Below are 57671 nucleotides of genomic sequence, written 5' to 3' on the forward strand. Positions count from 1 at the left end.
AATATGACTTTGGAATGGGTAGGTACTATTCCCGGAAAGCGCGAAAGTCGTCGGTTTGAGGGAGATTATATGCTGACACAACAGGATGTTGTTGAGCAAAAAACGTTTGAAGACACAGCTGCATTCGGCGGTTGGAGCCTGGATCTGCATCCTGCCGATGGTGTATACAGCGACCAGTCGGGTTGTAATCAATGGCACAGCAAAGGCGTTTACAGCATTCCTTACAGGTGTTATTACAGTCGGAACATCAGCAATTTGTTTATCGCAGGCCGCATTATCAGCGCTACGCACGTTGCATTTGCGTCGACAAGGGTTATGGCGACGAGCGCGGTTGGCGGACAGGCAGTTGGTATCGCAGCAGCACTCGCGAAAAAATACAATTGTAGTCCCCGCGAAGTCGGCACGCAGCATTTGGAGGAATACCAGCTGGAACTCTGGCGTTCAGGTCAGTATTTACCACAAATCCACATTGCAGATCCTGCTGACCTGGTTCAAAAAGCCAGAATTTCCGCGTCTTCCAACCTGCATTTGTCCGAACTTCCAGGCTCCGATATTTGGAATGTAATTGAACATTCGGTCGCGCAAATGCTGCCCGTTACTGCCTCAATACCTGCAATTACGATTCAGATCGAAGCTTTGGAAAATACAGTACTGGAAGTGGAACTGCGGAGAAGCAGTGAAGTTTTCAATCACACACCTGATATTACGCTGGAAACAAAATCGATTCCACTGTCGGCCGGGAAGCATGAAGTATCGCTGGAATGGTCGGCAGGTGTGACGGAGGCTTGTTATGTTTTTGTTTGTCTGATGAAAAATGAGCTGCTAAAAGTGCAGTATTCAGACAAACGGGTGACAGGGATATTGACGGTTTTCAATGCAACAAATCCGGCGGTATCCAACTATGGCAAGCAGGAACCAACCGAAGATCTGGGCGTTGATACTTTCGAATTCTGGTGCCCGCAGCGCAGACCGGCGGGGCGAAATCTTGCATTTCGTTTGAGTGAACCGATCACTTTATTTGAAACAAAAAACCTTAAAAACGCACTCCACAGACCAATTTCTGCTCCAAATGCGTGGGTAGCGGCTTTTACGGACGAAAATCCTTCCATAAAAATTGAGTGGAACGAAGAAGTGACTGTTTCTAAAATTGAGCTGGTATTCGACACTGATTCAGATCACCCGATGGAAAACGTTATCTACGTGCACCCTGAAACGGTGATGCCTTTTTGTGTAAGTGACCTGGAAATTGCTGATGAAAATGGAGTTGTTATTGGAAAAATATCAGAAAACCATCAGACCAAACAGACGATTTTGCTCGACACGCCGGTCAGTACCAGATCACTGCAGATCAGAATACTAAGTAAACACGCGCAAGTTCCGGCCGCTCTTTTTGAAGTCCGGTGCTATTGATTGGTACATATTTCGAAATCTTTTTTTTAGTTACTTTTCTGGTTTTGTAAAAATTCTTGGGAACATCTGCATGTTTAATATGTGCAGGTAACGTTCCTTTGAATTTTAACAATTTGACTTTACCTTTGTCATCCTGAATTACTCTACCAGAATAGTATACTTAATAGACTTTGAAGGAAGCGGCGGATTTCACACCCTCATCGGAAGCAGGCTCAGCAAATGACTGGGAATCTCTGGACGTAGCGTACATTGCCAGTGGAGATCCGGTCGAGGACAGGCGATTGGCTGCATTGGCCAGGGAAAAAGGGCAGATCGTTTATCTGCGCGACTTACCCGCTGAATCAGATGTGCGATTTAGCCAGATACCTGCCGGTCCCGCTGAAACATGGGACAAACCTCATTCCAAGAATAATACAAAAACGCCCCTCACCTGGGAAACGCTCCAGCAAAAAATCTGGGCTGCCACAGTCCGAAAAAGGACGCGCACCGAAGTGGCGGTTAATATCTTTTCCGCGATCGCATTGATGATCGTCGGTCACCTGCTCTTTACTTTTTTCACCTACGACCGGCTTACGGTACTCTGGGATGAGCTTGAACTGAACGAAAACTTCTTCTATTACGTCCTGGGCGGCTTTGTGGCGCAAATGATCGACGGTGCATTGGGCATGGCTTACGGGGTTACCGCCGCCACTTTTTTGCTGACTTTGGGCGTACCGCCTTCTGCGGTGAGTGCGAGCGTGCATAGTTCCGAGATATTCACCAGCGGGGTTTCGGGTTATATGCACTTGAAATTCGGGAATGTTAACAGCAAGCTCTTCAAAAAGATCCTTTTTCCAGGTGTGCTGGGCGCTATCACCGGTGCTTATTTGCTCTCTACCCTCGAACAATATATTTACATAATCAAACCTCTGGTAGCAGTTTACACGCTGATACTGGGAATTCTTATCATACAGAAAGCGTTAAAAAAGCGGGTTGAGAAAAAGCCTATCAGGAAGATCGGCTGGCTTGCGATGGCAGGCGGCACGCTCGATTCGATAGGCGGCGGAGGCTGGGGACCAATCGTTACCTCCACGCTGATCGCCCGGGGACGCCACCCGAAATATACCATTGGCTCAGTGAACCTGGCCGAATTTTTCGTTTCGCTGGCAAGTTCTATTACATTCATCAGCATCATCGGTTTCTCACACTGGCAGGTCGTTTTAGGATTGATTTTGGGTGGAATGGTCGCCGCCCCGATCGCAGCAAACCTATCCCGCCGGTTACCGATTAAAACAATGATGATCATGGTCGGGACGATTGTCGTGATTGTGAGTATACGGATTATTTATATGGTTTTGAGTGAGTTATAAATGGTTAGCGGTTAGCGGTTAGCTTCATTAGGTCTAAGCCGGAAAGTGGTAATAGCAAATTGAATCAATTGAATTATAATATAAAAAAAGCTAAAAGCTAACAGCTAATAGCCAAAAGCTTAACATGAAAAAACAAACAAAAGCGATACGTACGCAAACCGGTAAAACGAAGTACCGGGAGCATTCGACACCACTATTTCTGACCAGCAGCTTCACATTTGAAAGTGCTGAGCAGGGAAAAGCCCTTTTCGAGGAAACCGAGCCTGGTAATATTTACAGCCGGTTTTCAAATCCTACCGTGCAAGAGTTTGTGGACAAAGTCTGCATGCTGGAAGACTGCGAGGATGGCGTTGCTACGGCAACGGGAATGGCGGCGGTGTTTGCAAGTATGGCGGCTTTGTTGAAAACAGGAGATCATATCCTCGCCTGTCGCGCTTTGTTTGGATCTGCACATCAGGTTATCACCCAGATTTTGAGCAAATGGGGAATTACACATACTTACCTTGATGCTGATGCTTCTGAGGCGGATTGGGAAGCGGCTGTTCAGCCAAATACCCGCATGATTTATCTGGAAACGCCTTCCAATCCGGGACTTGATCTGGTTGACCTGGCGATGATCGGACGCATTTGCAAGAAACACAATATCATTTTTAACGTTGACAACTGCTTCGCTTCACCTGCATTGCAAACTCCTGCCGACTTTGGTGCCGACCTTGTTTTGCATTCTGCTACTAAATTCATGGACGGTCAGGGCCGCGTTTTGGGTGGGGTTGTTGTAGGTAAAAAAGAATATATCAAGGAGTTGCGATTTTTCTGCCGCCAAACGGGACCATCTATGTCTCCGTTTAATGCGTGGGTTTTGAGCAAAAGTCTTGAAACTTTGAATTTGAGAATGGAAAAGCATTCGTCAAACGCATTGCAACTGGCGCAGGCATTGGAGAAACATCCTGATGTAAAGCAGGTTAAGTACCCATTCCTCGAATCACATCCGCAGCACGAGTTGGCTAAATCGCAGATGAAAGCTGGTGGCGCGGTCGTAACAATTGAGCTGGAAGGCGGTTTTGAGAGAGTTGCCGCATTTATGGATGCATTGGAAATAGCTTCGCTTTCCTCTAATCTTGGAGATACCAGAACTATCGTAACCAATCCGAATACCACGACCCACGCGAAATTGAAACCGGAGGAGAAGAAAGCCCTTGGAATTACGCCAGGACTAATCCGAATTTCAGTTGGTTTGGAAGACATCGAAGACCTCATCGAAGATTTCACACAAGCCGTAGAGGTGTCGGTGAAAAGTGATATATTGGAGTAGTAATCACATTTAAACATATTGCCGGTATGCACACATTAACTATTGAAATTCCAGACCAGTTTGAGAAAAAAGAGGTGTTGCTGTCAATTGCAGCTCAACTATATCAAAAGGGAGCACTTAATGCCAAGCAAGCAGCAGATTTAGCAGATGTTTCATTAAATGATCTGTCTTATTATTCTTTGCCCGAGAGTGATCCTGCGAAGCAATTACTCGAACCTGCTACTGAATATTCGACTACCAAGGAATGGATTGAGAGTATAAAGAAAGAACAGCGTTATAAGGGTTTCGATAATAATAGAATGAGAAAGCTAGCCGATAAGATGGACATTCAGGAACCATTGGAGGTTTTACTTTCTCAGCTAACCAAATGAGATATTTTCTTGACACGAATATTCTGTTAGCTTATTTGAGAAAACACAATTTAGTCAACACACTACAATCCTACTTTGAAGACGAAGGAAGTTCGAGTCAAATGTTTACTTCCGCAGTATGCATTGCAGAGTTGACCTCTATTGGAATTCAGAATAATTGGGGTGAGCAGAAAATGGGCGCACTTAAATCTATTGAAGAATCGGTGCTGATAATAAGAGAACTAAAAAAGCCAATATTACAGCGGTATGCAGAAATTGACGCTTTCAGTCAAGGCAGATTGCGAAGCAAAGCACTAAAATGCTCAGCCAGAAACATGGGTAAAAATGACTTGTGGATTGCAGCGACGGCAAGTGTTCTGAACGCGACATTAGTAACTACGGATAAAGACTTTGATCATTTGGATAAAGAATTTTTAAACGTCGCCCGTTTTGATTTGAAATAATTTACACCATGAACGAAGCATTAGCATCTTTAAACGCGGCCATTGAAGGGAAGAACGAAATAGAGTCGCTGGCGATACTGGCGGATCTGTTTCCCGGGCAGGTTGTGTTTTCAACCAGCCTGGGATATGAGGATCAGGTAATTACTGATCTGATTTTAAAGAATAACCTGAACATTACCATCTTCACACTCGACACCGGAAGGCTTTTCAGCGAGACTTATATGACGCTGCAAAAAACGAATAACCGGTACGATACAAAGATCAAAGTATATTACCCGCAAACCCAGGCCGCAGAGGAACTGGTGAGCACGAAAGGACCTTTGAGCTTTTACGATTCCGTGGAAAACAGAAAAGAATGCTGCTTTATCCGCAAAGTGGAACCTCTGAACCGCGCTTTAAAGGGCGCGAAGATCTGGGTTACCGGCATCAGGGCAGAGCAGTCTGGAAACCGTCAGGGAATGGAGCGGCTTGAAGCTGATGAAGCGCATAACCTTGTTAAATTCCACCCAATTCTAGACTGGTCTTTTGAGGAAGTAAAACATTACGTCAAATCGAACGGTATTCCTTATAACCCGCTGCACGACAGAGGGTTTGTGAGCATTGGCTGCGCGCCATGTACCCGGGCGATCCAGGAAGGCGAAGATTTCCGCGCCGGTCGCTGGTGGTGGGAAGACGAATCGAAGAAAGAATGCGGGCTGCATGCGAAATAGCTTTTAGCTTTTAGCTTTTAGCTTTTAGCTTTTAGCGATAAGCTTCTTTGCGTTTGTTTAGTGTATATAATTTTAAAAAAAGTGTACGGCTAATAGCTGACTGCTAATAGCCAATACATCAATCTTGAAAAGAAATAACAACCATGTCAATTTCAGTCAATGAAGCTTCGGTAAGTGCGGAAAAGAAAGCCCCGGATTATCTGGATCAGCTTGAAGCGGAAGCTATTTACATTATGCGTGAGGTCGCGGGACAGTTTGAACGTCCGGCCTTACTTTTTTCCGGTGGAAAAGATTCGATCACCCTCGTTCATCTTGCCCAAAAAGCATTTGCCCCAGGTAAAATCCCCTTCCCGCTGGTACATGTAGATACCGGACACAATTTCATCGAAGCGATCAATTACCGCGACGAGCTTGCTGAAAAGATTGGCGCAAAGCTGGTGGTAAGATATGTGGAAGATACGATCAAAGCGAAGGGGCTGAAAGAGCAAACCGGCAAAAACGCAAGCCGCAACTGGCTGCAAACTTTTACTTTGCTGGATACCATCGAAGAATTTGAATTTGACGCCTGCATTGGCGGAGCCCGCCGGGACGAAGAAAAAGCGCGCGCCAAAGAGCGTATCTTCTCTTTCCGCGACGAATTCGGTCAGTGGGACCCGAAACGGCAGCGGCCTGAACTTTGGAATTTGTTCAACGGACGGATCCAAAAAGGTGAAAACGTGCGCGTGTTCCCAATCTCCAACTGGACGGAACTGGATGTGTGGGCTTACCTGAAAAGAGAAGGGATCACATTGCCTTCTATTTACTTCGCCCACGAAAGAGAGCTGATCCTGCGCGACGGAAAATTATTGAATAATACACCGGTCATCGAAACCGACCCCGAAGATCAGATCGTAACACGCCAGGTTCGTTTCCGGACGGTGGGCGACATGACCTGTACCGCAGCGGTTGAATCCAGCGCAGCAACTTTGGATGAAGTAATTGCAGAAATTTCGATTTCGAGGATCAGCGAACGCGGCGAAACCCGCATCGACGACCAGCAAACTGAGGCTGCGATGGAGGATCGGAAAAAGGGAGGGTATTTTTGAACAAGGAGGAAAGGGAGGAAGGAGGATGGAGGAAAGGGATTCATTTCAGTCACTCATTCACAACTCGCTAATTCACTCATCGCACCGGCGACCCGGTCAAAATTCAATCATTCAATAATTCAACATTAAACAGGTGGATTTACTAAGATTTATAACAGCAGGATCGGTTGACGATGGGAAAAGTACCTTGATCGGTCGCCTGCTTTACGATACAAAAAATATACTGGCAGATCAGATGGAAGCGATCGAACGTGCCAGCAAAAGTCGTAATACGGGAGAAATTGATCTTGCGTTATTAACCGACGGTCTTCGTTCGGAGCGTGAGCAAGGCATTACGATAGATGTAGCTTACAAATATTTCCAGACACCCAACCGAAAATTCATCAGTATTGACGCGCCGGGGCATATTCAGTATACCCGCAACATGGTTACCGGTGCTTCCAATGCAGATCTGGCCATTATTTTGGTAGATGCGCGCCACGGTGTGGTAGAACAAACCCGCCGACATTCGCTGATCGCTTCGATGTTGGGTATTCCCCACGTAATTGTGGCGATTAACAAAATGGACCTCGTTGGTAACTCGGAAGATGCATTTCTAGAAATAGCAAAATCCTACCAGGAACTTGCCAATAAGCTGAATATCAAAGACCTGACGATCATTCCGGTGAGCGCATTGAACGGTGATAATATCGTGGACAGATCTGTGAATATGAGCTGGTACACGGGCGAGACGCTGCTTTCTGTTCTTGAAACTGTGAATGTATTGAAAGACCAGAACCAGGAAGACGGAAGGTTTGCGGTACAATACGTGATCCGCCCCCAGACTGACGAGCTGCACGATTACCGCGGCTATGCAGGAAGGGTTCAAAGCGGTACTTTCAAAAAAGGAGATCTGGTTAAAGTATTGCCTTCCGAGCAGGAATCTAAAATCGCTAAAATAGAATTTGGCGGAAACGAAATAGAAGAAGCCTCTGTTTTAGAATCTGTAACGATATTATTAGAAGACGATATCGATATCAGCCGCGGAGATAATATTGTTTCTCTCAATAATTCCCCTATTGTAAGTCAGGACATCGAAGCGCTGGTTTGCTGGATGGACGACAGAAAAACGCTGAAACCAGGAAACAAATACGTGTTACAACACGGCACTGCCAGATCCCGCTGTTCAGTCCGGGACATTGAATATCAGATCGATATCAATTCTTACGAGAAAATGGACGAGGTGGAAAGCCTGAAATTGAACGATGTTGCCAGAATCATTTTAAGAACAGCCCAGCCAATTGCATACGATCCTTATCAGAAAAACCGCGCAAACGGCGCAGCGATCCTGATCGATGAGACTTCGAATGTCACCGTTGGGGCATGCATGATTGAATAAATACAGAATATCACCATGAGCGAAATAATCATTTCTGACAAAGTATCCGCCGTTGCTAAGCGTGATATCGTTGATTTAAACCAAAAAATCAATGCATTTAATACAGGTGACACTCCGGAGGAGGTTTTCCGGAAGTTTCGTCTGACGCGCGGCGTTTATGGTCAGCGCCAGCCGGGGGTTCAAATGATCCGTATCAAATTACCTTATGGACGCATTACCGCGGATCAGCTCGTGCGGATTGCGGATACTTCGGACAAATTTGCTACTGGAAACCTGCATGCGACCACGCGCCAGGATATTCAGCTACACTTTGTAAAGCTCTCTGATTCACCGCAGTTATGGGCTGATCTGGAAGATGCCGGGATTACGCTAAAAGAAGCTTGCGGAAATACGATCCGCAATGTGACAGCATCTTCTATCGCTGGTATTGATCCTGACGAACCTTTCGACGTAACGCCGCTCACGCATTCGATATTTACCTATTTTCTCCGCAATCCGATCAATCAGGATATGGGGCGGAAATTCAAGATTGCCGTTTCCTCCTCTGAAAAAGACACTGCGCTCGCATTCATCCACGATGTGGGGCTGATCGCCAAAATGGGCGTGAATGCAGCCGGGGAGACCGTCAAAGGATTTAAAGTATTGATCGGTGGTGGATTAGGCGCACAGCCATTTTCAGCACAAACAGCATTTGAATTTCTTGAAGAAAAAGACGTAATACCGTTCATAGAAGCACTATTACGTGTATTCGACCGCTACGGAGAACGCGTTCGTCGCCACAAAGCGCGGATGAAATTTCTTCTGAACGACCTGGGCCTGGAAGATATGCTGGCCAAGGTGGAGGAAGAGCGTACTGCGGTTAAAAATAAAGTTTTTGAAATTCCGGAAGATCTGTTCGGTACGAAGGAAGTTGAGTCTATCAACTATGCGGATCGTCCTTCTTTGAGCGAGTCTGATATCTTGAAAATAGCCGCCGAGAGTATCGACGCTGACAAGCTGGATAACTTCACAAAATGGCTGAGAACCAACACTTTTGAACAAAAACAAAAAGGCTGGTACGCAGTACAATTGCGGGTTTTGCTCGGTGATATGAATTCAAATATCGCGCGGAGCCTAGCAGATGTAGTGCGTCGATATGCAGCGGACGATATTCGGGTGACTGTAAACCAGGGCTATTTGCTTCGGTTTGTAAAAGGGGAAGATCTGGTTGCTATTTACCACGAACTTGCCAAGCTAGGACTGGCTGCACCGGGTTTTGACAGCACGATGGATATTACCACCTGCCCGGGAACGGATACCTGTAACCTTGCGATTTCCAGCAGCTACGGAATTACCCGCGTACTGGAAGATGTAATGCGCGACGAATATCCCGAAATGATTTATAATCAGGATATTAAGATAAAAATCAGCGGATGTATGAATGGTTGCGGGCAGCATAATGCTTGTAACATCGGCTTTCACGGAAGCTCTGTAAAAAATGGCAAACTGGTTCTTCCTGCATTACAGGTTTTACTTGGCGGCGGTTTTACGGGAGACGGAGTTGGTTTGATCGGAGATAAAGTGATCAAAGTGCCGACCAAGCGCGGACCGGAAGCATTACGTATGCTTTTCGATGATTATGAGAAAAATGCGTACGATGGAGAGTATTACAATCAATACTACCAGCGTCAAACCAAGAACTATTTCTTCCAGCTACTGAAACCGCTCGCAGATCTTTCGACCGTGAGCGACGACGATTACCGCGACTGGGACCACGACGAGCTTTTCAAAACTGAGATCGGTGTGGGTGAATGCGCGAGTGTGATGGTGGATCTGGTAGCTACTACGATAACAGAAGGTCAGGAGAAACTGAATCTTGCCAAAGAGAACTTCGAATCGGGTGTTTGGGCGGATGCTATTTATCATGCTTACAACGTATTTATCACCGGCGCGAAAGGTTTGCTAATGACCAAAGATGTGAATACCAACACACAATATGGTATTATCAATGATTTTGAAACACATTTCGGTCAGGATTTCGAATATGAAACGCCTGCTGAATTTGCGCTTGCTGAAAAAGCTGCAACACCATTTAAGTCACTGGTATTCAGCATTAATAAATTTGAACCAACCGAGCAATTCGCAACCTACTTCATCAGTACTGCGGATAAATTCCTGAATTTTGTTCGCTACACCCGCGAAACGCAACTAGCGGAAACCGGAGAGCCGGCATTGCAGGAATTGTCTTTCGGAAAAGATAGCTAAGGATTAGGTGTTAGCGATTAGCTTTTAGCTGTTAGTTTTTTTGCTAAGGGCTAAATGGCTAACGGCCAACAGCAAAACAATATGAAACTTACATTAATCGGTGCGGGGCCGGGTGATCCTGATTTGATCACTTTGAAGGGAGTCAAGGCTTTGCAAAAGGCCCGCGTCGTGCTGTACGACTCCCTCGCCCACCCTTCTTTACTGGACCATTGCCCTGAGGATTGTGTCAAGATACTTGTCGGAAAACGCTTTGGTAAAACGAGCTGCGGACAGGATGAAATCAATGACCTGATCGTCGAAAAAGCGAAACAATATGGTGAAGTCGTGCGTCTCAAAGGTGGCGACTCTTTCATATTCGGTCGCGGATATGAGGAGGTGATTTTCGCTGCAGGCTATGGTATTGAATCCGAAATTATTCCCGGTATTTCAAGCAGTTATGCAGTCCCTGCATTAGCGGGTATCCCACTCACATCGAGGGGGTTAAGTGAAAGTTTTTGGGTGATTACCGGTACCACCAAAGCCCACGAGCTATCCAAAGACCTGCATCTCGCGGCGCAATCTTCTGCTACGGTTGTGGTTTTAATGGGCTTGCATAAGCTCAGTGAGATCGTCGAAATGTATTCAGGGCTGAATAAAATGGATGAACCTATTGCGATCATTCAAAACGGGACGCTGGAAAATCAGAAGGTTGTAACGGGGCGTATCAGTAATATTTTGCCGCTTTCCAAAGTAAGCGAAATTGGGTCGCCTGCGATAATGATCATCGGAAAAGTAGCTGCTTTACCGGACCTTTCTTTTGAAAAAGTGAATGAAATGATGCAGCAGGGAAGTTCGGTTGAACGCTGATATTAAAGCAATCGAAGGAACCAGTTAATATCCAGCACCCTGCCCTTCTGGTGAAATTCCAGAAAATAGATAATACCTGCCAGGATCAGATAGCTGAAAAACAACCACTTCTTCTTGATTTCATACTGATCGTGGTGATGCACGTAATCGTATACCATTGAAGCTGTAAAACCAAAAATCATCAGCGCAAAGGAAAGCAAGCCGCAATCCTGCCGGTAATGCATGTACGTCCGCAATGCAGGGGCACCCAGCACCAGGTACATCAGCCACATGCCAAAACCGATCCGGTACAGGTAAACACTCAGACGGCGATCATTCTTAATATCAAATAATCCTTCCAGCATGTTCATGCAATTGTTTGAAAGAGTGAATCTAACAAAATTAGTAGACAAATGCCAACGTTTACTTACTCATAGTATAACCCTGGTATTGTGAAATCTGTTTTAAAAAAACGCACCGTCTCCAAATTACTTTTTGCCCTTTTGAACCGAATTTCCAAGCTATCCTGGAAAAATGCGTTCCGACTTTCTGACTTTCTTTGCTGGTCCATATTTCATGTCGGCGGGTATAGGAAAAAAGTAATTTTCGAAAATCTCCGAAACAGCTTTCCTGAAAAAACGGAGGCAGAGCTGGAATGCATTGCTAAAAATTTCTACCGGCATTTTACTGACCTTATCGTAGAAACGATCAAATTCCGCACTGCTACGCCGCAATGCGTGTGCGAGCGGATACAGGGCGATATCAGTATCATGGATACTTTTTATCACACCAAAACCAATATAATATACCTCATGGGGCACCGGGGCAACTGGGAACTGGCTAACCTTTTTTCGTCCCTTAACTTCACCCACGAATGCATTGTAGTGTACCGCCCGCTGCAAAATCCGGAGTCAGACCAATGGCTTCGAGACCTGCGGACGAGATTCGGAGCGAAGCTGGTTTCGATGGATAATATATTTAAAGAACTGCAAAAGCCGCGTGAAAAACCTTATGTGGTAGTATTGGCCAATGATCAGTCGCCTAACCCGAAAACCGCTTTCTGGACACAATTCCTGAATCAGGATACCGGGGTTTTCAGGGGCGTGGAAACGATTGCCAGACGCTACAATCTGACTGTTTTGTATGCAGATTTCAGTAAAGTGGCCGACAAGCGCGGCTACTATCAGGTTAATATCTGTAAGATCACCGACAAGCCAAGAGAAGTTCCGAATAACTCGATCCTGGAAACGCAGCTCAGGATTTTGCAGCGCGATATTGAGAACCAGCCGCATAACTGGCTGTGGAGCCACAGGCGCTGGAAACACAAGCGGCCGGAAATGCTGAAACCGGAGCAGGTATTGCATTAACATGAGCCCGACGCAGTTTCAGGCTTTTAAAACAGCGTCGAAACTACTTCTTTTGCATAACTGCAACATCAACCCATCAAATGTGAGTAAACCGGTAAAATTTCTGATCCTCCGTTTTTCATCCATTGGCGATATCATATTGACAACGCCGGTGATCAGGTGCCTGAAACAGCAGCATCCGCAAGCCGAGATCCACTATTTTACCAAGAGTAAATTCGAATTCCTGCTGCTCGACAACCCCTATGTCGACAAGATCTGGCTGCTCGAAAAAAACACGAAACAAGTACTCGAACAGCTGAAAAAAGAGCATTTTGACTACGTAATCGACCTGCATACCAATATCCGCACATTAAGGATCAAATTCGCATTGCGCGTTCCTTCATTTAGTTTCGACAAGCTGAATGTGCTTAAATGGCTGATCACGCAGTTCAAAATTGACTACCTGCCCGATATTCATATTGTGGACAGGTATATGGAAACGCTTGCTACTTTCGGGATCACGAACGACGGGCAGGGGCTGGACTATTTCATACCTTATAAGGATAATGTGGAACCAGAGTGGCTGCCACCAACACACCGCGCCGCGTTTGTCGCGTATGCGATCGGAGGCCAGCATAATACCAAAAAATTGCCCGTAGAAAGAATGGTCGAGCTATGCCGTAAAATCAATTATCCGGTTATGCTGCTGGGCGGAAAAGAGGATTTTGACAATGGAGAAATTATTCGGAATGCGATTGGTGACGGGCTGATCGTGAATACGTGCGGAAAATATAACTTCAACCAGTCTGCGTCGCTGGTAAAAAAGGCGCTCATCGTGTTTTCGCATGACACCGGACTAATGCACGTAGCGGCCGCATTCAAGAAAAAAGTGTATTCGATCTGGGGAAATACGATTCCGGGTTTCGGCATGTATCCCTACAAAACCGCATTCGAAGTACTGGAAAGGCCTGATCTGGGTTGCCGCCCGTGCTCCAAGATCGGCTACAAAGCGTGCCCGCGAAAGCATTTCAAATGTATGAACGAGATTTCCTTCTCTTTCCCGATCAAAGAACTACCCGCCTCGAATTAGTGTTACATTTCCTGATCATTAAAGGCAAATCCACAAACCAGATTCATGACAAAAAAAGTAAACGTAGGTTTGGTACAAATGAGCTGTACCGCTGATGTTGAAGCCAATTTCCAAAAAGCTACAATCAAAATTCGCGAGGCTGCGCAAAAAGGCGCGAATATTATCTGCCTTCAGGAGCTTTTCAAATCCCTTTATTTTTGTGATGTGGAAGACCACGGCAACTTCGCCCTGGCCGAGCCTATTCCCGGTCCCTCGACCGATCAGCTGAGCGTTTTGGCGAAGGAACTGGGGGTAGTCATAATTGCTTCGCTCTTCGAAAAACGGGCGCACGGACTTTACCATAATACTACCGCGGTACTCGATGCCGACGGAACCTACCTTGGCAAATACCGCAAAATGCATATCCCCGACGATCCGGGCTACTACGAAAAATTTTACTTCACGCCGGGCGACGCCCCAACCGGTGATTCGCAAAGTGAAGTAGCTGATAGGGACGGTTACCGGATATTCGACACGAAATTTGCGAAAATCGGTGTGCTGATCTGCTGGGATCAATGGTACCCGGAAGCGGCGCGCATTACCAGCTTAATGGGTGCGGAAATCCTCTTTTACCCGACTGCGATCGGCTGGGACACGAATGAAACCGATCCCGCTACCAATGAAGAACAATATGGCGCGTGGCAAACGATCCAGCGAGGACATGCCGTGGCAAATGGTGTGTATGTAGTTTCTGTAAACCGCGTGGGGCGCGAAGCTGACCAGCAGTTCTGGGGCGGCTCATTTATCGCAAACCCGCACGGGAAATTGCTGTACCTCGCCCCGCACGAAGGCGAAGTGACACACGTGCAGGAACTTGATCTCGAAAAGCTGGATCACTATCGCACCACCTGGCCATTTTTGCGAGACCGAAGAATCGATTCTTACAAACCGATATTGAAGAGATATATCGATTCTTGAAAAGCATATAAATATAACTATTCCTATTAGACCAAAAGTGAGCTTCCAACCGGGGCTCACTTTTTTGTTTTTCTATACTTCGAATACGCATTTCGGAGCAATCAGAACACTAGTAACCGAGCGTGACACTGAAAAACTACACGTTAGTAGCATAAACGTCTATTTTATAGGGATTTACAAATCGAAATATGCATTTTTAATCTATTAAATCAATCGACAATATTAAAAAATGGTTAAGTAAAATTTTTTATCAGATTATTACAATACGATTTTATAAAGGTTTTAAATGACCAATTTTTATTGCAAAAAAGTCGATATAATTAATTTATTCTCTTGCATCTTTTCACATTGTCAGTATATTTGAGAAGTCGTTAAACGAATGACTGAACTTCTAAACCGAAGATATATTCCAGCCGCACATGAATATATCTGACTGTTGAGAGAGGAACATACTAAGACCTGAGGGGATTATTTACGATCCATTCAGCAGGTTCCGCCTCAAAACAATATAATTATTTTAATAATAGTTTCCCGATTACCGTGGACAGGCAAACTGTCGCGTCAGGCTCTGCCTTTTCTCGACTTTTTAATGTCTGTCCTCGATTAAAGAGGGTATTGCTTTCCGGAAAAGCAGTGTTGCAAGCTTATGGCTGTGTTGTTCTGTCCACGCGAAAGTGTGTGCGGCGCACGGCAACGTGGACACCACACAGCCATAACTTTTTCTCCGTGGATTTACACCTAACTACATTTTAACTCTACTTCCTCATGCGTAAAGTTCTACTCTTATTATTATGGGTATGCCTTTGCTCTCCGGTTGCGTTCGCCCAGGTAAGGCAGCTCACCGGAAAGATATTGGCGGCCGAAGATGGTCTCGGACTTGCTGGTGCATCGGTCATTCTGAAAGGAACAAATGTTGGTACCAATGCAGATGCAGACGGAAATTTCACCTTTTCGGTTCCGGGCGACGGAACACTTGTCGTTTCCTATGTAGGTTTTCTGATTAAAGAACTGCCGATCGGAAACCAGACCCAATTTGATATTAAATTGGAAGCAGATACGAGACAACTTTCCGAGGTGGTCGTGACTGCATTTGGTATTGAGCGGGAGAAAAAAGCGCTCGGTTATACAGTACAGGAGGTAAAAGGAAGCGCATTGACAGAATCGCGCTCTACGAATGTGGCGAATGCACTTTCCGGTAAAATTGCGGGAGTTAGGATACAGTCGAACGGCGGCCCGGGCAGCAGCTCGACGATCCAGATCCGCGGCTCTTCTTCCGTTTCAGGAAACAACCAGCCACTGATCGTTATCGACGGTGTACCGATGGAGCAAACTGCCAGCAAAACTTTCGGAGGCGGTATCTCAGAAGTTAACCCAGACAATATCAAAGAAATGTCGGTATTAAAAGGACCCAATGCAGCGGCGCTTTACGGCTCACGTGCTGCCAACGGGGTTATTTTGATCACTACTAAAAATGGCCAGGGCACAAAGGGACTTGGCGTAGATGTTAACTCAAACATCACTTTCGAGCGCCCCTGGATCAAACCAGATTTCCAGAACACTTACGGCGGAGGAAACGGCTACCGCACCTGGTACAATGACGGGTGGAGCGGCAGTATCACAGATCCGAACGAGATTGCACAATACAGGTCGGTTTACGACTCAAGATATCCTCTGGCTGGCTCAGAAGGTACCGATGAAAGCTGGGGAGCACCTATGGACGGACGCATGGTGAGACAGTGGTGGACTGGTGACGATGTTGCACCACTGACTCCCCAGCCTAATAACTGGGAAGAATACTGGCAAACAGGCCGCACGATCACGAATAGTGTGGCGTTGAACGGCGGAAACGACAAAGGCTATTTCCGTTTAGGATTGAGCCGCGTGGATCAGAAAGGTATCATGTACTATAACGATTTTCACCGCAATAATTTCCGGATCAACTCGGGCTACAATCTGACCAAAAACCTGAACATTACGCTTTCGGGTGAATATATCAAGTCTGGCTCGGACAACCGCAGCTACTCCGGCGGACAGGAATTTATCTGGTCTCACCGCCACGTTTCGTGGGATCAGCTTCGCGATTATGAAAGCTATATCGGCGTTCACAATCAGCGCGGCGCGGATACAGATCCTCCTCACTGGCAGCACACGTTTTTTACGAATCCCTATTACACGCAGAAAAACCTGCCTTCGGGGAATGAAAAGGATCGTTTAATGGGAAATATCGCATTGAACTACAAAATCCTTCCTTCCCTGAGCCTGCTGGTACGTACCGGAACTGACTTCTGGAGTGACACGCGTATCAACGTTTCCAATTTCCTCCGCGTCCGCAATGGTGTCCGTACGCCGGGCCGCTTTTCGGAAGAAGTTCTGCGCAGCCAGGAAACGAACTCTGATTTCATGCTGACTTATAACAAAGATATCACGTCTGACTTCGGCATGAATGTTCAGTTTGGAGGTATTCAGCGTAAAAATTATTACAAAAGAAACTACTTCTATGTAGGTGAAATGGTGGTTGACGGCCTGTACAATGCAGGAAACTCGGTACCAAGCCAGAACACGATAGAAAGTGAGATCAGGGAATCTGAAACGCAAAGCTTGTTTGGAACAGCCAATTTCTCCTGGAAAGATGCATTGTTCCTGGATCTGACAGCGCGTAACGACTGGTCGAGCACATTGCCTTCAAACGCACGTTCCTACTTCTACCCTTCCGCTTCGCTGAGCGCAGTTGTTACCGACTTGTTTGATATCAACAGCAGTATCTTCTCTTTCGGTAAAGTACGCGCCAGTTACGCACAGGTTGGTAACGATGCAACGCCTTATCAATTGGCACAAACATTCCTTGCAAAAGGCTCCTGGAACGGCGCAGTGCCCAAATTTGGAGAAAATATCCAGATCGCGAACAGTAACCTGAAACCTGAGATCACTACCGGTTTAGAAATCGGCGCTGACCTTCGTTTCCTGAAAGGCAAGATCGGACTGGACGTGACTTACTACGATCAGACTACCAAAGACCAGATCCTGGGTGTCGAAATTTCCAAGGCGAGCGGGTACAATACTCGTATTCTCAATGCAGGGAAGATCACTAATAAGGGTATTGAGGTTTCAATCTCGGGAACGCCGGTGAAACTGCCGGGCGGATTTAGCTGGGATGTTTCTTTGAACTGGTCGCGCAACCGCAACAAAGTGGTAGAGCTGGCGGAAGGACTTACTACCTATACTTTGGCAACACAAAGAGGAATGTCGTCGGAAGCACGCGTGGGACAGCCTTATGGTACATTCTACGGGGTTGGTTTTCAAAAATACAACGGACAAGTTGTGTACGGAGCGAATGGACTTCCTATCACTGCTGCCGGACAAAAACTGGGCAATATCCAGCCTGACTGGATCGGCGGGATGATGAATACACTGAATTACAAGGGTATTTCGCTGAGTGCATTGGTGGACGTTCGTGTTGGTGGTGATATTTACGATGAAGGTACTGGTACTGCGCGCTGGACAGGTCAATATGCTGAAACCGCGCTTGGTCGCGAAGAAGGTGTGATCGGTCAGGGTGTGCGCGAATTGACTGGTGCTGACGGTTCGAAATCTTATGTACCAAACGATATTATCGTCACTGCAAATCAGCTTTACGGTTACAGCAACCCTCGAAACTACCACGAATCGGCGATTTTCGATGCTACTTATGTGAAGCTTCGGGAGCTTTCGCTGGGCTACACTTTCAGTCCTTCCATTTTGAAAAAGATCAAAATACAGTCTGCCAAAATCTCGGTAGTGGGACGCAATGTTTGGATGATATTCAAAAACACGCCGCACATCGATCCTGAGATCGACGCCAAAGGTGGTAACGAGCAGGGATTTGGCTACGGTGAGCTTCCGAGTTCACGCAGCGTAGGAGCCAATATCTCATTGTCATTCTGATCCAGTCAACCCAGTCTAGGACTTTAAAGATTTTTGAAATGAAAAACATATTAAATCATAAAACCATCTGGATGACGGCGCTGGCAGGTATTCTTACCGCTTCAAGCTGCACCAAGGACTTTGATGAAATGAACGTAAGTCCGAACAGCCCCACGGCGATCGGGCCGCAGTACCTCCTTCCTACCGGCATTGAAACTTCAATCGACCGTTACTGGGGACACAGGGACCGGTTTGAGCGGATCAATATCGACGCAGCCGAACTGTACGTACAGCATTTGACCCGGAATATTTACAGTAATGAGGGAGACGATTACACGGTTTCACCTGCATTGCTTTCCAACAACTGGAAAGGATTCTTCAACGAAGGATTGCTCAATTTCCAGCGCATTATCATGCAGACAAACCCGGAATCTGCTACTCCGAATGCGAATTATGAAGGCGTGGCGCTGGTGATGCGTAGCTGGGTATTTTCATTGCTGACAGACATGTACGGCGCAATTCCTTACACCGACGCAATCAAGGGAACGGCGATGGAACCGGTTTACACACCCAAGTACGATGCGATGGATGTGGTTTACGCAGGTTTGCTGAATGATCTCAAATTAGCCAACGAAAAGCTGACAGTAGGCGGACCGGCGATCGCGGGGGATATTCTTTACTCAGGGGATATTTTGAAATGGAAAAAATTTGCCAACTCACTCCGGCTCAGACTTGCTAACCGCCAGGCTGCGAAAAAATCTGCTGAATCCAAGGCTATCATGGCGGAGATCCTGGCAGATGCGACCAAGTTCCCTGTGTTTACGAGTAATGCAGATAATGCTTCCCTGAAATGCACAACGGTATTGCCGAGCAACAACGAATGGAACCAGATTCTGATCCAGGGCGGACGTACGGACTGGAATATCAGCAAAACGCTGGCTGACAAGATGAATGCAATGGGCGATACCCGCATTGCCGTCTACGCAAACCCGAACAAAGATGGTTTGTACCAGGGACATGCTAACGGATTGCCGGACGCGATCGCTACCAGCTACCTGGCCACCAGTTCTACAATCGGTACCGCATTCACAAAAGCCGACGCGCCGGAGGTGATCATGACCTTTGCAGAATTAAAATTCATACTGGCCGAGGCGGCGCTTGACGGTGATATCACTGGCGATGCCAAGAAGTTTTATCAAGATGGAATTACTGCTTCATTCGCGCAATACGGCCTCACTCCTCCTGCCGACTATTTCACAAAAGCGGGAGCTGCCAGCAAGGAAAAAGTGCTTGAACAAAAATGGATCTCCCTGTTCGGACAAGGTATTGAAGCCTGGGTGGAATGGCGCCGGACGGGCTTCCCTGTATTTCCGGCACCGGACCCGCGAGCGGTATTAAACAATGGTGGTATCCTGCCAACGCGCTTCAACTACCCGGCTTCGGAATATTCACTGAACCAGAAGGCAGTTACCGAGGGCGCTGGCCTGAACGGTGGTGCCGACGATATGAAAACCAAGCTCTGGTGGGCAGAGAAATAACCGTCCTTTTTATTCATTCAAGAAATCAGAGAATTATGAAAAATATCAGATCTTCCATAACTACACTTTGCCTGCTGGCAATGGTCACGCTTGGAATTGCTTCCTGCAAAGTAGAGGACCCGTTTTTGGAAAGAGACGTAGCGCCTGTGTTGGTTGATATCGTAGGAGCTCCTTTCGGCGCACCGATTGCCAGCGAGCCCACTGTAACCTATGCCGCGACGGCCACGAAACTGACGCTTTCGGCCCGCCTGCTGGAACTCGATAAAACCAATATCCTCGACCATACCAAAGGTATTGACTCGATCCCTGTCCCAAATCTTGCGATCAAAATTACACTGCGTTCCGGTGCAGCATTGGGTGAAGTGACATCCAATGCCGACGGACTGGTGACGATTGATAAAACCTGGGCAGAACTGGGTATCGCCGCACCGAAAGCCGGCTCGCTAATCAAGATTTCCTGGACGGGAAATCACAAGGGAATTGCCTTCACAAGATTTTCACAAATAGCAGCTAACTAACTGAAAAACAAGCTAACTGTGTTCCGTGTTGGCTTGTTTATTTGTAAATTGAATTATAGTTTTTCCAATCACATATTTATCGTCACGTATTACTAAAACTTTTATAAAAATGAATCAGAAAATGGACCGTCGGAATCTTCTTAAATCCGGTTTAATGGCAATCGGAGGTATGACACTGGCCCCGCATTTGAGCATGGGCGCTTTCGCTGGCGCACCGTTGTCGCTGGATCCTGAGAACCGCATTTACCGCAGCCCCATGGTAAGAGAGTATTTTTTACCGGATGATTTGAAAGCGCCGAAGATTATCGCCAAGCTGAATGCCAACGAAAATCCATACGGCCCGCCGATGTCAGCACAGAAAGCAGTAGCCGATTCAGTAAAGAATGGCAACCGCTACGCGTGGAAGGAAATGTATGATCTTATTGATAAAATAGCCAAAAAAGAAGGTGTAACTGCCGACCATATCATGATGGGCCCGGGTTCATCGGATCTTTTGGAAAAAGTGGCATTGGTGACTTTCATGAAAGGAAAAGGAAACATCGTTTCCGCCGATCCTTGCTATATGTCGCTGGTGCAGGTTGCCAAATCCGTTGGCGCAACCTGGAAGCCTGTTCCCTGTACCGACGATTGGTCACACGACCTGAAAGCAATGGAAGCCGCGATCGACAGCGAAACGAAACTGGTGTACGTTTGTAACCCAAACAACCCGACCGGCGCGATTACCAAAGGTCAGGACCTGCTCGATTTCTGCTCACGCGTTTCCGAAAAAGTACCTGTATTTGTTGACGAAGCTTACATTGAACTGGCAGTAGGCGCTGATACCCAGAGCATGGTTTCACTGCTTACCCAGAAGAAAAATGTGATCGTAGCCCGTACTTTCTCCAAAATCATGGGAATGGCCGGTATCCGTGTCGGTTATATGGTCGCACTTCCTTCCTACCTGGAAACGATCAACAAGATTACCCGCGGCGGAATGGGGATTTCTTATACCTCGATCTTTGCAGCTTCTGCCAGCCTCGACGATAAGGATTTTCAGGGAAACACGCGCAAGCTCAACCACGAAGCGAAGCTTTATCTGTACGAAAACCTGGATAAAATGGGATACAAATACATTCCGTCCTACACCAACTTCGTACTCTTCCCGGTGACCATACCTGCAAAAGAATTACTCACAAAATTGAATGCAAAAGGCGTCTCAGTACGCGCATTCGACATTTTGAACAAACCCTGGTGCCGCGTAAGTCTCGGTACGATGGACGAAATGAAAGCATTTGTAGGGGCGCTGGGGCAGTTGAGTTAGTATGCGTTGTCATTGATGGTCATTTTTTGTCATTGATTGTCATTTTTAGTCATTGGTGGTCTTTTTTAGTCATTGGTGGTCATTTTTTGTCATTGGTTGTCATTTTTAGTCATTTATTAGTTAGGCGCAGGGTCTTTTTGTCAAGTGCAGTTTAGAAATAGCACAAGTAACGTCAAACAATTAATGACGACAAATGACCATAACTGACAACCAATGACCTTAATGACAATCAATGACTTAATGACAAGCAATGACCACAAATGACAAAAATTGACCATCAATGACAACCTCCCCCCAAACACCGCCCCCCCATTACCAACCATTGAAAAACACCTGCCACATCAACATTTCCAATCATGAGTGATGCATTGCAAAAAACCATAACACTCTTATTGCTAATATCCCTTGGGCTGCTCTTGAAAAGCAAATTCAAGAACAAGGACCAGACTAATGGGATCAAGGAAATCATTCTGTCGGTGGCATTGCCTTCGACCATCTTCATTTCTTTGATGAAGATTGATATTGATTCTTCGATGATCATTATCCCGCTGGTGACTTTGGTTTTCAACTTTTTGATGTTTTTCTCGGCGCCACTGGCTTTTGCATTATTTGGTATTGAAAAAAACAGCCCGACCGGCAGAACACTGATGATGCTCATTCCTTCCCTCGCGCCGGGACTTTCGTGCTTTCCTTTTATCGCTGAGTTTTTGGGTGAAAAAAGTCTTGCTATCGCGGCGCTGGCGGATGTTGGCAACAAGTTTTTCGTGCTGATTTCTCTTTATATTCTCGCTATGAATATGTTTTTGAAAAACAGCAACGATAAGGAAACCAAAGTGGGCGGCAAGCTGAAAAGTCTTTTTGCGAGCATGTTCCAGGAGCCTATTAACCTGCTGATTTTCCTTGCGATCATTCTGCTGAGTCTGGGAATCAACTACAACACATTGCCGCCGATCGTGACGGATCTTTTTGATAAAACCAGCGCGATGATGACACCACTTGTGCTGTTGTTCATCGGGCTTGCTGTTCAGCTAAAAGAAGGAAAAAAACGCATTGTCGCGAGTATCCTGTTTTTCAGGGCAGGTATCACGATGCTGATCAGCGCGGGGATGATTTATGTACTGAATATCAACGATTATGCAATGATCCTGCTGGCGATCGTGATCCCGCTGAGTGCCGCTAGTTTCTGGCCTCTCGCGCATATTTCGGCATTCAATATCAAAGAAGACGCAAAAGGTTTACCCAAAGAAAAACGGACTTTCGACCTCGAACTAGCAGTTTTGCTGCTCGCATTCTCCCTGCCTTTTTCAACGATCCTGATCCTGGCGATCCTTTCTTCCGGTACATTCTTCGCGCACAACTCTACCCTGATCACGGTAGGTTTGGTACTGATCGCCATTGGTGCGCTGCCGAATGCATTAAGTAAAGTTTTTGTAAAAATGTCAAAAGCATAAATTATCCATTGTGATCAAAATAGCAACTACTTCACTCCTTTTACTTGTATCGCTCAGTGTATTTGCCCAGACCGACAATATGTCCGTCGGGCAGATCAAATCTGAGGAAACGATCAAAGTTTCGAAGAAAAAGAAGCGGTACCAATACTTTTCTGGAAGCGCGCCCGTCACAATGGCCGATGGTAGCGTTAAACCGATCGCGGATGTGAGAATTGGAGAACATGTAAAAACCTGCCGGGACGGGAAAACTACCGCCACTCAGGTGAAGCAGATCGATGTTTTCAACCAACCCTATTCTGCATTAACTGCCTTCTACCTCCGCCCGGCCGAAACTGTCGCGGAATCGCAGCAAATAGTGCCTGCCCTACTCATAGAGGCCACGCCCGACCACCGGGTACAAACCAGTCACGGCAAGAAAAGAATGAAGAAACTTTCCAAAAAAGACGTTTTATACCATTACGAACCTGCTACCGGACTGGTGTCCTTGTGGAAAATAGGTGCGGTAAAAGAAAACGCGAGACGCGTGACGAAAGCCTATCACCTCGAGACCGTTGACGGGACTTATCTGGTGGATAATGTGATGGTGGCTAATAATTGATTTTGCCTTAACCCAAAACCTTTCCGACCTTTGCGGTATTCATTACCAATCGCAAAATCGTGTCTGAGCTTCATACTTCATTAACTCCGAAAGAATCCGGTTTCATTTTTCCTCCTGAGTGGCATCCGCACCGGGCTACCTGGCTCACTTTTCCGCATAACGAATCGTCGTGGCAGGGAGAGAAACTGGCACAAATGCGGCCGCAATATCTGGCATTCATCAAGGCGATCAGCCAGGGTGAAAATGTGGGTATTATTGCTGACAATGAGAATCTTAAAGAATTTATAATAGCAGAACTTTCCCGTACCGGAGTCGATCTTTCTAAAATCGAATTTATAATAAAACCTACCAATGACGCGTGGTGCCGCGATCACGGACCTTCGTTTTTGATCAACCCTGAAACGAAACAGAAAATGATCGTGGATTGGGGCCACAATGCGTGGGGAGGCAAATATCCGCCTTTCGATGACGACAACCGTACACCTTCGGCGGTAGCGGAATACCTGAACTTACCGATCGTCAATCCCGGCATTATCATGGAAGGTGGCGCGGTGGAATTCAATGGCGCCGGAAGTGTGCTGACCAGCAAATCGTGTCTGCTGAATATCAACCGTAACCCGCATTTGAAACAGGCAGAAATTGAAAAATACCTCTGCGATTACTACGGCGTCGAGCAGGTATTGTGGGTAGAAGGCGGCATTGTCGGCGACGATACCGACGGACATATTGACGATACAACGCGATTTATCAATGAAGATACCGTGGTAGCTTGCGTCGAGTCAAATCGGGAAGATGAGAACCATGAAATTTTGCAAACCAATCTGGATCTACTTAAAAAAATGCGGCTGGTAAATGGCAAACAGCTGAATATCATCGAGCTGCCGATGCCAAAAGAAGTCGTTATCGACGGTTTCCGTACACCCGGCTCCTATGCTAACTTTTTAATCTGCAATACCGGCGTCATCGTTCCGGTCTTCAATAATCCCAACGATCAGGTCGCCATCGATATCCTGGAAAAAGCATTCGCAGGAAGAAAGATCATTCCACTCGAAGCGACTGAGATTATCTGGGGACAAGGTAGTTTTCACTGTTTAAGCCAGCAGGAACCTTTGGTTTGAGATTTGGGGTCAAAGAATACCCCTAAATCCCCCAAGGGGGACTTTTCGTTGCTGCAAAAACCAGAGTAAAGCCCCTTTTAGGGGTTGGGGTTTTAGGAGCCTTTGGTTTGAGAGGACCCCTAAATCCCCCAAGGGGGACTTTTCGTTGCTGCAAAAAACCAAAGCAAAGCCCCCTTAGGGGTTGGGGTTTAGGAGCCTTTGGTTTGAGATTTGGGCTGAAAAAAAACCCCTAAATCCCCCAAGGGGGACTTTTCGTTGCTGCGAAAACCTAAGTAGAGCCCTTTTAGGGGTAGGGGTTTAGGAACCTTTGGTTTGATATTTGGGCTTAAAAAAATACCCCTAAATCCCCCAAGGGGGACTTTTCGTTGCTGCAAAAAACCAAAGTAAAGCCCCTTCAGGGGTTTGGGTTTTACTACTCTCCTAGCGCAGCCCAGTCGTCTCCTTCGTGCAGGAATACATTGTAGTCCACGAATCCTCTTATCCCGTCGGCCCAGCCTTTTTCGCTGTGCTGCCAGAATAATACTTGTGAATCGAGGGCGAGGTCGCTGATATCGTCGCGGGAATAGCCGGCGAGCCAGAGCGGGTAGTCGTCGAAATTCCCGGCTATATATTTTTTGTAGAAATATTCATTGACATAAATAATAGGCCGCACGCCGTAATGCTTTTCTATTTGCGTGAGCCAGTTTCTTACCCCTTTTATGATGATATCGTCGGGTCGGCCGGCGTGCGTTTCCAAATCCAGCACGGGCGGCATATCGCCCGTTTCCATCCTCACCTGACCGATGAAGTTCTGCACCTGCCTATCAGACATTACTCGCGGATTATAAAAGTGATAAGCCCCGCGTTTCATCCCTACCCTTTTTGCCTCGTTCCAGTTTCTTTTAAATTGTTTGTCTAAATGCGTCGCGCCTTCGGTCGCTTTGATGTACACGAAGTCAATCTTCACGTCGCCCGATCGTGTATTTCTCAGCTTGTCCCAGTTGATCTTTGCATTGTGATGGGAAACGTCTATCCCGTGGATTGCGTAACGCATCGGCAGCCGGATCCCGAACTTGCTGACGAACTCCCACTGGTTTTCATCCTTACTATCGCGCCACCAGATGATACCCACTATGAGCAAAACGACCCCGGCAATAATTGCCCAGCCTTTGGGCGGAAGGGGTTTTAAATAGGGTATTTTCTTCGGAGAGGCCTTAATTTTCTTTTTCGCCATTATGCTGCAAAAATAGCAAAGTTCAGTGTTCCGCAGCTACGACCATTTATTTTCAATCTCAACCGTTCCTGTACTTTGTAATACATAGTACCTGTCGTCACCTATCTTTGTTATGTCCAAGAGGGACAGCAATCACAGAAAACTTCAAACATCCATTAGCCATGAAAAACTTACTTAAATCAATCGCCTTCGCAGTAGCCTTCACTGTTGTTTTTACTGCCAATACTTTTGCCGAAGACAAGGAAACTAAAAAAGTAACCAGCTTCGGTACCGGAATTTTCGCTTCGAAATCAGGTAACATCCATATCAGTGTTGATAAGTATGCGGATTGCAATGCGCTGGTGCTGGTAACCAATGACAGAGGCCACGTGATGTTCCGTGAAGTGATCGGAAAGGATACTGAGAAATTCAGAAAAGCATTGAATGTTAAAAATCTGCCAAGCGGCGTTTACACCATTCAGATCACCGGTAAAGGTGAAAAACTGACCAAAACATTTGAACTGTCCGAGCAACCTGCAGAGCGCGTATTGGCCATTAAATAATATCTGTTAGCCAAAAAATAAGCCCGGCGCACTCATTGCACCGGGCTTTCTTTTGTATTATAAAAATCTAGATCACTACATTCACAATACGTTTTGGAACGACGATCACCTTTTTCGCAGGTTTTCCTTCCATCCATTTTACCACTGTCTCATTTTCAAGAACTGATTTTTCAATCTCGTCCGACGGTGTATCGAGCGGGAAAGGAAGTGAGATGCGCACTTTTCCGTTGATCTGCACAGGATATTCAAAGATCGCGTCGATCACGTGCTGCTGTTCCCATTTCGGGAAAGAGGCGCTTGAAACCGTTCCTTCTGCATTGCCCAACGCCGCCCAAAGTTCCTCTGCAATATGCGGCGCATAGGGAGAGATCAAGATAACCAGCTCCTGCAATACCGATTTACTGTGACATTTCAGACTGCCCAATTCATTGACACAAACCATAAAAGCACTCACGCCGGTATTGAACGAGAAGTTTTCAATGTCTTCCTCGATCTTCTTGATCGTTTTGTGCAGGATCTTCAATTCATCCGGTTTGGCAGGAATATCTTTCACAACCGACTGGCCGGCGTCGTTGTAAAACAACCGCCACAGCTTGCGTATAAATCGGTAAGTACCGTCAATACCGTGCGTATTCCAGGGTTTGGCCTGTTCGAGCGGGCCGAGGAACATTTCGTACAAACGCAAAGTATCGGCTCCGTACTTTTCTACGATATCATCAGGATTAACGACATTAAATTTGGATTTCGACATTTTCTCGATCTCCACCCCGCAAACATATTTCCCGTCTTCCAGAATGAAAGTCGCATTTCCAGCACCAATATCCGCCCGCGTCGACTTGAACTTTTCAATATCCAGCACATCGTTCTGCACGATATTCACATCCACGTGCAATGCTGAAACTTCATATTGGTCGCGCAATCCGGCACTTACGAAAGTTGGATTGTTATAGTCTTCACTTTTGACCCGGTACACAAAACTGCTGCGACCCTGGATCATACCCTGATTGATAAGCTTTTTAAAAGGCTCTTCCTGAGGCACATAACCTCTGTCTTTCAGAAACTTGTTCCAGAACCGGCTGTATAGCAAATGCCCCGTCGCATGTTCCGTACCGCCCATGTACAAATCCACATTCTGCCAGTAACCGATCGCTTCCTGCGAAGCAAATTCCGACTGATTTTTAGGATCCATATACCGGTACCAATACCAGCTGCTGCCCGCCCAACCCGGCATCGTGCTCAGTTCGTAGGCACTTCCTGAGCTGTGCTGCCAGCCCTGCGCCCGCCCCAGCGGCGGCTCGCCTGATTCTGTCGGAAGGTATTTATCGACGTCCGGCAGGTTCAGCGGCAACTCGCTTTCAGACATCAGATAAGGTAACGGAGTTCCGGTACTATCTTCTTTATAAAAAACAGGAACCGGCTCGCCCCAGTATCGCTGGCGGCTAAAAACCGCGTCGCGCAGCCTGTAATTGATCTTTCCTTTACCAATACCCTTTTCTTCCAGGTACTGTATCAAAACCTTGTTCGCTTCGTGGAAAGTCAGTCCGTTAATGATTCCCGAATTGATATACTTGCCTTCCTTGGTAGCGTCGGCCTGTATTTCTATGTCTTTTTGTCCATCCAGAATGGGGATAATCGGCAGGTCGAAATGCTTCGCAAAATTCCAGTCGCGCTGATCGCCGGAAGGTACTGCCATGACCGCGCCCGTTCCGTAACCCGCCAAAACGTAGTCAGCAATATAAACCGGCACTTTCTCCCCATTAAAAGGATTGATCGCAAACGCACCCGTAAAAGCCCCGGAAACAGTTTTCACATCCGACATACGATCCCGCTCCGACTTCTTCTGCGTCATCGCGATATATTCATCAATCGCCCCGCGCTGCTCGGGAGTAGTAATCTGATCCACCAGCTCATGCTCCGGCGCGATCACCATAAAAGTAACCCCATAGATCGTATCGACACGGGTGGTGAAGACTTCGATGAAGGGGGAGGGAAGGGAGGATGGAGGAATGGAGGATGGAGGAACGGAGGAAAGGGAAGATGTATTTTTTTCTCCTTCCTCCTTCCTCCCTTCCTCCCTTTCCTCCCTTTCTTCCCAAATCTGAAACTTCACCAACGCTCCTACCGACCTTCCGATCCAGTTGCGCTGCTGTTCTTTTAGTGAATCGGTCCAGTCTACGGTGTCGAGTCCGTCCAGCAAACGTTGCGAATAGGCGGTGATGCGCATCATCCACTGGCGCATCAGTTTCTGGATAACCGGAAATCCGCCACGCTCAGAAACGCCGTCTTTTACTTCGTCATTTGACAATACAGAACCCAGGCCCGGGCACCAGTTTACGGTCGCGTCGGCTACGTAGGTAAGTCTGTATTTTAATGTGATCTTATATTGTTCTTCTTCCGAAAATGCATTCCATTCTTCGGCTGTAAATTGCGGGGTATCCTCATCAGCAGGCGCATTAACTCCTCTATTTCCGCTTTCGCTGAATTTTTGGGTCAAAGTTTCAATCGGCTCTGCCTTGTCGGAATCGTTATTGTACCAGCTATTGAAAAGCTCGCCGAAGATCCATTGCGTCCATTTGTAATAGCCCGGATCGGAAGTACGCACTTCGCGGCTCCAATCGTAGCTCAGACCCAGGTTTTTCAATTGTTCAATGTAGCGTGATATGTTCTGCTCGGTCGTGATCGCAGGATGCTGGCCGGTCTGGATCGCATATTGCTCAGCCGGCAGACCGAAACTATCGAAGCCCATCGGGTGCAATACGTTAAAACCTTTCAGTCTTTTATACCGGGAATAAATATCGGAGGCAATATAACCCAGCGGGTGCCCCACGTGCAGACCCGCGCCGGAAGGATAGGGAAACATGTCCAGCACGTAGTATTTTGGTTTTTCTGATTGATTCGAAACATGGTAAGTCCCATTTTTTTCCCAGAAACCCTGCCATTTTTTTTCTATTTCCCCATGACTATACTCACTCATAGCTTATCATTTAAATGCATTCCCAATCCTTGAAAAAACCGATTGCGAAAGCTGTCCTGTAATAGGAAGGTGATTAAAATAATTTATTGAAACAACGCGCAAAAATAGCGTTTTTGATCGTATCCAGCTTCCTCTGCCGCTAATAACCTGCGAAACAGGCATAGCAAAGCGTATTTGGGGAAACTAATGCCCAGAAGCCTGTTCAGAAATGGTCCCCAGACCCGGCATAACTTTTTAATAAAATTTAATAAAGAGGTATTCATCATTCAAACTATCTAATTCATATTGCTATGAAAAACATTCTAATTGCGCTGTGTGCACTATTGATCAGCTACTCCGCATCGGCCCAATACGATCCTGCTTTCAGATTTGGTATCAAAGCTGGGGCAAACCTTTCTAATATCAACGGAAGTAACGATTTATCACTCAATTCGGGTGGAAGTGCATTTGATTTTAAAGACAACGATAACCGCTCACTGGGTTTTGTAGGTGGTGTATTTTTCAGATTTGGTAAGAACGCATATATCCAGCCTGAATTTTTACTATCTCAAAAAGGAGGAAGATTTAATGTGTATGAAGATGGTGTACAGAACTCGGATGGAAAAGTAGATGTACGTTTCTCTAACCTCGACGTACCGATCCTTTTCGGTGTACGAATCGCTAAATTCTTCCGTATCAATGTCGGCCCGATGGCTTCTTTGAGATTGAACAGTAATGGAAAACTTGGCGATTCATTTGACGATGTGACCGGTGGCAATTCAGAGGCAGAATTCAAAAACCGCCTTGCTTACGGTTATCAGGCAGGTGTTGGTCTTGATTTTGGAAGATTAAGTCTCGACGTACGTTACGAAGGAAATTTCACAGATGTTGTGAAAATCAACTTTAACAACGCGACTACTGCATCTCAATTTGGAAAGAAAAGCAATCTATTCCAGGCAACGCTCGGCTTCGCTATTTTGTAAGTCAGGCGCAACCAGCATAATATCTACGGGACCTTTCATTTGATCGGTCCCGTTTTTTATTGCTTGTCAGTCGGGTCAAAGGATCTGATTTCTACTTTTGCGATTCTTTAATTAAATTGCCTGATAGCGAACCTCTCAAATCAGGCCTTTTCATCCAAAACAGTGGCGATAAATACAGATAATGTTAGGTTGGTATTTGGATTGAAACTTAAACAGCTGCGACTGGATAAGGGCCTGTCATTAAGCGAATTATCTGCAAAATCGGGCTTATCTATTTCCTATATCAACGAAATTGAAAAAGGAAAGAAATACCCAAAGTCTGATAAAATACTGGCGCTCGCAAGAGCGATAGATGTAGACTACGATACGCTGGTTTCCCTGAAACTCAGCAAGCGACTCGAACCGATTTCGGACTTATTAAGCTCCAATATCCTCACCGAACTGCCGCTTGAACTCTTCGGTATTGACCCTGCCAACCTGCTTGAAATCCTGTCCGACGCGCCGATGAAGATCAGTGCATTTGTGGGTACATTGATCGAGATCGCGCGGAATTACAATATGTCGATCGAGAAGTTTTACTTCTCTGCATTAAGGACTTACCAGGAAATGCACGACAATTATTTCGAAGATATAGAACTGGAAGCTGAGCATTTTCTGACAGAGCATAACGTGGAGCCGGAAAAACTGCTCGACGAGAATTTTCTTGCAGGGGTTCTAAAAACAAAATTCAATTACAAAATCGAGCAGATCAATGAACGCACTAATCCTGAATTTTCAACGGTACGTTCGCTTACGATCAATAATATACTAGGTAACCGGCTGCTGCTCAATGCACATTTATCTTCTGTCCAGCGTGCATTCATTTATGGGCGCGAGCTTGGGTATCTGTATTTAGGTCTGAAAAACCGCCTGCAGACCACCGCCCTCGTCGAAGCTGAAACGTTTGAGCAGCTGCTGAACAACTTCAAAGCTTCTTATTTCGCGAGTGCGATTATTATTAAGAGAAGTTTGCTGGTACCGGCTATTACGGACGTTTTTGCGCAGAAAACGTGGCAGCCTGATCAGCTTATCCGGTTGATCCATCATTTTAATACTACCCCCGAATCTTTCTGTTACCGGCTCAGCAATATCCTGCCGCGTTATTTTGGTATCAATCAGATCTTTTTTTCACGGTTCAATAATTTTGTAGGCCAGAATGTGTTCGATATGACGAAGGAAATGCACATTTCCCGAAAACATTATCCGCATACGGTGCGCGACGAGCACTATTGCCGCCGCTGGGTGGCACTCACGATCCTGAACGACCTGGCCGACAAAATCAATAGCAAGGAACAGCCGCAGGTATTGTGCAAGGCGCAAAAATCAACTTACGTCGACACCCAGGACGAATACCTGGTGATCAGTTTTGCCCAGCAAATGTCACCGACGCCCAATCTGAATGTCAGCGTTTCAATGGGCATTTACCTCGACGAACCGACCAGGGAAAAGCTGGCCTTTCTCGACGATCCGTCGCTGCCTTCCCGCGAGGTAAATCAAACCTGCGAACGGTGTTCACTCTACGATTGCCGGGAACGCATTGCCGCGCCAATCATCCTTCAAAAGAAATTCAAGAACGAAGCTTTAAGAAAGGCATTGAAGAAAATTATTCCCTGACACGGTCATGATTCAGAGCGTTTTAGCGGAGCCACATTAAAAATTTCTTAGAAATTCAGCCAGGAAAATCTTCGATACTTTACCCGGCTATATTTGCCAACTATTTGTAAATACTACAATGCCTGGCACATACAACTTTGAGGATTTCCTGTTGAAGATTTCCACTCCGTTCTATTTGTTTTTAATAGGTTTAGAGATTTTCTTTACGTACCGGCAACGCAGCCACGACCATTCCGCCAAACCCTCCTACTCATTTCGGGACAGCGTCACCAATGCTGTCCTGATGCTCTGCAATGGCGGTATTGACCTGCTCTTCCGGGCAGTTTATGTGACTGTTCTGCTGTGGTTCTACAACCTTGCACTGTTTCCCCCGATCCAGAATCCGTTCGCTTACTGGCTCTTGCTTTTTTTGCTTGAAGATCTCGCGTTTTATACTTTGCATTATGTGGATCACCATTCCAGGCTTTTCTGGGCAGTGCACGTGACGCACCATTCTTCCGAGCATTTCAATTTGACGACCGGTTTTCGCTCGTCTGTTTTCCAACCGCTGTACCGTTTCATTTATTTTATCCCGCTCGCTATTTTAGGTTTTGAGCCTGCGGATATCATCGTCATGTATTCGCTGACGCAGATTTACGGCATTATCGTGCATACCGAATATGTCAAAAAACTGGGCTGGCTGGAATATTTGCTGGTTACGCCTTCCCACCACCGCGTGCATCATGCGAGCAACGTGCAATACCTGGATAAAAATATGGGTATGTGTCTGATTATCTGGGATCGCATATTCGGGACGTTTCAGGAAGAAATGGCAGAGGTACCGCCACGTTATGGTTTAACAAAACCAATGCAGCCCGAAAACGTAGTGCAGACCGTTTTTCACGAGTGGCAAGAGATCGGGCGGGATTTTCAGCAACCCGTGGATCTTCCGACAAAATTGAAATATCTGCTCAAAGCGCCAGGCTGGTCACACGACGGCTCCCGGGAAACTAGCAAGGATTTACAGAGCAGGTTGTAGAGGCTTATAGTATTAGCGGATGAATATGGTCTGCATATCACGCGTACATCAATTTCCCTTTCGCTTTGGGAATTTCACGATTTAGTTCTCTTGCTGTTGCTATCCATTCATCTATCACGATTTGTGCGTTTGCAAGCGCTTCGCTTTGAGTACTTCCATCGGCCATACAGCCAGGCAACTCTGGCACTTCGACAATGAATCTGTTATCTTCTTCGCTCCAATAAATGATGAGCTCGTATTTACTGTTCATAATTGACAAGCTTGTATTTCAAGATTATTGCTCTGACCTGTTTGACCTGGTATGGTTTAGCCTTGTTTCCATCAGGCTGGATATTTACAATTTCCGCAATATTTTCCTTATAAAAAATTCGATGACTACCTCCCGTTGTTTTTTCTGTGAAGCCAAGATTTAAAAGAATAGATCTCAAATCATTGAAACTGAAATTATTATCAGCAGCACCCGAGAGTAGTTTAAATATCAACTTTTCAAATTGCCCCATATATTTTACAAGATTCCAAAAACACGTTTTGCCTCAACCATATCCACTTTATGTGCCTCAGCTGCATTCATCGTTTTTGGAGAAGTTTTCTCTAAGCACTGTTCCAAAACAAAATGCGGCTTTACATTTATAGCATTCATCGCAGTGACTAGTCTCGGGTAATCGATATCACCTTCGCCAAAGGTTTCCTGCCAGATACCGCCTTTCGATTGGCGAATATGCAATTCTACAATGCGCCTTCCGTACAATTTAACAATATCAAATAGAGCAACCTGCGAATTGCCAGCGCCGCGGTATACCCAATGTACGTCGAGACAAAGTGATACGTTTTTGGGATCGGTTGCCAGCAGCATGTGGTGAAACTCCCGCGCCGCAGCCCGCAGCTCAACGTCGTGCGTATGGTATGCCAGCGTCATGCCGCGTTTTTTCAGCTCAGCACCCAGCTTATCCATATTCTTCGCCTGTTCCGCCAGTTCCGCATCCGATTTATTCTCCTGACTCCCCCATTTAATAGGATTGGGGTTTGTCACGACAATTTTAGTATTCGCCGGTTTCAATGCATCCGCGATCGATAGTACCGACTCAATGGACTTTGCTGCTTCTCCAGCCTCGTGCAAAGAGGTATTCACGTAAACTGACGGCATTAAAATCTGGTATTTTTTCAAAAGCGGCAACAGCTTCGTCACTTCTCCCGCATTGTTCAGTGCCGGCTCATAGGCTTTTAAACCAGTAGAGGCGAAATCAGCGAGCGACGCGTCGAGATCAGCTCCCCAGTCCTTTCCGTCGCGGGCATAAAAGGTGATCCAGGAATACTGGTTGCAGGAAAGCGGAAAGAAAGGAGCCGCCTGGGCCGCTGACAGCAAAGCCGGCGCGGCTGCCAGTGCGGGTATTGTTTGAAGAAACTGACGTCGGTTCGTCTCCATGTATTTCTATTTCATTTTAATGATAAAGTATCATTCGGTCCGATGCTACCCTCCCGGTAAACGCCGGTTTTCCTGCGGTATCAGGGCCGAAATTTTTTACCTTTGTATTACTTAAAGGATAAATCCCTTTCTTATGCATCATACGCTTCAACTTACGCTCGCGCCGGAGATCGCTCTGGACGAAGAGCAGTTCCGACAACATATTTTCAGAAAACTCCGCATTCGCGAAGCTGATCAGCCTTTTATTCGAAAAACACGGCAGTCAATCGACGCGCGTGGCAGGCAGGTGAAAGTGAATGTTCAGGCGGAAGTTTACGTAAACGAATTTCCACCGTCGCTGGTTACTTCTGTTTTTGAATATAAAGACGTCAGCACACGTCCGCAGGCGCTCATTATTGGCTGCGGCCCGGCGGGTATGTTTGCCGCGCTGCGACTGATCGAGCTGGGTATCAAGCCCGTCATTTTTGAAAGAGGTAAGGATGTACGCGCGCGGCGACGCGATCTGGCGGCTATCAATAAAGAACACATTGTTAATCCCGAGTCCAACTATTGCTTTGGTGAAGGTGGGGCGGGTACTTACTCCGACGGCAAACTTTACACCCGTTCCAACAAACGCGGCGACATTCGGCGGATATTGGAAATTTTTGTCCAGCACGGTGCAAATGAGCAGATCCTGATCGATACGCACCCGCATATTGGCACGAATAAGTTGCCACTTGTGGTTTCAGAAATGCGCGAGAGCATTCTAAAAGCCGGCGGGGAGATTCATTTTAATACAAAAGTTACGGACTTTCTGGTTGAAGAAGGGATACTGAAAGGTGTGGTGACCCATGATGGGAATGCGTATACCGGCTTGGGCGTGATCCTGGCAACGGGGCATTCCGCGCGGGATATCTACACGTTGCTCCATGCTAAAAACATCCTGATCGAAAGTAAATCTTTTGCGATGGGCGTACGGATCGAGCATCCTCAAAATACGATCGACAAAATTCAATACCACTGCGCCACAGACCGCGGGCCTTATTTACCGGCCGCCTCCTATTCTCTGGTCACGCAAACAAATTACAAGGGAGTGCAGCGCGGCGCATTTTCGTTTTGTATGTGTCCCGGAGGGTTCATCGTGCCGGCCGCCACTGCGACGGGCGAAGTGGTGGTGAACGGCATGTCGCCGTCCAAACGCGACTCGCCTTATGCCAACTCGGGGCTGGTGGTTTCGGTGGAAGAGCCCGATCTGCTAACTTACAAATCTTTTGGGCCTCTGGCAGGGCTACAATATCAAATGGAAATGGAGCAGCGGGCATGTGCGCTGGCGGGAGCAATGCAAACCGCCCCGGCGCAGCTTGCTACGGACTTTGTGAAGTCGAAAATCTCGTCGGAACTGCGTGATACCTCTTACCAGCCTGGTCTGGAATCGGTGGACATGTATGAAATCCTGCCTGAAAATATCGCATTTCCGCTTCGGGAAGCGTTGAATGATTTTGGGCAGAAAATGCGGGGATACCTTTCGCCCGACGCCCAGCTGATCGGCGTGGAAAGCCGCACTTCTTCGCCTGTACGGATTCCCCGCGAGCGCGAAAGTTGCGAACATCCCGAGGTCAAAGGCTTGTTTCCCTGCGGAGAAGGAGCCGGGTACGCCGGTGGGATTATGTCGGCTGCCATGGATGGAGAACGCTGCGCCGAGCAGCTCGCGAAGTTGTACGCAAGGGTATAACACGGCAATCGTTATTTGTTATATTTGTAAAATACCAATTCCTGACACCCCACAGCCGCGATGGCATCACTGGAATCCTTTTCGTTATTTACCGAACAATTAGCTAAAAAACTGAAGTACCCGCTTCCGGGTGATTCGGCGCATAAGCTGATGCAGGCTTCCAGTAAGCTGCGGCTTACATTTAAACCCAATTCCCGCACGCGCAAAAGCGCGATCCTTATTTTGTTTTATCCCCATCAAAACGAAATATATTTCCCCCTCATCCTTCGCCCCGCCTACGATGGCGTGCATTCGGGCCAGGTTGCATTTCCCGGCGGGCGCTATGAGCTTACCGACAAGGATCTCGTTCGTACGGCACTGCGGGAAGCGCAGGAGGAAATCGGTTTGCGGCTGAATGATGTGAAGATACTCGGGATACTCACGGAGCTCTTTATTCCGGCGAGCAACTTCTACGTGTTACCTGTGATAGCCGCCATGCCCTACCGCCCGGATTTCTACCCCGACCCGCGCGAAGTGGAAGACATTTTTGAGATCAAACTGGAAGAAATATCCGACATTAATATCATCGGATCCAGCGACATTCAGGTGCGCGGCGAGCAGGTTCATGCGCCGCACTATATGGTACAGGGGTACAAAATCTGGGGTGCCACAGCGATGATGATCAGCGAGCTGCTGACCGTCCTGAACGCGCAGGACCCCGACGCTGCAAACTGATAATTATAGCTTTATTTGCTATATTAGCAGTTAATTCAAATCGATCTGACGGCAATTTTCGCGCTGCAACGTACCTGGATATGTTGCAGTCCTTCAACGAAAGCCGGTGGATGAAGACCTTATATTTCTGATTAGTTTAAAACCTGGTTCCTCCTTCATTTATGGACGAAAACGGAGCTACGCCTGACGTAGAAGATAGCGGATTGCATGAAAAAGTGCCCATTTCGGGTTTATATGAAAACTGGTTTCTGGATTATGCCTCTTATGTAATTCTTGAGCGTGCGGTACCTGCGATTGAAGACGGTCTGAAACCGGTTCAGCGACGCATTATGCATGCGCTCAACGAAATGGACGACGGGCGTTTTAACAAAGTGGCGAACGTGGTCGGCTCGTCAATGCAGTATCACCCGCACGGCGATGCTTCCATTTACGATGCGATCGTTAATATCGGCCAGAAAGAATTGCTTTTTGATACCCAGGGAAACTGGGGAGATATCCGCACCGGCGATAGTGCGGCCGCAGCGCGTTATATTGAAGTAAGGCTTTCCAGATTTGCAAAGGAAATCGTATTCAACGACGATACCACTGACTGGCAGCTTTCCTACGATGGCCGGAAAAGAGAACCCGTTACCCTGCCTGTCAAATTTCCGCTAACTCTTTCACTTGGCGTGGAAGGCATTGCGGTAGGGCTTTCCACCAAAATACTTCCCCACAACTTTTGTGAGCTGATCGAGGCTTCCATTGCCATTTTGCAGGGAAAAGAAGTCTCCATTTTCCCCGACTTTCTGACTGGCGGGCAGATAGATGTTTCCAATTACAATGACGGGCACCGCGGTGGAAAGGTGCGCGTGCGGGCCAGGATCGAGGAGGAGGATAAAAAAATGCTCGTTATCCGTGATATTCCTTTCGGTACCACGACCACTTCGCTCATTGATTCCATTGTAAAAGCGAATGACGGTGGGAAGATCAAGGTTAAAAAAGTTGTTGATAACACGGCGGCGGAGGTAGAGATACAGGTACACCTGGCACCGGGAGTTTCTCCGGATATTACTATGGACGCACTTTACGCATTCACTGAATGTGAAGTGTCCATTTCACCGAATGCCTGTATTATTATCGCAGATAAGCCTCATTTTGTAGGTGTTACCGAAATTTTAAAATACAATACCCAGCAAACTGTACACTTGCTGCAAAGAGAGCTCGAAATCAAACGGCTGGCACTTCTTGAAAAAATCCTTTACGGATCTCTTGAAAAGATATTTATTGAAAACCGCATTTACCGGGATATTGAGGAATGCGAAACCTTTGAAGCGGTAATCAGGACGATCGATAAAGGACTCGAACCATTCAAACCACAATTCTACCGGGAAATAACCGACGACGATATTGTTGAGTTGACCGAGATCCGGATCAAGCGTATTTCTAAATACGACGGTTTCAAGGCTGACGAACTGATGCGGAAATGGCAGGAAGAATTGGGAGAAACCGAAGATAACCTGGCCAATATCACCCGTTTTGCGATCGACTATTTCCGCGATCTGCTGAAAAAATATGGTAAAGGCCGTGGAAGAAAAACTGAAATACGTGCATTCAACCAGATTTCAGCGAATATCGTAGCTGCCAATAACCAGAAATTGTATGTTAATCGCGCCGAAGGATTTATCGGATATGGTCTTAAAAAGGACGAATATGTGATGGATTGCTCGGATATCGATGATATTATCATTTTCAGGGGTGATGGAAAATGCCTTGTAACCAAAGTGCAGGAGAAGATATTTGTTGGAAAGGACATTATTCACTGTGCGGTTTTTGTCAAAAACGATGAGCGTAAAGTGTATAACCTCGTTTACCTGGATGGAAAAACGGGCGTTTCTTACATCAAAAGGTGCCAGATCACAGCGGTGACCAGAGACCGTGAATATGATCTGACGCAGGGTTCTCCCAAATCCAAAATCACTTATTTCACTGCCAATGATAACGGGGAAGCCGAGATTATCACCGTGAACCTTACAGCCCAGAGCAAAGCGAAAGTCAAGCAGTTTGATTTCAATTTCGCGGAGCTGCTGATCAAGAACAGGAGCGCAATGGGTAATATATTGACCAAATATCCGATCAGGAAAATTACGCTGAAGCAAGCCGGTCGCTCGACGCTGGGCGGGGTGGATATGTGGTTTGACCCGATTATCGGGCGCCTTAATCGTGACGAAAGAGGTGAATATCTTGGCAATTTCGGGCCTTCGGATAGTATCCTGGTTATTTACAAAGACGGTTCCTATGAACTGACGAACTTTGATCTGACCAATCACTATGTGCCCAATGAGGTACTGCTCGTCAAGAAATTTGATCCGACGCTTGCGATCACGGCGATCTATTTTGACGGAGGCCAGAAACAGCATTTTATCAAACGCTTTAATATAGAGACTTCCTCGCTGGACAAGAAATTCCTGTTTATCAGTGACGCCAAAAACAGCAAGCTGCTGTTGGCCAGCACTGACAAACGTCCGGTGCTCGAAATTGTTTACCCCAAAACACCTCAGAAAGAGGAGACTACCACTGAATATATCATCGAAGAAATGGTGGACGTACGCGGCTGGCGGGCTATGGGTAACAAGCTTCCAAATGACAAGTTTAAGAATATCCGCTGGCTTGCTCCCCTGCCCGATCCGGTAATGGAGCAGGAAGCAACGGAAGAGCCCGAAAATGTGTTGGAAGAAGAGGCAACCAGTGAAGATGTAACCGGTGTAACAGAACCAGAAGTTATCACAGAAAATACAGTTAACTTAACGGGCAAAGCGGAGGAAACTGTCGACCCGCAGGAAGGAGAGGAAGCTGAGGAGGATAAGAAATCAGGCACTAAAAATAAAAAGGATAACAAGAAAGGGCCTGATTCGAAAAGCCAGCTTGGCATTTTTGAATAAATAAAAAGGGCTTAATCCGCTAAACAGGCAACGGAAGGTGCCTGTTTTTGCGTACTGAATAAGGCAGGCAACACATTGCAGTAAACGTCCCGGGTAACTGAGGGCACATCATTGTTTCGGTGAAAAGAGCAATTAAGATCATATTAGCCTTACTATTCGCAAGCATGATTTTCATCTTGCTTTGTAATTTATGGGTAGTGTACTGTACGAGACAATACAATTACTTTTCCATAGAAAACCTGCCTTCCAATGATGTTGCATTAGTGCTCGGTACCAGCCCCAGATCGGAAAAAGGGAAAGACAATCTTTTCTTTAAGTATCGAATGGAAGCTACTGCGCGGCTTTTTAAGGAGGGAAAGATCAAATACATTATATTGAGCGGGAATAATGATTCGCAATATTACAATGAGCCGCTTTCCATGCAGCGGGCGCTGCTGAACCTGGGAATACCGGAGAATGTAATGACCCTGGATTATGCCGGTTTCCGGACTTTTGATTCTGTTGTGCGATGCAAAGAGCTTTTTAATCAGGATAACTTTACGATCATTTCCCAAAATTTTCACAATGCCCGGGCTCTGTATATTGCACATAATGAAGGCATCAAAGCAATATCTTTCGCCGCACAGGACGTTCCTGACGGGTATTCAATGCGGACTTTGGTGAGGGAATACCTTGCAAGGCCCAAAGCAGTGCTGGACGTGCATATTTTACGGCCGTCGGCAGATATAACCTCCAATAATGAGATTAGGAACGATGAGAAACCGAAGTGAGGGCATGCATACGGGGCGAATATCGGTTGATCGGAATGCTTTCTTTAAAATAATACGCCCCCTGTTCTTTTTACTACTAATCTACTCAGGTACAGCGTATTCGCAGACAACTCATGTAATCAAGGGGAGAGTTACGGACGCCAGTACAGGTGATGCGATCCCGTTTGCCAATGTGGCGATCAAGGCTTCGCTCTACGGAACTACCACCAATTTCGACGGCTTTTACCAGCTTAACTACAATCCTCCTGGTGACTCGATCAGTGTTACTTATGTAGGTTACGAAAACCGCAGCAAGGCTATCAAGGCAGACCTGACCGAGCAGACCATCGACGTGCAGTTGGCGCCTGGCTCAACGCAGTTGAGAGAGGTGAAGATATTTGCCGGCGAGAATCCTGCGTGGGCAATTTTGAGAAAAATCGTGGCGAACAGGAAGACAAATAATATAGATGACCTGGGCGCTTACGAATATGAGAGTTATAACAAAATCCAGATTGATATTGATAACCTTTCAGAGAAATTCAGGAACAGGAAGGCTGTCAAAAAAATGACGCACATTGTTGATAAATACGATGAAGTAAAAGGCGAGAATGGAGAAACGATCATCCCTATCTTCATTTCTGAGTCAGTTTCCAACGTTTTTTACCGCAGAGACCCCAAGAAGAAGAAAGAGATCATTAATAAAACGAAGATATCGGGCGTGGGTCTGACAGACGGAAGTCTGACCTCGCAGCTGATAGGCTCTTCATTTCAGCAATACAATTTTTACAATAACTGGTTAAATCTTCTGGAAAAAGATTTTGTCTCGCCGATCAGCGAAAACTGGAAGCTGTATTACGATTACTACCTCTCCGACAGCGTTTACAACGGTTCCAGCTACGACTACCACATTGAATTTGAACCCCGGCAAGAGCAGGACCTTGCATTCACCGGTAACTTCTGGGTCGACGGGGATACTTATGCATTAACTCAGATTGACGTTAATGTGGGTAAAAAGGCGAATCTGAATTTTATCGAAAAAATCAAGATCCAGCAGTCTTATGAGCTTTTTGAAGATGAAGGAAAATGGTTAACGTCGAAAACGCGGGTGCTGATTGATGTGGACGAGCCGACAAAGCAGACTGCGGGAATGCTGCTGAAATTCTATTCGGCCAATTCAAACTTCAAACTGAATGCGCCGCGTGACAGCAAATTCTATGATACGTCAATCGAGCTGAAAGACGATTATATGAAACACGATTCAACATTCTGGATCAAAAGCCGCCCGGAAGCACTTAGTCCAAGCGAGCGACTTTCGTTTCAACTGGTTGATTCCCTGCGTGTTTTGCCGGTCGTGAAGACCTATACCGAGATATTGAACATTCTTGTCAACGGTTACAAGAAGATCGATAAATGGAATATTGACATCGGTCCTTATTTGTTTTTGTATGCCAATAATGCCGTAGAGGGTCACCGTTTCAGAATGGGTTTCCGGACTGATCCGGGTTTCAGCCGCAAGTGGATTTTCAGCGGTTACGGCGCTTATGGTACGCGGGACAAAGCGTTTAAATACGGCGCGGGAATGGATTACATCATCGACCGGAAGCCGTGGACGATGGCGGGTATTTCGTATTCAAAGGATCTCGAACGTTTGGGCGTTTCTGCCGAGACAATCGGCCCTAACACGCTTTTTGGCGCTTTTTCACGTTTTGGCGCATTCCGCCGGGCTTACTGGCAGGAAGATGTTTCGGCTTATTTCAAGCGGGAAGTGGTGAAAGGTTTAACAGGCAGTGTGCAGATCCGGCACCGAGATTTCAGACCGCTGTTTCCTTTTGCATACAAAACACAACCCGAAGCCGGTATCGATTCTCCTACGAAATCTGCATTTGACATTACCGAGATCAATTTCGAAACGAGGTTTGCGAACAAGGAAACGTTTCTCCAAAATGACAATGAGCGGATCAGTATGGGAAACGGCAATTCGCCCGCATTTACTTTGAGATATACATTGGGTGTCAAAAATTTTCTGGGAGGGGACTTTAATTATAACAAGCTCTCTTTCAATGTAAAACAAAGTTTTCGCACGGGGGTGATCGGACGAACTTACTATAATCTTACATTCGGCCTGATCCCATCGACCCTGCCCTATCCGCTGCTTTACACGCCGCTCGGAAATGAATCGCTTTTTTACGTCGACAATGCATTCAATATGATGCGTTACTTCGAGTTTGTCAGCGATCGCTACGTTGCACTGCGAATGGAGCACAATTTTGAAGGTTTTCTGCTCAACCGTATTCCCGCGATCAAAAAGTTGAAGTGGCGGATGCTCGCGACAGGAAAGCTATTTTACGGAAGTATCAGTGAATCGAACCTGGCATTGACCGCAGCTACCGACGACGCCGGACTTGAGATCCAGCTGTTTAACAGACTGAAAGACAGGCCCTACGTGGAGCTGGGTTATGGTATCGACAATATTCTCAAAAGCGGCCGCATTGACTTTATCCACCGGCTTACTTACCTGGACAACCCCAATGTGACGCCTTTCGCAGTGAAGATATCTTTCTGGTTCAGCCTGTAAATCAAATGTTACCCAGATCTTTGGCGGCGTAGGTAAGGAAAACGGTATCTCCTATTTCAACCGTTTTTTTGCTTCGGTAAAAAGAAAGTTGCTCTTGCCCATTTGTGCAGCGGATTTCCCAATAATTCCCTTTGAAACGAATCGCCTCTACCTTTCCCTGCCATTTACTTTTCTCCTGAAACTTCGTCGGCTTTACTTTTTCGGGTCTTATAAAATGCCTTTTCTCACCCTTTCCGAGCCAGTTAATGCCTCCCGTAAGCTCGGCAACATAACTGTTTACCGGCTGATTATATACTTCTGACGGAGTACCAACCTGGATAATCTTTCCATTTTTTAACACAGCGATCCTGTCCGACCAGGCGAGCGCATCCGACGATTCGTGGGTCACGAAAATGCAGCTGGTTTTCTGCTGCTTCTGCATATTCTCGATCGCATCACCCAGCACACGCCGGTTGTGATTGTCGAGGTGGGCGAAAGGTTCGTCAAGCAAAAGTACGTCTGGCTGCTCGGCAAGTGCCTTTGCGATCGCGGTACGCTGCTTTTCACCACCTGACAACAACTTAGCTTTGTGAGTTCTTACATAATCGAGGCCTGCAACTTCAAGCAGTTCTTCCACCCGCTCCCGCCGGTATTCGGAATCGTAGAACCGAAGCGAATAGGAGATATTTTCCTCGACAGTTTGATTTGGAAAAAGCTCAAATTCCTGGTGAATCAGTCGAATCGATTCATGCCCGGGGATCAGCTCGCCACTCACGGATTTCAATTCTTCTCCATTAAAAATAATCTTCCCCTGGTCAGCATCCAGAAATCGGGCGAAAATGCGCAAAAGCGTACTCTTACCCGAGCCGCTTTCGCCCAAAATCGCAAGCCACTCCCCCGCCCTCAGTTCCAGATTAATATCCGAAAGTACAGGCTGGTCGCCAAATTGCTTTGAAACCTTGTCCGCGCGGAGAACTGACTTGTTTTTTGCCATTATTCAGCCCAGGTAATCTTGCCTTCAATGGGCGTACGGCGTGCGGGCATTTCAGGCGCATTGTGGTAACCCATGAAATACAAGCCCATACATTTTTGATTTTCAGGAAGTCCAAGGAATTCAGCCAGTTCTTTCAAAACGCCGGGGCTGCTCCAATACGAGCCCAAACCGTAGGCAGTTGCTGTAAGCCACATATTCTGCACCGCGCAGGCTACCGAAGCCGTTTCTTCCCACTCAGGCAATTTGTCGGGATGCAATTCTGCATTGATCACGATCACGCAACCTGATTTAAGTACTTTTTCACCGGCTGCATCGTAGCGGGCCTGTGAAAAGGATTCAGGCGCTGTAACGGTTCTGTATCTTTCGGAGAAAAAGCCGGCCAGGCGATCCAGGCTTGCGCCTTTGAAAACGATGAAACGCCACGGCTCTGTCAACTTATGTGTGGGCGCGTAGTTTGCATTTTCGAGGATATCATTAATTACCTCGTCCGGGATTTCTTTTTCGATATAACTTGGCGGAAAAATGCTGCGTCTGCCTCTGATAATTGCATTAATTGTCTCAATAGACTGTTCCATAACTGCTTTTTTAATCTAAAAAATTCAAAGGCAAAGCTAACCAATATTCTCACGGACGCGGCCGTGACCGATTTTTTAGCTGATAAAATTTCCGCGTTTAATTAAAAATTACCGTGTTCCGCTGCTTCTTTGCCGTTAAACCATTATTTTACGCCCTGCCTTTTTCAATCCGCTAATTTCATCCGCGAAAATTGCACCAACAAAACCAAACGCTAATATGCTTGTTACTACTACCCCGAACATCGAAGGAAAAAGGATCACAAAGTACATTGGGCTGGTAAATGGAGAGGCGATCATCGGAGCCAATTTTTTCAAGGATTTCCTGGCCAATATCCGCGACGTAGTGGGCGGCCGCTCAGGTTCTTATGAACAGGGACTGCGCGAGGCAAAAAGCATTGCAATCCGCGAAATGATGGATCAGGCACAACGATTGGGCGCAAATGCAGTGATCGGCGTCGATATTGATCTCGAAACAATAGGCGGAAACAGTTCCATGCTGATGGTCAGCGCAAATGGAACTGCTGTTTGCTATGAATAAGCCGGTTCTAGAAAATCTGCCGGGCTATCTGGGCGACATTATCTGATTTGCCCATTGTGTAAAAATGCAGGACAGGAACTCCGTACTCGATCAATTCCCGGCATTGTTGTATACCCCATTCTATTCCAACCTGCCGTACTTCCTGATCAGATTCGCACTTTTCGACTTCATTCACAAGGTCTTTCGGGAATTCGAGATGAAAGATCTGAGCGAGTACGGAAAGTTGCTTGCGCGTGGCGATCGGTTTTAAACCAGGAATAATAGGTACAGTAATACCCTCTGCGCGGCATCTTTCGACGAACTGAAAATATTTCTGGTTATCAAAAAACATCTGGGTAACTATATAATTAGCGCCCAGTTCCACCTTTTTGCGCAGATGCTGGTAGTCGGTGTCGAAACTCGTTGCGTCGAAATGCTTTTCGGGATAACCGGCTACGCCAATGCAAAAGTTGGTAGGCGACATTTCCGTTTCGGCATTCAGCAGAATCCCTTTATTCATATCATTCACCTGACTTACCAGCTCCGACGCATAAGTGTGGCCGCCTGACTTGGGCTTGAACACACCCGCTGACTTCTCAGGGTCGCCTCGTAACACCAATACATTATCAATACCCAGGTAATGCAGGTCGATCAGCACATCTTCGGTCTCGTCTTTGGTAAAACCGCCGCAAATCACGTGGGGTACCGCATCGACGTGAAACCGCTCCATCAACCTGGCGCAAATCCCTACTGTTCCCGGTCTCTTTCTGATAGGTACACGCTCAATAGTTCCGTCGGTCCCTACCCGGTCGATCAGCTCCTCCCGGTGATAGGTAACATCCACAAACGGAGGTTTGAATTCCATAAGCGGTTCAATCGAATTAAGCAATTCATTGATATTCTGACCTTTTAATGGGGGGATAATCTCGATGGAGAACAGCGTTTTGCCGTCGGCCTGCTGAATGAAATCGGTTACTTTGGTCATGAAATGGTGTGGCGTGTTCTGATACTGCTACAAATGAACACGATTTCGTTAAGGGAACCAATTACTAAGGCACAAAAAAATGGCCTACCGCATTACAGTAGGCCATTCCACGTAAACCCTCCTCTATCAGTGTTCGTCAAAAATGTTATTGGGTTTCTGACGGGCGTCAGTCCCAAAGCAACAATTTGCTTGACTGAATACTAATAACTAAAATTCTGTGCCAAATTATCAAAGATTGCGCAACGGAACAATTTATATCAAAGTTTTTTTTCAAGATCCGTAGTTTTATTACTACAAATTATCGGAATATTCCAGTCGGATTATCATTTAGTTAAATCCTCCAAAAAGGCTTGTGTTTATTAATTCATCAAAGATGGGAAATCCTTCCCCATTTGGTGGCTAGTCGGCTTTGTAACCCGCTCTTCGCGTCATTTCTATGTGATCGATCTCGTCTTCCAGGTAGGGTCCGCTCGATTGCATGAAGCCAAATGATTCGTAAAACCTTTTCAGATAAAGCTGCGCACCAATGCGGATTTCGGCTTTCCCATACAATCTTTCCAGCTTTTCAATTGATACGTTAAGCAATTCCACTCCCGCTCCGATCCCTCTCGCTGAGGCCGACACTACGATCCGGCCGATGGACGGATGCACGTAGGAAATACCCGGCGGCACTATTCTCGAAACTGCGACCAGCACACCGTTTCGATAGCCTAACAAATGGTGACAAAGCTGGTCCTTGTTGTCCATATCGAGGAAGCAGCACCTTTGCTCTACTACAAAAACCTCGGTACGCAGGCGTAGCATTTGGTAAAGTTCTTCGGTAGAAAGCTCGTCAAAGGTTTTGAAATGCCAGTCGAGGATCATTTATGTATATTATTTTTGTGAGAAATTTATTTTTGGCTGATGTGTTCGTCTTTATATTTTTGTGCAAAATATGATCACCTTCGTGTCATCTAAATCTTTACACAATTAACAATAATAAGCATGGGAAGGGCTTATGAATACAGAAAGGCCAGGATGTTCAAACGTTGGGATAAAATGGCCAAGACTTTTACCCGGATCGGCAAAGATATTGTCCTTGCGGTAAAAAATGGAACTGCGGATCCTGCTACCAACGCGAAACTACGCGTTCTTTTACAGAACGCGAGGGCAGCCAACATGCCAAAAGATACGGTCGAAAGGGCCATTAAAAGGGCAACTTCGAAAGATCAGGAAGATTACAAGGAAATGGTATACGAGGGTTACGGCCCCCACGGCGTGGCAATTCTCGTCGAAAGTACTACCGACAACCCTACCCGCACGGTAGCCAATGTAAGAAGCTATTTTAATAAGCTCGGCGGCAGCTTCGGTACCATGGGAATGCTCGATTTCATTTTTGATCGTAAATGCATTTTCAAGATCAAGAATAACGCGAAAGACATTGAAGAGCTTGAATTCGAACTGATCGATCTGGGCGGAGAAGAGGTCTTTCTGGATGAAGAGACTGATCTGATCAATATCTACGGTGAATTTTCTGCATTCGGTGCGTTACAGCATTACTTTGAGGAAAACGGTTACGAGATCGTTGAAGCCGATTTTGAACGTATTCCAAATGATACCAAGGCTTTAAGCGAAGAAGAAGCTGCCGAAGTTGAAAAGCTGATCGAGAGAATTGAGGACGACGACGATGTGCAGCGTGTGTACCACAATATGGCCTGAGACTAATACAGCCTTAGTATTTCATGCTGCTTTTTCATAAAATCAAATTTACTCCCCGCCTCTTTCCCTAGTAAGGAAGCGCCGACGGGTGACGATGAAGAGACTGCCAAAACGGTCTCTTCATTTATTTTAACAGAACCCAAACTCACTGCGACAAAGAACCAGCCAGCGGTAGTTTCCAACAAAGATCCTACTGCCACGCGCTGACTCGCTTCACCGGCGCTAACCCGCTCCAAAACCAACCTTTCCTGGCGCGCTTGCTCAAATTGCCGCGCGTGCATATTTCTGTCGAGCTGCCCCATTGAACGGGAAGTTTCGTATTTGTCACCCATCGAGCTTTTCCCCTGATCATTTGCCGATTCCTGCGCAGCTTCCATGGCATTCCAGGATACACTCATTTTTTCTTCTAAAAGCAGCTTCAAATGCTGTATAACGGTCAGTTTGTCCATATTCTAAAATAAAAGGTCACCAAAACTGGCAACCCCATTGTGATTTCACGTGGCGGTAAAGTTAAGTGTTGAATGTTCCGGAATCACCAGAATTGCTGTCAGTTTTTTCTCAATGCCAGCTTCCTTGCTATCTTTGCGAAACTTTCATTGACAATTCACAATGACAAAACTTTCGGTCCGGCATTTACTTGGAATTAAAAACCTGAACGAGAATGACATCCAGACAATCTTAGATACAGCTACTGAATTTAAAGATGTCATCAACCGGCCCATCAAGAAAGTACCTTCCCTGAGAGATATTACGATTGCCAACGTTTTCTTCGAAAATTCCACCAGAACCCGACTTTCTTTTGAGCTTGCTGAAAAAAGGCTTTCGGCTGATGTAGTAAATTTTTCAGCCTCGGGCAGTTCGGTGAAGAAGGGCGAAACGCTGCTTGATACGGTCAACAATATCCTTGCGATGAAAGTGGATATGATCGTCATGCGCCACAGCAGCCCGGGCGCGCCGCATTATTTGTCTACCCGCATTCCCGCCAATGTGGTGAATGCAGGCGACGGAACGCACGAGCACCCTACTCAGGCACTGCTGGATGCGTTTTCAATGCGTGAAAAACTGGGTGACCTGCAAGGAAAAAAGATCGCGATTATCGGAGATATTACGCATTCCCGTGTAGCACTTTCCAATATATTTTGCTTGCAAAAGCTGGGCGCAGAAGTAATGGTTTGCGGACCTTCCACACTGATCCCTAAGCATTTGGGCGAATTAGGTGTAAAGATCGGCCACAATGTAAAAGAGGCTTTGGAATGGTGCGACGTAGCGAATGTATTGCGCATTCAGCTGGAACGGCAGCAGATCAAGTACTTTCCGTCACTCAGAGAGTATTCTCTTTATTTTGGAATAAATAAACAAATGCTGGACGACCTGAATAAAGAGATCGTCCTGATGCACCCCGGCCCTATTAACAGGGGTGTAGAACTTTCCTCCGACGCTGCTGATTCTCACCATTCCATTATCCTGAATCAGGTAGAAAACGGTGTTGCAGTTAGAATGGCTGTACTTTATCTGCTTGCCCAACAGTAATATTTTCTTTTCAACCAAAGTCTGGTAAGATGTCAAACACGGAAGGAATGCTCCGCGAAGGCTCGCTCGCGAATAAGACCATCATTGTAACCGGCGGAGGCACCGGTCTCGGAAAGTCAATGGCCGCCTATTTCCTGAAACTGGGCGCTAACGTGGTGATTTGCAGCAGGAAAGAAGATATACTGGCAAAAACGGTCGAAGAACTGAAAGCGAGCGCAGGAGAGAATATTATATATGTACCCTGCGATGTCAGGAAACCTGAGCAGATCGAAAATGTGATCAGTAAAGCGGTTGAAAAGTTTGGTCAGGTCGATGGTTTGGTTAATAATTCAGCTGGCAATTTCATCAGTCCGACCGAGCGGCTTTCGTACAAAGCAGTGGATATCGTAGTTGATATTGTACTGCGCGGCTCCTACTATTTTACATTGGCACTGGGTAAATACTGGATTGAAAAGCAGATAAAAGGAACTGTACTCAGCATTTCGACTACTTACGCCTGGACAGGCTCCGGCTGGGTAGTACCTTCTGCGATGGCGAAAGCGGGTGTGCTGGCAATGACCAAATCGCTTGCATTCGAGTGGGCCAGTCACGGAATACGCCTGAATGCAATCGCGCCGGGACCGTTTCCGACCAAAGGTGCCTGGGATAGATTATTCCCAAAAGAGCTCTCCGAAAAATTTGCATTCGAAAACCGGATCCCCCTTAAACGCGTCGGCGATCACCAGGAGCTGGCGAATCTGGCAGCCTATTTAATGTCTGATTTTTCAGCCTATATGACGGGTGAGGTAATTACCCTGGACGGCGGTGAGGTTTTGTCTGCCGGACAATTTAATTTCCTCGACGAAGTAACTAGCGATCAGTGGGATACTATCGAAAACCAGATCAAAACCGCGACGAGAAATCCGGGTAGCGGCCAATGAAAATTTTATTACCGTTTTATTGGGTAATTTTATCCGTTCCTTCGTTATTTGACAAAGGTTGAATAGAACACATGAGAACAAGTTTAAGCGTTTTAGCCCATATATTGACGGTAGCCGCTATTGCCGGCTGTGCGTCATCAAATAAAACCGTCAAGCAACTGCCGGAAGCGCAGGTCAGATCCACCCAGCAGTCTGCACCACTGATTAGCGAAGAACCCTCGCTGGTCGCTATTCAGAGCAAATACATTTTAAAGGATACTACGCAAACCAAGGTTTTTCTTTACGTCGACGCCTTCAAAGGTAAAAATCCGATCACACCTGCTGATTTTATCAAAACCTATAATCTGAACTACGTTATTTATTCGGATTACGGAACGCGGGAACGATTGGGTTACGGGAATGTAAAACTGGATTCGTCGAACGTTTCTACTTCCGGTCAAAAAATTGTGATCTCTTACGATCTGAAAAGTCCTAACAGGGATTACGGAGTCCTTTTAAGCGAGATCAGCCAGACTGGAACTTTGAAAAAAGTTTTGAATGACCTGACGATCCGTTTTAAAAAATTGGATGTGAACCAAACTTATGGCGTTTATACTGCCAATAGCACACAGCCTTTGCAGCGCCATTATATCAATTCCAATGAATCTTTTGTAATAAAAAAGCTAAATCCGGAGGAAGAGCAGCTTCACGTTTTTTACTATAATCACGATTTCGAAGCCGCTGGTTCTCCGATGAATATTGCGAATAAGGGTGTGAGTAAGTCGCTGGAAGTGGATAGTACCTTCACGATCCAGGCTAATCAGCCGCTTCAATTTGCAAAAGAAGGCTTGTACAATATTTTTTCTGATACCACTCAGGCAGAAGGATTGGGTGTATTGGTTGTAAATGAGCGCTTTCCGAAACTAACGCAGCCCCAGCTTTTACTCGGCCCGCTGCTTTACATGAGTACGAATACGGAGATCAACGAAATCAAAAAAGCAGAAGATTATAAAAAGGCGCTTGATAAATATTGGCTGACGCTCATGAACGGAAATGCACCGCTGGCTCAACAGTCGATCCGGTCGTTTTACAGTCGCGTAGAAGAAGCGAATCAACTTTTTACGACCTATAAAGAAGGGTGGAAAACCGATAAAGGCATGATTTACATTGTGTTAGGCCCACCAGATAAAGTTCAACGGAGCAAAGATCGCGAAGTATGGAGTTACGACCAGCGCGGCAATGCCCAGAACGTCAATTTTACATTTAACAGAAAAAACAACCAATTTGTGGATGATCATTATGAACTGGTTCGGTACGCCGAATACCAGCCCATTTGGTATCCGGTAGTCGAAGCATGGAGAAACGGCAGTATACGGTAAGAAAACCCGCCCCAAAACAGTCCCAGGCCGATATGGTCTTTGGGACACAGTCAGTACTCGAAACTCTCCGGTCAGGAAAAGAGATTGAAAGATTATTCCTTCAAAGAGAACTAGGTTTTTCAGAAATTGAGAAGCTCGCCAAAGAAACGGGCGTTCCCTTTCAGCGGGTACCTATTGAAAAACTGAACAGGATCACGCGCAAAAATCACCAGGGCGCGATCGCATTCGTTTCCCCGATCCAATACATGCCGCTGCACAATGTGCTAACGCAGGTTTATGAAGACGGAAAAACGCCACTATTGTTATTGTTAGACCGCATTACCGACGTACGAAACTTCGGAGCGATCGCCAGAACTGCTGAATGCGCAGGTGTGCAGGCATTGATCGTCCCGACCAAAGGCGGCGCGCAGATCAATGCAGACGCGATGAAAACATCTTCGGGCGCATTGAATTTCCTGCCAGTTTGCCGTGAACCTAATCTGTATGAAACGCTCTTGTATCTACGAAATAGCGGATTGCAGATCGTAGCCTGTACCGAAAAAACTGAAAAGTCGGTTTATGATATTGATTTTTCAATTCCCACGGTTATCATCATGGGCTCTGAGGAAGATGGTATTTCGAAAGAATTTATCCATTTAGCCGACAGCGGCGCAAAGATCCCTCTCATCGGCCAGGTTGAATCGCTGAACGTATCAGTAGCCAGCTCGATTGTATTGTATGAAGCTGTGCGGCAGCGGATAAAGTAATTTCAAGAAGCTTTTTTTTGAAAAAATTTGTTATATTTGTTTAACACCTGAACCGGCATTGGATTGCAACTCCTCTAAGCACGTCAGGTGTTTTTTTTTATAAAACCTTCGTGGATATTTTCAGTGATGGAGTAAAGGAAAAATTTATTTTGCAAAGTCAACTGGATATTGAAATAGGCGGGAATACCTCCTATTTCTGTTTTAAAGTAATAATATCCCTTAACGTGTGGCTTAAAGTGTGTTTGAGATTCGGTATAGCCCAAGTATTCTGCATTTGCTAGGCTTTCTTCCAATCCGTCAATTATCAATTTCACCTTGTCTACATATTGGTGAAATGGCTGATTAATACATTCCTTGATCCCACTGATACTAAATCGAATTTCACCGCCGAGCTCCGGTCTGTAAATTCCAACGTTTTTTCCGACGAGTTCATTTTTAGCCCTTTCCCGCGCTAGTTTCCTTAGCTGATTTAATTCCATTAATAGTGTTGTGTACGTGTATCCAAATGTAAAAAAAGAAAACCCCAAAACAACGAATGCTGTTTTGGGGTTTTCTTTTAAAATAATGTCAAGGAATATTACTGCCGGAAACTCTTCAGAATCCAGCCGCCTCCCACTACGTCGTCGCCCTCATAAAACACAGCCGCCTGACCCGGCGCGATTCCGTTTACGCCGTCGTGAAAGCGTGCTACCAGCTTATCTGGTTCGATCTGCTCGATTGTAGCCGGCGTTCCGTCGTGTTTGTACCGGACTTTTGTAACAGTTTCTAACGGTTTTTCAATGGCAGCATATTTCTGAAAGTTCAACTTACCGACATACATTCCATCGCGGAATAAGTCCGGCAAATCTCCTAATACTACTTCATTTGTATCTTTTCTGATCTCGGTTACAAACGCGGGCTTACCTAATGCAATACCCAGCCCTTTCCTCTGACCAACTGTGTAAAAAGGGTAACCTTCGTGCTTTCCGACAACGGTACCATCCTCAAAAACAAAGTTTCCGCCCGCTACTTCTGCTTCGAGACCCGGGATCCTTCTTTTCAAAAATCCACGGTAATCATTATCTGGCACAAAGCATATTTCATAACTCTCCGATTTATTGACCAAATCAATAAAGCCGCGCTCGCGGGCCATTTCGCGGATTTCAGTTTTGTGTAAATAGCCTAAGGGTAATTTCGTGCGGGCTAAACTTTCCTGCGATACGCCCCAGAGTACGTAACTCTGATCTTTCCAGCTGTCAATCCCTTTAGAAACATAATGCCTGCCGTCGTTGAACTGCATATTAGCATAATGCCCGGTAGCGATGAATTCACAGTCCAGCCGGTCTGCGCGTTTGAGCAGCGCGTCCCATTTGATGTGGGTATTGCATAAAACGCAAGGATTTGGCGTGCGGCCTTCGAGGTATTCGCCGGTAAAATGGTCGATTACATAGTCGCCGAATTCTTCACGGATATCCAGGATATAATGGGGGAAACCGAGTTCTACGGCAATATTTCGGGCGTCATTAATGGAGTCGAGGGAACAGCAACCGGTCTCTTTTTTAGTCCCGCCACTGCTGGCGTAGTCCCAGGTTTTCATGGTCATTCCAATGACCTCATAACCTTGTTCGTGTAACATAACAGCTGCAAGAGAGCTGTCGATGCCGCCACTCATAGCGACAAGAATTCGTCCGTGTTTGCTCATTGTAGTAATCCGCCGAAGGTTGAATGCCTTCCGATTTGGTTTGAATTTGAAACAACCGAACAGCCGATGCTGCAGGGTTTGTTCCGCAAAGGTAAGTAATACTTCGAAGGATTAATTATTTACAACCACCTTCATTACCTCTTGACCAACTTTAACAAGATAAAGCCCATTTTGCAGGTCGTTTGTTTTAATAGGCTTTCCGGGAGTCACTGAGCCCTTTCTTATCAGCTTTCCACCCATCGTTTGAATGCTGTACTCCTGCTTTTTGTGACTTTTAACAAATAGCTGACCATTAGAAGGATTAGGGAAGATAGATATATTCTCAGCCTGCACACCGGCATCGGATTTTTTCACGACAATTACTTTGGAATATGCCGCAGTGCTGTCAAAATCAAATTGCTTCAACCGGTAATAAGTCACGTCAGCAGGCATTGATTCCGTAAATGAATACTTTTTGACCGAATTCGCAGTTCCATTTCCCATAACAAACCCAATCTGATCAAATCGCATTGCGTTTAAGCTGCTTTCAATTGCGAACCCAGCGTTGTTGAGTTCTGATGAAGTATGCCACTCGAGACGGTTACCCTCGGCTGTATTTTTTCCGTTAAAATTGATGAACGTGACCGGTAATGCCTGGCGGCAGGTCAGCGAAGCCAAGAGCTCTTCTCGTGAGCTACAACCCGCACCGTTTTCCCGGATATCTGTAGAGATATCGTGCCCCCATATAACGTCCGCGTAGTTAAACAAATCACAAACTCCCATCACTCCACAATGAGTTAGTAAAGGACACTGATAGATGTTCAGGGCGAAAAAGTTTTCGTTCCACCGGATATTGTCGAAGCCATACAGACTGCTAAGCTTTGCGTTGTTCCCTATCTCAAGGTATTCGTTAATGATTTCCAGATGCAGAAGAGCAGATAGGTCAGTCAAAACAGGATTGCCGGTAATAATGAAATAACCAGTTGTTGCAAGATTTTCGAAGCCTGAAAAATTGATTAAATTTTGATTGTCTTCAATGATCACCGCTCCTATTGCGGTCGTCAGATTATTTAAGCCCCGCAAATTTGTGAGCGATGCATTGCCGGAGATAACCAACTCTTCTGAAGTCCTGATTATCCCGCTGAGCCCTTCAAGATCCTTTAAAGCAGGATTATTTTTGACCATGAGAAGGTATACTTGTGTAATGCCCTCCAGTCCTCCCAAGCTTTCCAACAGAGGATTATTTGTTACTTCAATAGCAGCTATGGAACCTGTGATATTACTTAAACCTGTGATATCCGTAAGCTGGGGATTGTCTTTAATTGTTATTCCTCCCATTCCCATTGATGTAATTCCCAATAATCCATCAAGGTTTGTAATATCGCTACCTGAGATTGTAAGGCCGTGGGAGCTGTGACCCACCCGGAAACAACCGGGATAATTTGTCGCAAAATTATCGATAGCTGCCTGGTTATTTAAAACAGGGATGTCGCAATAGGGCTCATCATCTTGGCCTCTCGCATTGCTGATCAGTAAAAAGGAAAGAGAAATCAGAAGTAGAAATTGTCGGATCATGAGCTAGTTTCTGTTGAGTCACTTGTCAAATTGATAAAATGATCTTTGAAATAACAGCATTCATCTTAAAAATCAATTGCTTATAACTATTTTAAATACCTCTTGACCAACTTTAACAAGATAAAGCCCATTTTGCAGGTCGTTTGTTTTAATAGGCTTTCCGGCAGCCACTATTCCCTTTCTTATGAGCTTTCCACCTAGGGTCTGAATGCTGTATTCCTGACTCTTCTGAGCTTTTACAAACAGTTGACCATTTGAAGGATTTGGGAAGACAGATATATCCTCAGCTTGCACACCGGCATCCGACTTTTTCACGACAATTACTTTGGAATATGCCACAGTGCTGTCAAAATCAATCTGCTTCAACCGGTAATAAGTCACGTCAGCAGGCATCGATTCCGTAAATGAATACTTTTTGACCGAATTCGCAGTTCCATTTCCCATAACAAACCCAATCTGATCAAATCGCATTGCGTTTAAGCTGCTTTCAATTGCGAATCCAGCATTGTTGAGCTCTGATGAAGTATGCCACTCGAGACGGTTACCTTCAGCTGTACTTTTCCCTTCAAAATTGACGAATGTAACCGGCAGTGCTGTCCGACACGTTAATGAGGCTAGAAGTTCTTCGCGAGTACTACAACCCGCACCGTTACCTCTGATATCCGTATCGGTGTCATGGCCATACTTAAAATCATTGTAAGCGAACAAATCGCAGATGCCTGCCACGGCACAATAGGTGAGCAAGGGACATTCGTAGATATTCAGTATATAAAAGTCGATGTTCCACCTGATATTGTCTAAGCCGTACAGACTGCCGAGCTTTGCATTGTTGCCTATTTCGAGGGAATAATAAATTGTTTCGAGACTTAAAAGAGCAGATAAGTCCGTCAAAAGAGGATTGCCTGTAATACTGAAAGCACCACTTGTTTCGAGGCTTTGTAACCCTGACAAACTGGTTAATTTCTGGTTATTCTTTATGAATACCGCTCCCGTAGCAGTCGTTAGATTGTCTAAACCTTTCAAATTAGTTAGGGACGCATTTTCAGAGATAGACAGCTCGTCAGTAGTCATATGAATCCCGCTTAACCCTTCAAGATCCTTTAAAACCGGATTGTTCTCGACCTGGAGATAAAATACTTGAGTAATACCTTCTAATCCTTCTAAAGTCTCCAGAAGCGGATTATTCATGACGTGAATAGCAGCAATATCTCCTGAAATATTGCGTAGCCCGCTAATATCATTGAGTTGGGGATTATCTGTAATATTTATTCCGCCCCTCATACCCACCCATGTTATTCCAGATAATCCATCGAGATTCGTGATGTCGCTACCTGAAATGGTAAGACTATACGCGATGCTTTCACCGCTGAGACATCCCGGATAATTTGTTGAAAAATTATCAATATCTGCCTGGCTGCTTAAAACAGGGAATTCACACAACTCATCTTCCTGGGCATTTGCAGTAGAGAAGAACAATAAAACTGGAAGGAAACACAGGAGTAAAGATTTTCTGCTCATAAGCTAAATTACGTTGAGTTACATATTCACTGCAAAGTAGCATTTTCTCTGTGATTATTATTTGCCACTCAGACAGTTATAATATTTTCCTACGAGATCACCTGCCGGATTATATTCTTGATATTCAATTCAATAATCTCGGTCATACTTTCGCAGTGCCGGTAATGTGTATCTTTGAAATGACGGGAAAGGCCTTCGCGTAGCTGGCTGATATTCTCTAC

At 46.0% G+C, this 57671-nt stretch carries 51 protein-coding genes (2 of these 51 running past the window's edge); 35 read left to right on the forward strand and 16 right to left on the reverse strand.

Annotated elements, in window-relative coordinates; genetic code table 11:
* From KOD92_RS05200 to cobA, 10 genes are all read left to right on the forward strand, one after another.
* Positions 1-1410, forward strand: the 3' portion of a protein-coding gene (locus tag KOD92_RS05200; protein WP_215232427.1) for an FAD-dependent oxidoreductase. Its footprint begins 876 nt before the window's first position; the window shows 1410 of its 2286 coding nt (coding positions 877-2286); its start codon lies off the left edge, out of view; the stop codon is at positions 1408-1410.
* 170 nt (positions 1411-1580) lie between these two features.
* Positions 1581-2759 carry a sulfite exporter TauE/SafE family protein gene (locus tag KOD92_RS05205; protein WP_215232428.1) on the forward strand — a complete coding sequence of 393 codons (1179 nt, stop codon included), beginning with the start codon at positions 1581-1583 and terminating at the stop codon, positions 2757-2759.
* A gap of 124 nt (positions 2760-2883) precedes the next feature.
* Positions 2884-4071, forward strand: a complete 1188-nt coding sequence (locus KOD92_RS05210) for a trans-sulfuration enzyme family protein (protein ID WP_215232429.1) — start codon at positions 2884-2886, stop codon at positions 4069-4071.
* 26 nt (positions 4072-4097) lie between these two features.
* Positions 4098-4442, forward strand: coding sequence for a hypothetical protein (locus KOD92_RS05215; RefSeq protein ID WP_215232430.1), 345 nt, complete (start codon positions 4098-4100; stop codon positions 4440-4442).
* Positions 4439-4885 (forward strand): type II toxin-antitoxin system VapC family toxin, encoded by a 447-nt coding sequence (locus KOD92_RS05220; RefSeq protein WP_215232431.1) that lies wholly within the window; start codon positions 4439-4441, stop codon positions 4883-4885. The genes KOD92_RS05215 and KOD92_RS05220 overlap by 4 nt, the downstream gene beginning before the upstream one ends.
* Positions 4886-4893: 8 nt before the next feature.
* Positions 4894-5595 carry a phosphoadenylyl-sulfate reductase gene (locus KOD92_RS05225; protein WP_215232432.1) on the forward strand — a complete coding sequence of 234 codons (702 nt, stop codon included), beginning with the start codon at positions 4894-4896 and terminating at the stop codon, positions 5593-5595.
* Positions 5596-5738: 143 nt separating this feature from the next.
* The gene (gene cysD, locus KOD92_RS05230; protein ID WP_215232433.1) at positions 5739-6680 is read left to right on the forward strand and encodes a sulfate adenylyltransferase subunit CysD; all 942 of its coding nucleotides are present in this window, start codon (positions 5739-5741) and stop codon (positions 6678-6680) included.
* A gap of 133 nt (positions 6681-6813) precedes the next feature.
* Positions 6814-8058 carry a sulfate adenylyltransferase subunit 1 gene (locus tag KOD92_RS05235; protein ID WP_215232434.1) on the forward strand — a complete coding sequence of 415 codons (1245 nt, stop codon included), beginning with the start codon at positions 6814-6816 and terminating at the stop codon, positions 8056-8058.
* Positions 8059-8073: 15 nt separating this feature from the next.
* On the forward strand, positions 8074-10302 hold the full coding sequence (locus KOD92_RS05240; protein ID WP_215232435.1) for a HEPN domain-containing protein: 2229 nt from the start codon (positions 8074-8076) through the stop codon (positions 10300-10302).
* 81 nt (positions 10303-10383) lie between these two features.
* Positions 10384-11148: a uroporphyrinogen-III C-methyltransferase gene (cobA, locus tag KOD92_RS05245; protein WP_215232436.1), complete on the forward strand. Its 765-nt coding sequence runs from the start codon at positions 10384-10386 to the stop codon at positions 11146-11148.
* A gap of 2 nt (positions 11149-11150) precedes the next feature.
* Here cobA and KOD92_RS05250 read toward each other — a convergent pair whose 3' ends face one another.
* On the reverse strand, positions 11151-11492 hold the full coding sequence (locus KOD92_RS05250) for a hypothetical protein (protein ID WP_215232657.1): 342 nt from the start codon (positions 11490-11492) through the stop codon (positions 11151-11153).
* Between the two features lie 87 nt (positions 11493-11579).
* Between KOD92_RS05250 and KOD92_RS05255 the strand changes: the two genes are divergently transcribed.
* The 10 genes from KOD92_RS05255 (at position 11580) to KOD92_RS05300 (ending at position 24943) form a co-directional block, all read left to right on the forward strand.
* Positions 11580-12494 (forward strand): lysophospholipid acyltransferase family protein, encoded by a 915-nt coding sequence (locus tag KOD92_RS05255; protein ID WP_255567377.1) that lies wholly within the window; start codon positions 11580-11582, stop codon positions 12492-12494.
* Positions 12495-12576: 82 nt separating this feature from the next.
* Positions 12577-13563, forward strand: a complete 987-nt coding sequence (locus tag KOD92_RS05260) for a glycosyltransferase family 9 protein (protein ID WP_229254533.1) — start codon at positions 12577-12579, stop codon at positions 13561-13563.
* A gap of 45 nt (positions 13564-13608) precedes the next feature.
* Positions 13609-14520 (forward strand): carbon-nitrogen hydrolase, encoded by a 912-nt coding sequence (locus tag KOD92_RS05265; protein ID WP_215232439.1) that lies wholly within the window; start codon positions 13609-13611, stop codon positions 14518-14520.
* Positions 14521-15285: 765 nt separating this feature from the next.
* Entirely contained in the window at positions 15286-18441 is a 3156-nt protein-coding gene (locus KOD92_RS05270; RefSeq protein ID WP_215232440.1) for a SusC/RagA family TonB-linked outer membrane protein, read from the forward strand.
* A gap of 38 nt (positions 18442-18479) precedes the next feature.
* On the forward strand, positions 18480-19958 hold the full coding sequence (locus KOD92_RS05275; RefSeq protein WP_215232441.1) for a SusD/RagB family nutrient-binding outer membrane lipoprotein: 1479 nt from the start codon (positions 18480-18482) through the stop codon (positions 19956-19958).
* Positions 19959-19993: 35 nt separating this feature from the next.
* The gene (locus tag KOD92_RS05280; protein WP_215232442.1) at positions 19994-20476 is read left to right on the forward strand and encodes a hypothetical protein; all 483 of its coding nucleotides are present in this window, start codon (positions 19994-19996) and stop codon (positions 20474-20476) included.
* 109 nt (positions 20477-20585) lie between these two features.
* Complete coding sequence (locus KOD92_RS05285) at positions 20586-21776, forward strand: pyridoxal phosphate-dependent aminotransferase (RefSeq protein ID WP_215232443.1); 1191 nt, start codon at positions 20586-20588, stop codon at positions 21774-21776.
* Positions 21777-22132: 356 nt separating this feature from the next.
* The gene (locus tag KOD92_RS05290) at positions 22133-23227 is read left to right on the forward strand and encodes an AEC family transporter (RefSeq protein WP_215232444.1); all 1095 of its coding nucleotides are present in this window, start codon (positions 22133-22135) and stop codon (positions 23225-23227) included.
* A gap of 10 nt (positions 23228-23237) precedes the next feature.
* Positions 23238-23825, forward strand: a complete 588-nt coding sequence (locus tag KOD92_RS05295; protein ID WP_229254534.1) for a Hint domain-containing protein — start codon at positions 23238-23240, stop codon at positions 23823-23825.
* 59 nt (positions 23826-23884) lie between these two features.
* Positions 23885-24943 carry an agmatine deiminase family protein gene (locus KOD92_RS05300; protein WP_215232445.1) on the forward strand — a complete coding sequence of 353 codons (1059 nt, stop codon included), beginning with the start codon at positions 23885-23887 and terminating at the stop codon, positions 24941-24943.
* 412 nt (positions 24944-25355) lie between these two features.
* On the opposite strand, the gene KOD92_RS05305 is transcribed toward KOD92_RS05300, so the two are convergent.
* A complete protein-coding gene (locus tag KOD92_RS05305; RefSeq protein WP_215232446.1) occupies positions 25356-26156 on the reverse strand; it encodes a glycoside hydrolase family 25 protein in 801 nt (266 codons plus the stop codon).
* A gap of 161 nt (positions 26157-26317) precedes the next feature.
* Here KOD92_RS05305 and KOD92_RS05310 point away from each other — a divergent pair, with 161 nt between their 5' ends.
* The gene (locus KOD92_RS05310) at positions 26318-26698 is read left to right on the forward strand and encodes a DUF3244 domain-containing protein (protein WP_215232447.1); all 381 of its coding nucleotides are present in this window, start codon (positions 26318-26320) and stop codon (positions 26696-26698) included.
* A 67-nt stretch (positions 26699-26765) separates the two neighbouring features.
* On the opposite strand, the gene leuS is transcribed toward KOD92_RS05310, so the two are convergent.
* The gene (gene leuS / locus KOD92_RS05315; protein WP_215232448.1) at positions 26766-29672 is read right to left on the reverse strand and encodes a leucine--tRNA ligase; all 2907 of its coding nucleotides are present in this window, start codon (positions 29670-29672) and stop codon (positions 26766-26768) included.
* Between the two features lie 290 nt (positions 29673-29962).
* Here leuS and KOD92_RS05320 point away from each other — a divergent pair, with 290 nt between their 5' ends.
* From KOD92_RS05320 to KOD92_RS05330, 3 genes are all read left to right on the forward strand, one after another.
* The gene (locus KOD92_RS05320) at positions 29963-30634 is read left to right on the forward strand and encodes a porin family protein (protein ID WP_215232449.1); all 672 of its coding nucleotides are present in this window, start codon (positions 29963-29965) and stop codon (positions 30632-30634) included.
* 162 nt (positions 30635-30796) lie between these two features.
* Positions 30797-32287, forward strand: a complete 1491-nt coding sequence (locus KOD92_RS05325) for a helix-turn-helix domain-containing protein (protein ID WP_215232450.1) — start codon at positions 30797-30799, stop codon at positions 32285-32287.
* A gap of 118 nt (positions 32288-32405) precedes the next feature.
* Complete coding sequence (locus KOD92_RS05330) at positions 32406-33305, forward strand: sterol desaturase family protein (RefSeq protein ID WP_215232451.1); 900 nt, start codon at positions 32406-32408, stop codon at positions 33303-33305.
* Between the two features lie 37 nt (positions 33306-33342).
* Here KOD92_RS05330 and KOD92_RS05335 read toward each other — a convergent pair whose 3' ends face one another.
* Genes KOD92_RS05335 through KOD92_RS05345 form a run of 3 tightly spaced genes read right to left on the reverse strand, consistent with a single transcriptional unit; the run spans position 33343 to position 34728 of the window.
* Entirely contained in the window at positions 33343-33555 is a 213-nt protein-coding gene (locus KOD92_RS05335) for a type II toxin-antitoxin system HicB family antitoxin (protein WP_215232452.1), read from the reverse strand.
* Complete coding sequence (locus KOD92_RS27665; protein ID WP_215232453.1) at positions 33545-33805, reverse strand: type II toxin-antitoxin system HicA family toxin; 261 nt, start codon at positions 33803-33805, stop codon at positions 33545-33547. The genes KOD92_RS05335 and KOD92_RS27665 overlap by 11 nt, the downstream gene beginning before the upstream one ends.
* A 5-nt stretch (positions 33806-33810) precedes the next feature.
* Complete coding sequence (locus tag KOD92_RS05345; RefSeq protein ID WP_215232454.1) at positions 33811-34728, reverse strand: sugar phosphate isomerase/epimerase family protein; 918 nt, start codon at positions 34726-34728, stop codon at positions 33811-33813.
* A gap of 133 nt (positions 34729-34861) precedes the next feature.
* Here KOD92_RS05345 and KOD92_RS05350 point away from each other — a divergent pair, with 133 nt between their 5' ends.
* The 5 genes from KOD92_RS05350 to KOD92_RS05370 all read left to right on the forward strand — a co-directional run bounded on the left by KOD92_RS05350 (position 34862) and on the right by KOD92_RS05370 (position 43395).
* Positions 34862-36439 carry an NAD(P)/FAD-dependent oxidoreductase gene (locus tag KOD92_RS05350; protein WP_215232455.1) on the forward strand — a complete coding sequence of 526 codons (1578 nt, stop codon included), beginning with the start codon at positions 34862-34864 and terminating at the stop codon, positions 36437-36439.
* Between the two features lie 60 nt (positions 36440-36499).
* Positions 36500-37153, forward strand: a complete 654-nt coding sequence (locus KOD92_RS05355) for an NUDIX hydrolase (RefSeq protein WP_215232456.1) — start codon at positions 36500-36502, stop codon at positions 37151-37153.
* Positions 37154-37314: 161 nt separating this feature from the next.
* Complete coding sequence (locus tag KOD92_RS05360) at positions 37315-40071, forward strand: DNA gyrase/topoisomerase IV subunit A (RefSeq protein ID WP_215232457.1); 2757 nt, start codon at positions 37315-37317, stop codon at positions 40069-40071.
* A gap of 164 nt (positions 40072-40235) precedes the next feature.
* On the forward strand, positions 40236-40841 hold the full coding sequence (locus KOD92_RS05365) for a SanA/YdcF family protein (RefSeq protein WP_215232458.1): 606 nt from the start codon (positions 40236-40238) through the stop codon (positions 40839-40841).
* The gene (locus tag KOD92_RS05370; RefSeq protein WP_229254535.1) at positions 40810-43395 is read left to right on the forward strand and encodes a DUF5686 and carboxypeptidase-like regulatory domain-containing protein; all 2586 of its coding nucleotides are present in this window, start codon (positions 40810-40812) and stop codon (positions 43393-43395) included. Before KOD92_RS05365 ends, KOD92_RS05370 begins: the two co-directional genes overlap by 32 nt.
* 1 nt (position 43396) lies before the next feature.
* On the opposite strand, the gene KOD92_RS05375 is transcribed toward KOD92_RS05370, so the two are convergent.
* Positions 43397-44368 (reverse strand): ABC transporter ATP-binding protein, encoded by a 972-nt coding sequence (locus KOD92_RS05375; protein ID WP_215232459.1) that lies wholly within the window; start codon positions 44366-44368, stop codon positions 43397-43399.
* The gene (locus tag KOD92_RS05380) at positions 44368-44943 is read right to left on the reverse strand and encodes a nitroreductase family protein (RefSeq protein ID WP_215232460.1); all 576 of its coding nucleotides are present in this window, start codon (positions 44941-44943) and stop codon (positions 44368-44370) included. The genes KOD92_RS05375 and KOD92_RS05380 overlap by 1 nt, the downstream gene beginning before the upstream one ends.
* Before the next feature lie 217 nt (positions 44944-45160).
* Between KOD92_RS05380 and KOD92_RS05385 the strand changes: the two genes are divergently transcribed.
* Positions 45161-45481, forward strand: coding sequence for a heavy metal-binding domain-containing protein (locus tag KOD92_RS05385; RefSeq protein WP_215232461.1), 321 nt, complete (start codon positions 45161-45163; stop codon positions 45479-45481).
* 7 nt (positions 45482-45488) lie between these two features.
* Here the strand turns inward: KOD92_RS05385 and metF are convergent, their stop codons facing one another.
* Entirely contained in the window at positions 45489-46445 is a 957-nt protein-coding gene (gene metF, locus KOD92_RS05390; protein WP_215232462.1) for a methylenetetrahydrofolate reductase [NAD(P)H], read from the reverse strand.
* A gap of 399 nt (positions 46446-46844) precedes the next feature.
* Complete coding sequence (locus KOD92_RS05395; protein ID WP_215232463.1) at positions 46845-47309, reverse strand: GNAT family N-acetyltransferase; 465 nt, start codon at positions 47307-47309, stop codon at positions 46845-46847.
* Positions 47310-47429: 120 nt separating this feature from the next.
* On the opposite strand from KOD92_RS05395, the gene KOD92_RS05400 reads away from it, so the two are divergent.
* Complete coding sequence (locus KOD92_RS05400) at positions 47430-48143, forward strand: YebC/PmpR family DNA-binding transcriptional regulator (RefSeq protein WP_215232464.1); 714 nt, start codon at positions 47430-47432, stop codon at positions 48141-48143.
* A 2-nt stretch (positions 48144-48145) separates the two neighbouring features.
* Here KOD92_RS05400 and KOD92_RS05405 read toward each other — a convergent pair whose 3' ends face one another.
* Complete coding sequence (locus tag KOD92_RS05405) at positions 48146-48592, reverse strand: transcription elongation factor (protein WP_215232465.1); 447 nt, start codon at positions 48590-48592, stop codon at positions 48146-48148.
* A gap of 160 nt (positions 48593-48752) precedes the next feature.
* Between KOD92_RS05405 and KOD92_RS05410 the strand changes: the two genes are divergently transcribed.
* The 4 genes from KOD92_RS05410 to rlmB all read left to right on the forward strand — a co-directional run bounded on the left by KOD92_RS05410 (position 48753) and on the right by rlmB (position 52697).
* Positions 48753-49673: an aspartate carbamoyltransferase catalytic subunit gene (locus KOD92_RS05410; protein WP_149641165.1), complete on the forward strand. Its 921-nt coding sequence runs from the start codon at positions 48753-48755 to the stop codon at positions 49671-49673.
* A 29-nt stretch (positions 49674-49702) separates the two neighbouring features.
* Entirely contained in the window at positions 49703-50593 is an 891-nt protein-coding gene (locus KOD92_RS05415) for an SDR family oxidoreductase (RefSeq protein ID WP_215232466.1), read from the forward strand.
* A 71-nt stretch (positions 50594-50664) separates the two neighbouring features.
* Complete coding sequence (locus tag KOD92_RS05420; RefSeq protein ID WP_215232467.1) at positions 50665-51951, forward strand: GWxTD domain-containing protein; 1287 nt, start codon at positions 50665-50667, stop codon at positions 51949-51951.
* Positions 51927-52697 (forward strand): 23S rRNA (guanosine(2251)-2'-O)-methyltransferase RlmB, encoded by a 771-nt coding sequence (rlmB, locus tag KOD92_RS05425; RefSeq protein ID WP_215232468.1) that lies wholly within the window; start codon positions 51927-51929, stop codon positions 52695-52697. The genes KOD92_RS05420 and rlmB overlap by 25 nt, the downstream gene beginning before the upstream one ends.
* Before the next feature lie 83 nt (positions 52698-52780).
* Here rlmB and KOD92_RS05430 read toward each other — a convergent pair whose 3' ends face one another.
* From KOD92_RS05430 to KOD92_RS05450, 5 genes are all read right to left on the reverse strand, one after another.
* Entirely contained in the window at positions 52781-53176 is a 396-nt protein-coding gene (locus KOD92_RS05430; RefSeq protein ID WP_215232469.1) for an LPD3 domain-containing protein, read from the reverse strand.
* Positions 53177-53274: 98 nt separating this feature from the next.
* On the reverse strand, positions 53275-54378 hold the full coding sequence (gene mnmA, locus KOD92_RS05435) for a tRNA 2-thiouridine(34) synthase MnmA (RefSeq protein ID WP_215232470.1): 1104 nt from the start codon (positions 54376-54378) through the stop codon (positions 53275-53277).
* A 111-nt stretch (positions 54379-54489) separates the two neighbouring features.
* Complete coding sequence (locus KOD92_RS05440; RefSeq protein WP_215232471.1) at positions 54490-55932, reverse strand: T9SS type A sorting domain-containing protein; 1443 nt, start codon at positions 55930-55932, stop codon at positions 54490-54492.
* Between the two features lie 72 nt (positions 55933-56004).
* A complete protein-coding gene (locus KOD92_RS05445) occupies positions 56005-57450 on the reverse strand; it encodes a T9SS type A sorting domain-containing protein (protein ID WP_215232472.1) in 1446 nt (481 codons plus the stop codon).
* A gap of 89 nt (positions 57451-57539) precedes the next feature.
* Positions 57540-57671, reverse strand: partial view of a hypothetical protein gene (locus tag KOD92_RS05450; RefSeq protein ID WP_215232473.1) — the 3' portion only. 912 nt of this gene lie beyond the right edge of the window; 132 of the gene's 1044 nt are visible here — the last part of the coding sequence; its start codon lies beyond the right edge, outside the window; it ends in the stop codon at positions 57540-57542.

This window comes from Dyadobacter linearis (assembly GCF_907165045.1).
GTDB lineage: Bacteria > Bacteroidota > Bacteroidia > Cytophagales > Spirosomataceae > Dyadobacter > Dyadobacter linearis.

Bases quoted from the DNA above. Each gene is read 5' to 3' on its own strand.
- KOD92_RS05210 (WP_215232429.1), top strand. From the start codon at position 2,884: ATGAAAAAACAAACAAAAGCGATACGTACGCAAACCGGTAAAACGAAG.
- KOD92_RS05215 (WP_215232430.1), top strand. From the start codon at position 4,098: ATGCACACATTAACTATTGAAATTCCAGACCAGTTTGAGAAAAAAGAG.
- KOD92_RS05220 (WP_215232431.1), top strand. From the start codon at position 4,439: ATGAGATATTTTCTTGACACGAATATTCTGTTAGCTTATTTGAGAAAA.
- KOD92_RS05225 (WP_215232432.1), top strand. From the start codon at position 4,894: ATGAACGAAGCATTAGCATCTTTAAACGCGGCCATTGAAGGGAAGAAC.
- cysD (WP_215232433.1), top strand. From the start codon at position 5,739: ATGTCAATTTCAGTCAATGAAGCTTCGGTAAGTGCGGAAAAGAAAGCC.
- KOD92_RS05240 (WP_215232435.1), top strand. From the start codon at position 8,074: ATGAGCGAAATAATCATTTCTGACAAAGTATCCGCCGTTGCTAAGCGT.
- cobA (WP_215232436.1), top strand. From the start codon at position 10,384: ATGAAACTTACATTAATCGGTGCGGGGCCGGGTGATCCTGATTTGATC.
- KOD92_RS05250 (WP_215232657.1), bottom strand. From the start codon at position 11,492: ATGCTGGAAGGATTATTTGATATTAAGAATGATCGCCGTCTGAGTGTT.
- KOD92_RS05265 (WP_215232439.1), top strand. From the start codon at position 13,609: ATGACAAAAAAAGTAAACGTAGGTTTGGTACAAATGAGCTGTACCGCT.
- KOD92_RS05270 (WP_215232440.1), top strand. From the start codon at position 15,286: ATGCGTAAAGTTCTACTCTTATTATTATGGGTATGCCTTTGCTCTCCG.
- KOD92_RS05275 (WP_215232441.1), top strand. From the start codon at position 18,480: ATGAAAAACATATTAAATCATAAAACCATCTGGATGACGGCGCTGGCA.
- KOD92_RS05280 (WP_215232442.1), top strand. From the start codon at position 19,994: ATGAAAAATATCAGATCTTCCATAACTACACTTTGCCTGCTGGCAATG.
- KOD92_RS05285 (WP_215232443.1), top strand. From the start codon at position 20,586: ATGAATCAGAAAATGGACCGTCGGAATCTTCTTAAATCCGGTTTAATG.
- KOD92_RS05290 (WP_215232444.1), top strand. From the start codon at position 22,133: ATGAGTGATGCATTGCAAAAAACCATAACACTCTTATTGCTAATATCC.
- KOD92_RS05305 (WP_215232446.1), bottom strand. From the start codon at position 26,156: ATGGCGAAAAAGAAAATTAAGGCCTCTCCGAAGAAAATACCCTATTTA.
- KOD92_RS05310 (WP_215232447.1), top strand. From the start codon at position 26,318: ATGAAAAACTTACTTAAATCAATCGCCTTCGCAGTAGCCTTCACTGTT.
- leuS (WP_215232448.1), bottom strand. From the start codon at position 29,672: ATGAGTGAGTATAGTCATGGGGAAATAGAAAAAAAATGGCAGGGTTTC.
- KOD92_RS05320 (WP_215232449.1), top strand. From the start codon at position 29,963: ATGAAAAACATTCTAATTGCGCTGTGTGCACTATTGATCAGCTACTCC.
- KOD92_RS05330 (WP_215232451.1), top strand. From the start codon at position 32,406: ATGCCTGGCACATACAACTTTGAGGATTTCCTGTTGAAGATTTCCACT.
- KOD92_RS05335 (WP_215232452.1), bottom strand. From the start codon at position 33,555: ATGAACAGTAAATACGAGCTCATCATTTATTGGAGCGAAGAAGATAAC.
- KOD92_RS27665 (WP_215232453.1), bottom strand. From the start codon at position 33,805: ATGGGGCAATTTGAAAAGTTGATATTTAAACTACTCTCGGGTGCTGCT.
- KOD92_RS05345 (WP_215232454.1), bottom strand. From the start codon at position 34,728: ATGGAGACGAACCGACGTCAGTTTCTTCAAACAATACCCGCACTGGCA.
- KOD92_RS05350 (WP_215232455.1), top strand. From the start codon at position 34,862: ATGCATCATACGCTTCAACTTACGCTCGCGCCGGAGATCGCTCTGGAC.
- KOD92_RS05355 (WP_215232456.1), top strand. From the start codon at position 36,500: ATGGCATCACTGGAATCCTTTTCGTTATTTACCGAACAATTAGCTAAA.
- KOD92_RS05360 (WP_215232457.1), top strand. From the start codon at position 37,315: ATGGACGAAAACGGAGCTACGCCTGACGTAGAAGATAGCGGATTGCAT.
- KOD92_RS05365 (WP_215232458.1), top strand. From the start codon at position 40,236: ATGATTTTCATCTTGCTTTGTAATTTATGGGTAGTGTACTGTACGAGA.
- KOD92_RS05370 (WP_229254535.1), top strand. From the start codon at position 40,810: ATGAGATTAGGAACGATGAGAAACCGAAGTGAGGGCATGCATACGGGG.
- KOD92_RS05375 (WP_215232459.1), bottom strand. From the start codon at position 44,368: ATGGCAAAAAACAAGTCAGTTCTCCGCGCGGACAAGGTTTCAAAGCAA.
- KOD92_RS05380 (WP_215232460.1), bottom strand. From the start codon at position 44,943: ATGGAACAGTCTATTGAGACAATTAATGCAATTATCAGAGGCAGACGC.
- KOD92_RS05385 (WP_215232461.1), top strand. From the start codon at position 45,161: ATGCTTGTTACTACTACCCCGAACATCGAAGGAAAAAGGATCACAAAG.
- metF (WP_215232462.1), bottom strand. From the start codon at position 46,445: ATGACCAAAGTAACCGATTTCATTCAGCAGGCCGACGGCAAAACGCTG.
- KOD92_RS05395 (WP_215232463.1), bottom strand. From the start codon at position 47,309: ATGATCCTCGACTGGCATTTCAAAACCTTTGACGAGCTTTCTACCGAA.
- KOD92_RS05400 (WP_215232464.1), top strand. From the start codon at position 47,430: ATGGGAAGGGCTTATGAATACAGAAAGGCCAGGATGTTCAAACGTTGG.
- KOD92_RS05405 (WP_215232465.1), bottom strand. From the start codon at position 48,592: ATGGACAAACTGACCGTTATACAGCATTTGAAGCTGCTTTTAGAAGAA.
- KOD92_RS05410 (WP_149641165.1), top strand. From the start codon at position 48,753: ATGACAAAACTTTCGGTCCGGCATTTACTTGGAATTAAAAACCTGAAC.
- KOD92_RS05415 (WP_215232466.1), top strand. From the start codon at position 49,703: ATGTCAAACACGGAAGGAATGCTCCGCGAAGGCTCGCTCGCGAATAAG.
- KOD92_RS05420 (WP_215232467.1), top strand. From the start codon at position 50,665: ATGAGAACAAGTTTAAGCGTTTTAGCCCATATATTGACGGTAGCCGCT.
- rlmB (WP_215232468.1), top strand. From the start codon at position 51,927: ATGGAGAAACGGCAGTATACGGTAAGAAAACCCGCCCCAAAACAGTCC.
- KOD92_RS05430 (WP_215232469.1), bottom strand. From the start codon at position 53,176: ATGGAATTAAATCAGCTAAGGAAACTAGCGCGGGAAAGGGCTAAAAAT.
- mnmA (WP_215232470.1), bottom strand. From the start codon at position 54,378: ATGAGCAAACACGGACGAATTCTTGTCGCTATGAGTGGCGGCATCGAC.
- KOD92_RS05440 (WP_215232471.1), bottom strand. From the start codon at position 55,932: ATGATCCGACAATTTCTACTTCTGATTTCTCTTTCCTTTTTACTGATC.
- KOD92_RS05445 (WP_215232472.1), bottom strand. From the start codon at position 57,450: ATGAGCAGAAAATCTTTACTCCTGTGTTTCCTTCCAGTTTTATTGTTC.